The following is a 56,805-nucleotide window of genomic DNA, read 5'->3' on the forward strand; positions in this document are numbered from 1 at the left end:
CTGGTGTAGTTGGCGCGGGGGGCCGGCGGCGTGGGCCGCCCTTTTCAGCACCACCCGCTGCACCAGCATCACGGTGCGCCCCCAATTTTCCGAGAGAGTGAATCATGGCCCGCAAAGTAGTCATTACCGGCCTCGGCGCAACCACGCCGATCGGCGGAGATGTCCCGACCATGTGGAAGAACGCCCTGGTAGGCGTCTCCGGCGCCCGCACGCTGGAAGACGACTGGGTTGAGAAGTACGCCCTGCCGGTCACCTTCGCCGCACGCGTCTCCACCCCGGCCACTGAGGTGCTCTCCCGTGTGGAGGCCAAGCGGATGGATCCTTCCACCCAGTTCGCCGTCGTCGCCTCCCGCGAGGCCTGGGCCGACTCCGGCCTGGAAGAAGCGGACATCGACCACGACCGGCTGGCAGTCTCCTTTGCCACCGGGATCGGCGGGGTCTGGACCCTGCTCGATGCCTGGGACACCCTGCGGGAAAAGGGACCGCGCCGGGTCCTGCCCATGACCGTTCCCATGCTGATGCCGAACGGCCCCGCCGCTGCCGTGAGTCTTGACCTTGGCGCCCGCGCCGGAGCCCACACCCCGGTGTCGGCATGCGCGTCGGGTACTGAGTCGCTGCACCAGGGACTTGAACTGATCCGTTCCGGCAAAGCAGACATTGTGGTGTGCGGCGGCGCAGAAGCAGCCATCCACCCCATGCCGCTGGCTTCCTTCGCCTCCATGCAGGCACTCTCACGGCGCAACGACGATCCGGAGCGGGCCTCTCGCCCCTACGACAAGGACCGTGACGGCTTTGTCATGGGCGAAGGCGCCGGAGCCCTGGTCCTTGAGGCCGAAGAACATGCACTGGCCCGTGGGGCTCGTATTTACGCCGAACTCGCCGGAACAGCAGTCACTGCCGACGCTTACCACATCACCGCCCCGGATCCCGAGGGCCTGGGTGCCACCCGTGCGCTCAAGGCTGCCATGTACGACGCCCGTGCCCACGCCGAGGACGTTGTCCATGTCAACGCGCACGCCACGTCCACTCCGGTGGGAGACAAGCCGGAATACACCGCGCTCAAGTCCGCTCTGGGTGCGCACGTCGACAACGTCGCAGTCTCTGCGACCAAGTCCCAGACCGGCCACCTGCTCGGTGCCTCCGGGGCCGTCGAGGCTGTGCTGACCGCCATGGCTGTTTTCACCCGCCAGGCACCTGCAACCATCAACCTGGACAACCAGGATCCCGAGATTCCGCTGGACGTGGTGACCACGGCCCGGGATCTGCCTGCGGGTGACATCGTGGCCCTGAACAACTCGTTCGGATTCGGCGGACACAACGCCGTCGTGGCCCTGCGAAACCACTAGTAGGCGCATTCACCAGCGCTAACTGCAATGGCCGGGTCCCCCGATTCAGGGGACCCGGCCATTTTGCTGCGGAGAAAATCTGCGGAACGTGCTGTGGAGGTCAGCCGACCTGGTGGAGCCAACGCACTGGCGCACCGTCTGCTGCATGGCGGAAGGGTTCCAGTTCGTCGTCCCAGGCCTCGCCGAGTGCCAGCGAAAGTTCGTGGTAGACGGCTGCCGGATCGCCGGCACCGTTTTCATAGGCGTACCGGATGCGGTCTTCGGAGACCATGATGTTGCCGTGGACGTCGGTGGTTGCGTGGAAGATGCCGAGTTCGGGGGTGTGGGACCAGCGGCTGCCGTCAGCACCGGCGCTGGGTTCCTCGGTGACTTCATAGCGAAGATGCGCCCAGCCGCGCAGGGCCGAGGCGAGCAGCGACCCGGTTCCCTGCGGTCCGGCCCAGGCGAGCTCGGCCCGGACCATGCCGGGGGCAGCAGGCTGAGGGGTCCACTCGAAATCCGTCCGCTTTTCAACGACGGATTCGATGGCCCACTCAATATGCGGGCACAACGCAGAAGGGGCTGAGTGCACGAACAATACGCCGTGCGCCATCACAACAGTCATTCCATCCTCCGTAGCTGTAGGTGCGTCTTCCCCAACGACCTGCACTGAACGGGATGGTTACTGAAGTTCTAAGCCCTGAAACCCTCGCTGCCGACCTGCGTTTAAGCTGCCGGCGTGAGACCTAGCATCATTGTGCCGCATGTTACGCAATTACGCCAATGAAACTACTTGGCTGTAAGTGGTTTTTCGCTGCCCTAAAGGGCTGTGTCCGCTCAGGCCCTGGGGTGGGCCTGCTGGTAGCTCCTGCGCAGCCGGTCCACGGAAACATGGGTGTACAGCTGGGTGGTAGCAAGGCTGCTGTGGCCGAGGATTTCCTGCACGCTGCGCAGATCCGCTCCCCCGTCCAGCAGATGGGTGGCTGCGCTGTGCCGCAGCGCGTGCGGCCCGCTGGCAGAAGTGTCTCCGAGTGCTTCGAAGAGTGCAGCCGTGACCGCCCGGACCTGCCGCTGGTCGATGCGGCGGCCGCGCATGCCAAGGAAAAGGGCAGGGCCGCTATCTGTCCGGACCACTGCCGGCCGGCCGCGGCGCAGCCAGTCATCCACTGCGAGGGCTGCCGGCAGTCCATAAGGAACTGTCCTTTCCTTATTGCCCTTGCCAAGCACGCGCAGGGTCCGACGGTCCTGGTCCAGGTCATCCACATCCAGCCCCGCCAGCTCCCCCACCCGGATGCCGGTGGCGTACAGCAGTTCCACCAGGGCACGGTCCCTCACGGCCAGGGCATCTCCTTCGGCTGCCGCTGCGGCCAGGGTTTCAAACAGGGTGTCGATCTGGGCGGGGCGCAGAACCCCGGGGAGGGTTTTGGTGCGCTTGGGAGCTTTGAGACGCAATGCGGGATCGGCCGGGATCAATTCTTCACGCAGTGCCCAGCCGGTGAATGAACGTGCGGTGGCTGCCCTGCGGGCAATGGTGGCCCGTGCCAGCCCGCTGTCGCTGAGCTTGCCGAGCCACCCGCGCAGGACGGAGAGGTCGATTTCGGCCAGGCTGCTGAGTCCCATTCCGGCGGTGTAGTCCAGCAGTCCGCTGATGTCGCCTTCGTAGGCCCGTACCGTGTGGTCCGAACGTCCGCGTTCCAAGGCCAGGTAGCTGCAGAATTCCTCCAGCGCACGGACGAACTCCGGTGGCCGGGACTTCCGCGGGCCGGCTGCGCCCTCCTGCGGACCGGAATTGCTTGAATCGCTGGAATTGCCCACGGATCCACCTTCCCCGCTTTCCTGCCCTGCTTCAAGCAGGCACACCGGCGCCCGAGCACTGCTGGCGCAGCACCTCATTCGCCGGGGCCGATTCAAGCTCCAAGAGCGCCCGCTTGGCATCGATCCCAGCGGAGTAGCCGGTCAGCGCACCCTTTGTCCCTACCACCCGGTGCGTCGGCACTACGATTCCCAGCGCGTTGCGGGCAAGTGCGGCGCCTACGCCCCGTGCTTTGGACGCATCACCCAGCGCAACCGCCAGCTGCTTGTAGGTCCTCGTCTGGCCGTAGGGAATGGCTTTGACGGCCCGCCAGACCTGTTCCTGGAAGGGTGTGCCTGTTTGGGACACCGGCAGGTCAAAGCAGCACCGGCGTCCGGAGAAGTACTCTTCGAGCTGCCGTTCCGCGGCTTCGAACCCGTCCTCCGCGGCCAGCCCCAGCCGGGCAGCGTCCCGGGGCAGGAAGTCTGTGGGTGCGGCCTCGACCGCTATCAGCATTCCGCCTTCCGCGACGAGGGTCAGGATGCCCAGGGGCGAATAGATGACTTTGTGGGTGCGCATGTCAATCTCCTTCAGATAGCGGATTTGGTGGTGCCTCGGTTTGGCCGGGCCGTTTGGCTCGCTGCCAGAGTCCCTCCCCTGTTCGCCGGGCGAGCCCGGAGAGTTCAAGCCGTGCAAGTCCGGCGCGGACTGCCGCAGGACCGAGTCCAGCCACAGCCGAGAGCTTCTGCGGCGGCACGGCTTTGCGCAGGGGCAGGGCATCCAGCAGCAGAATGTCTTCCACACTCAGGCCGTCGTGGTCAGCCAGTGCGCCCGCGCGGCCTGGACCATCTGTGTTGTCCTCAGGGGCGAGAACAAACGGGTCGGAGAGTTCCAGGACCTCCGCAGCGTCGCTCACACACGCCGCGCTGCCCTCGCGCAGCAGCCGGTGGCAGCCGGCGGAATTGGCCGAATAGACGGACCCGGGCACCGCCCCCACTCCCCTGCCCAGTTCTGCTGCGTGGTGTGCGGTGTTCAGAGCACCGGAGCGCCAGCGCGCTTCCACCACGACCGTCGCGGCGGCCAGCGCTGCGATGAGCCGGTTCCGCTGCAGGAACCGCCAGCGGGTTGGAGCTGAGCCAGGCGGCACCTCGCTCAGGATCAGCCCTGTGTCAGCTACCGCGCGCAGCAGATCTTCATTCCCGGCGGGATAAAACCGGTCCACCCCTCCCGCCAGCACTGCAATGGTTGGCGGAGCGGTGCTGCCCGCACCGGAGGGACGGTTGCCGCCGCGGGCAGCACGTGTTTGGGGGCCTTGCTGGATTCCACCTACGGCGAGCGCGGAACGATGTGCCTGCGCATCGATGCCGTAGGCGCCGCCGGAGATGACGGTACGGCCGCGCTGGACCAGGCCGGCAGCCAGGTCACCAGTAACTGCCAGACCGTAGGAGGTGGCGTCTCGTGATCCCACCAGCGCCAGGCACCGGCCGAGTTCAGGAATGCTTCCGCTGCCTCGGGTCCAGAGACAGAACGGCATTGCCTGTCCCAGGTCCGCCAGGGCGGAGGGCCAGTCGGCGTCCTCCGGGACGAGCATTCTGCCGCCAAAACGGTGAACGGTCTGCAGGTCCCGGTGCGGCGCCAAGTCTGCTGCGCGGGGATGCCAGCGCTCCAGCGCCTCCGCAAAGACGCGGTCCGTGCCGCGCACGCCCCGCTCTTCCAGCAGCGCGCCGACGTCCCGGCGCAGCGTGGTCCCGGCACGCTGGCGGCCGGCTGCCACGAGCGCTGCTGTTTCTGGTCCGGCCGCAGCCACCAGGGCTTGCCCCACAGTATCCGAGGGCTCAATCAGCCGGGACAGCGCCGCCCGTGCCAGCAGTATGGGTTCCAGCGGGCTCATGCCGCCACCGCCTGCTGCCGGAAACCAAGTGCCTGGCCAATGTCGTCGGCGTCGGGACAGCTGTGTCCGGCCAGGTCCGCTACCGACCAGGCCACCCGCAGTACCCGGTCGTATCCCCGGGCCGTCAGTGTCTGCCGGTCCAGAGCCCGGTCCAGCGCGGCGGTGCTGGAACGGGAAGGCCGGAGGGCACCGCGCAGCACCGCCCCGGGTACCTCTGCATTGGTCCCGCAACCCAGTGGCCCGAGTCTTTCCTGCTGCTGCTCCCGTGCCTGGGCCACCCGAAGAGCGACGCAGCCACTCGGTTCTGCTGTCCCGGCGGCGGTGAAGTCCTGAAGGGAGACGCGCCGGATCTCCAACTGCAGGTCCACCCGGTCCAGCAGCGGGCCGGACAGTCTGCTGAAGTAGCGCCGCCGCTGCTGCGGCGTACAGGTGCATTCGGTTCCTTTTCCGCTGGCCAGCCCGCAGGGACAGGGGTTGGCAGCGAGTACCAGCTGGAACCGGGCGGGGTAGACAGCGGTTCCGGCGGCACGGTGCAGCACCAGCCGGCCACTCTCCAGCGGCTGCCGGAGCGCGTCCAGCACCCGTGCGTCATATTCGGGGGCTTCGTCCAGGAACAGCACTCCCCTGTGGGCACGGGACGCTGCTCCGGGGCGGGGTATTCCGCTTCCGCCTCCAATGACTGCCGCTGCGGTGGCGGTGTGATGAGGACTCTCAAAGGGCGGGCGGCGGATCAGACTGGTGCAGTGTGATGCCTCGCCGCTGAGTGAGTGGATGGCGGTGACTTCCATGGCCGGGGTGTCGGACAGGTCCGGCAGCAGCCCGGGAAGGCGCTCGGCCAGCATGGTCTTTCCCGCACCGGGCGGGCCCGTCATCAGGAGGTGATGGGCACCGGCCGCCGCGACTTCCAGGGCAAACCGCGCCTCATCCTGCCCGGCAATATCTGCCAGGTCAGGACGAGCCGGGGGCAGCGGCTCACCGTCGGTGTTTACCGTTCCTGGCGGGGAAACTTCAGCAGGAAAGACCAGGGCATCCGGACGGGCGCCGAAAGCCTGCGCCACAGCGGCCAGCGAGGTGAATCCCCTAACCTGTGCTCCCGGTACCAGCGCAGCTTCGGCAGCGTTATCCGCTGCCACGGCAATCTCCGGGTAGCCGGCGTCCACGGCCGCCATGACCGACGGCAGGACTCCCCGCAGCGGCCGCAGCCGTCCATCCAGGCCCAGTTCAGCCAGGAAGACTGTCCTGCCGGTGCGGCGGACATCTCCGGCGGCGGCGAGTGCGGCCATGACTATGGCCAGGTCGAATCCGGAACCCCGCTTGTGGACGTCCGCCGGCATCAGGTTCACGGTGATCTTCCGCCGGCTCAGGGGCAGCCCGGCGTTCTTGGCCGCTGACTTCACCCGGTCCCGGGACTCGTTCAGCGACGCGTCCGGCAGACCCAGCAGAATGAACGCCGGAAGTGACTGGCCAATGTCCGCCTCTACCTCGACAATCCGGCCTTCCAAACCAATCAGACCCACCCCGTACGTCCGACCCAGACCCATCAGCCGATTCCCTTCAGGTGCTCGATCACCGGCGGCCGGTCCCCACCGGGCAGCAGGACGGAGACTGCGTCCACCCGCCAGCTGCTCCGCACCGCGGAATGCTCCCGGGTCCAGGCCGCGGCCAGCAGATACAGACGTGCGAGCTTGGCGGCACTGACAGCCTCGAACGGGTGCCCATAGTCCAGGGACGAACGGGTCTTCACCTCGGCTATGACCAATGTGTTCCCGTCCCTGGCCACCAGATCGATCTCCCCCTGGCGGCACCGCCAGTTACGTTCCAGCACGTCATACCCGGCGGCGGCAAGATACTGGGCGGCAAGCTCCTCACCGCTCCGGCCCAGCTGGTCTTTGGCTTTCATGTTCCGAGTCTCACCGCGGATGCCTGAGGCCCCAACAGGACTTACAAGCTGTGGGGATGGCCGCGGCCCGGCGGTAGCCCGGCTGCGTGCTGTGCAGGAGAGGACACGGCTTCACCCGGACCTCCGCTCAAAGCTCAGGCGGACAGAAACCGCACCGGGCACCGCGCAGAGCCAGACCCGGCCATGGGATCTACTCAGAGTTCCCTGGGATGCAATGGATCAGGATCATCCCCTAGTAGTCACACATCAGAGGCATGGACCGTGGCTTTCCGGCCCATGCCTCTGATGTGTGACGCTACTCGCAGCCGATGCCATCGGCGTCCCGGTCGAACTTCGGTTCAAAGCCGGGATCACCCGCCCGGATCGGTGCCGCACCGGCAGCCCTCACGGCCGAGCAATTCGCGTAGGAAACGTTCCCGGGTGCAGCAGGGGCTGGAGCCGGTGCTGGTGCCTGTGCTGGTGCTGGTGCTGGTGCCTGTACGGGCTGCTGGGCAGGTTCGGGGGCAACCACGACTCCGCCGCCGGCCGGAACCAGGTGATCAGGGCACGACGACGTGAAGATTCCGCGGATGGCATCCGACTCGGCCTGGGTCATCCAGAGTCCGTACTTGGCCTTCACCGCGGTCTGCAGGGCCACATATTCACACCTGAACCCGCGGTTCGGCGGCAGCCACGTGGCAGCGTCCCCGTCACCCTTGGATCCGTTCGAAGGCCCGTCGACGGCCAGCAGGTTCAGCGGATCATTGGCGAACGCTTCGCGCTGGCCGGGAGCCTGCTGCTGCGCGCCCTTCTGCCAGGCGTCCGAAAGGGCAACGACATGGTCGATCTGCACTGCGTTGGAGGTGCTCTGGCCGCGCACAAAACTGATCACTGAACCGGTGAACGGATCCAGCAGGGTACCGGTGGCCACGACACAGTTGTTCGTGCCCGGTTTGAACGCGACGGACTCCAGGTCGCGGAGCAGGATGTCATTGCGGGTGTCGCAGCCGTTGCGGTCCATGTCCTTCCAGGCAGGCCCGAACTGGTCACGGTCATACCCGGTCTTCGGTGCACGGCCCTTGATGGGGATGGTGTCCAACTGTGCCAGTGAGGTACCGACGGCAGCCTTTGCCGGCGGTTCGGGCTCAGGTTCCGGGACGGGAGCCAGCGGAGCGACAGACTCCGGGATTGGTGGTTCCGGGCTCTCCGTGCTCATCGGGACCGGTTCAGGGGTGCCGGCAGTGGCAGCCTCCGACGGCGTGCACGCGGTCACGCCCAGCAGCAGGAGAAGAGCAGCTGCAGCAGGTCGGTAGCGGCGCATCATCGGCGCTTCCCCTGGAGGAGCACAGCACCAACGAGAGCAGCCGCGACGACGTGTTCGCCAGCCTTCAGCGGACGGGTATCAGGCCCCACGCAATCCAGCGGGTGCGGCGGGGCGGACTCGGGCTTTGATGCCCCATTCTTATGTTTCATCACCCAGGCAGTGATCCCCTTGGAAGCTGCGAGGCATGCCGTCGCGCTTAGGAGGATAACCATCGCTGTGAGCAGCCAGTCCAGCGGGGTCTCTGCCGGCATAAAGAGGAGACTGAGTACAGCAGCAAGCACCGAGGCGATGGAGCTTTCAATCCATTCCCGGGGCGTGATCAGGCTGAACCTGGAGTCGAACACGAGCATCAAGATCGAGGCAGCCGCTATCGCAAATCCGAATAAGCTGGTGTTGTAGCCAGCGTTCTGCAGGTCGGTCAGCCCGCATCTTCCCGCAGTCGCTACCTTGCATACGCCCTCAGGCCAAAACGCGATGAACATTCCTATGAAAATCATGAGAGGCCACGCGGCCCAGCTCGGATTGAAGCGCTTCATTTCCCCCCATTTCGCGGCCACCCAGCGCGACCGCCTCAACGATTATGTGTGAGGACAGTCCGGACACCCTCGACGCCCCGCGGACCGCTACCGGACCGTTACCGGCCTGCGGCCGCACCGCCCAGCCCGGCCGCACCGCCCTGCCCGTCCAACCCAGCCCAACCCAGGGTGATGACGCTGTCCAGGTCGTGCACGACCGCGGACGCCGGGACGCACTCAAGGGGTGTAGCGGTCGGCTAGGAACTCCCCAGGGGCAACCCCGGCAGGCTCAGGCCCGGTACAGAACCGGCAGCGGAGTCAGCCGCAGCGGCTCCGGTGCAACTACAGGCATTTTGCCAGCTGCTTCAGCGGGCAGGCGGAAGCCATGCAGGATGCTGATATGCGGCCGCAGCACCGCCGAGAACTCCAGCGCCGGGTCCTGCGCCGCATAGGCTCCCGGGTCCGCAACCCCGCAGGCGGCAAGGAACTCCAGCAGCAGGGCATACAGGACGGCGTGCACGTCCTGTAGTTCGGGAACAGGGCTGCACTCAACCGCCAGCGTAGTTCCGTTGAGCCCAAACCCGGCCAGCCCAACCGGGGTCAGCAGAAAATCATGGTCCGGCAGCGCGGCCTCCGTAGCAGCAAGATACGCGGCAAGCGCCCGCCCGAACGTCCCGGGGCTTACTCCGGTGGCCTGCGCCAGCCGGCCATAGGCCTCATCCGCCTTGCCGAAGTGAATCAGCGTCAGGTGCAGCCGTCCGGAACTCACGGCCCGGGCCCTGGGCACCAGCTCCCGCGCCTCGTACTGCAGCCGCGCCAGCTCTGCCAGCCCGGCGGCGTCGGGCTTCAGCTGCGCGTAGATGCGCGCCCCGGCCAGGGCGTCCGGAATCTCCGGAGTGTCCCGGGAAGGATCGGGCGGGGAGGCTGCCATCTAGGCAGTCTAAGATGCCGCCGGGGAAGGACGCCGCGGTACCTTGGAAAAATGGTCTTCCAGATCCCGCTGCTGCAGGATGAGACGCTGCTGCTGCGGCCGCATCTCACCGCGGATGCGGACGCCGTCGTAGCCCGCTCGCGTGACCCGCTGACGGTTCAGTGGACCACCGTGCCGCTGGACTACACCCGGGAGATGGCGATGACCTATATCTCGGCCGTGGGCGTACCGCAGCAGGACGCCATCTCCTGGGCGATGGAAGCGAATGGGCAGTACGCCGGCAGCATTGACCTGCGCTGGCAGGGAGCCGGAACCGGCGGCCTGGGGTTCGTCACCTCACCCGAATTCCGGGGCCAGGGCCTGATGAGCCGTGCCGTCCGGCTGGCAGTTGCATATGCCTTTGACACCCTGGGCTGGGAATCCTTGAACTGGACCGCGAACGTGGGAAACCTGGGCAGCTACAAGGCAGTGTGGCGCAACGGTTTCCCGCTGCCGGTCACGGTGCCGCGCCTGCTGGCACACCGGGGTGAAATGGTGGACGGCTGGTTCTCCGAACTCACAGCGGACGCGCCACGGATTCCTCGGATCCTGTGGAGCGACTGCCTGGCGCTGCTCCCCAATGTTCCCCAGGCACCTGCCGGCAGCCGGCGGCCGCTGAAGGAGGACTAGTCCAGTTCGTCGGCCTTGGGCAGGGTGAGGTCGTCGTTGCGAGCCAGTTCTTCCACATTGACGTCCTTGAACGTGATCACGCGGACGCTCTTCACGAACCGGGCCGAACGGTAGACGTCCCAAACCCAGGCATCCTGCAGGGTCAGGTCGAAGTAGATTTCGCCGTCGGCACTGCGTGCCTGCAGGTCCACGTGGTTGGCCAGGTAAAAGCGCCGTTCGGTTTCCACAACGTAGCTGAACAGCCCCACAACATCGCGGTATTCGCGGTAGAGCTGCAGCTCCATGTCTGTCTCGTAGTTCTCAAGATCCTCTGCGCTCATGGCACCATCATCCCCCAACCGGACCCGCTGCGGGTCCATCCTCAACAGTGCGTGCCGTGCCCAGCCGCCAGGACAGCCGATGCAGCGGTGACGGACCCAGCGTATCGATCGCGGCTCGGTGCGCCTCAGTGGCGTATCCCTTGTTGATTTCCCAGCCGTACTCCGGGTGCAGGGACGCGTACTCAACCATCATCGCGTCACGTTCAACTTTGGCCAGGACCGAGGCCGCGGCAACGCTCAGGCAGGTCATGTCCGCCTTGATGCGGGTGTGGACCGGAGCGGTGCAGACGGCGTCGTCTTCGGGCTCATCGAACAGGCTCGCCTGCATCTCGGGCGAGAGCCAGTTGTGGTTTCCGTCCAGGAGCACGACGTCGGGTGTCAGGGTTTCGCAGACCTGCGTCCAGGCACGGGTGCCGGCCAGGCGCAGGGCGCCCATCAGACCCAGCAGGTCGATTTCAGCGGCGCTGGCATGGCCAACGCCCCAGGCCGGGCACCACTTCTTGATCTGCGGAACCAGTGCCTGCCGGTCGGCCGGCGTCAGCAGCTTGCTGTCCCGCACGCCCTTGAGCGCCCGGACGGATTCAAGCTGCACTGCAACCAGACCAACACTGACCGGTCCTGCAAGGGCGCCCCGGCCCACCTCGTCGCAGCCGGCCAGCACCCGGTGTCCCAGGGCTGCGAAGGTGCGCTCGTAACGCAGGGTCGGGGCCTTGGCTGCGGTGCGGGCCCGCGGGGCCGGCGCGGCAGCTGCCGCGGTGGCACCCGCCGGAATCCGCAGGGTGCGGCCTGGCTGCGGAGTCACTTCGATGCCGTTTCCGCCCCGGACGGTTCGGGAACATTCTCAAACACTTCGGGGTAGCTGCCGATGAAACCTGCATGGCTCAGCGGCCAGGCGATCACGGCAGCCTTGCCCTCAATGTCTTCGATGTTGATGAAGCCTCCGTTGGGTCCGTCCTGGTGCTCGCGCGAGTCGGCTGAAGCATTGCGGTGATCACCCATCACCCAGACCTTGCCCTCGGGTACCACAACGTCGAACGCGGTTTCGGACGGCTTCGCTCCGGGATAGAGGTACGGCTCAGTCAGCGGTTCACCGTTGACCGTGATCTTGCCGTCGGCGGTGCAGCATGTCACGTGGTCACCGGGCATGCCGATGATCCGCTTGACCAGGTGCTGTTCGGATTCATCGGGCAGCAGGCCCACGAAGGTGAGCGCGTCCGCGATGAAGTTGCCGTCGTTGTTCTCCTCCGTTGCCGGCAGCCACGCCTGCGTGTCCTTGAAGACAACGACGTCGCCGCGCGAGAGGTCGAACGGTTCCGGGACCAGCAGGTTCACGAAGATCCGGTCATCGATTTCAAGGGTTTCCTCCATGGAACCGGAGGGAATGTAGAAGGCCCGGAAGAGGAAGGTCTTGATCAGGAAGGACAGCAGCAGGGCGATCACCACAATGATCACCACTTCGCGCAGCCATGCTCCAAACCCGCGGTTCTTGCCGTCCTTGCCCTTGGCATGGGAGGCGTGGCCGTGGCCTTCGCCGGATTCGGCGCCCCCGTTTGCGGGGTCGTCCGGGAAGTCCTGCGCCATGTGCTGTCCTCTTATTCCACGAATTGCCATACGGTGTCCAACTCTAGTCGTTCAATTCCGCTACTTCTTTCGAACGGCCAAAGGATTCGCTGTGCACGGCCGATCACCCGCTCTTCGGGAATCAGTCCGCCGCCGGGAGCGCCAAGCAGCGTCCGGGAGTCGGCGGAGTCGGAGCGGTGGTCACCCAGCAGCCACAGCCGGCCTTCGGGTACAACGACGTCGAACGGTGTTTCGCTCCCGGAATCCCCGGGGAAGAGATAAGGCTCACGGATGGGCTGTCCGTTCACGGTAAGCCCTCCTCCGTCGGTGCAGCAGGCAACCCGGTCACCGGGCACGCCGATGACACGCTTGATGTACACGGTGTCGCTGCCAGCCAGGCCGAGCCACTGGGCGGTGGCATCCAGGGCCTGCTTCAGGACGGGATCGGAGCTGTGCAGCGGGGCCAGCGATCCGCGTCCGTCAAAGACGACGACGTCGCCGCGCTGGATTTCGGAGCTCCGGTACTCGGTGCGGGAAACCAGCACCCGGTCCCCCGGCTCCAGCAGGGGCTGCATGGAACCGGAGGGAATGTAGTAGACGTCGAAGATGAAGGCCCGGACCAGGCCGGCGAGGATCACTGCCCCCGCGAGGGCCCAGAGCACAAAACGCCAGCCCGCAATGGACCGGCGTTTTGTGTGTTTCCGGGGACCAGCCCCGTCCGCGGATGTCTGCGGCAAGAAAATTACTTGGCGGGACGGAAGTCGCGCTTTTCCTTGATCTTGGCAGCCTTGCCGCGAAGGTCGCGCATGTAGTACAGCTTGGCGCGGCGGACGTCGCCGCGGGAGACAACCTCGATCTTGTCGATGACCGGGGAGTGTACCGGGAAGGTACGCTCCACGCCGACGCCGAAGCTGACCTTGCGGACCGTGAAGGTCTCGCGCAGGCCGTCGCCCTGGCGCTTCATGACGAAGCCCTGGAAGACCTGAACACGGGTGTTCTTGCCTTCAACGATGTTGACGTGAACCTTGACCGTGTCACCGGCGCGGAACTCGGGGATGTCCGAACGCAGCGAGGCTGCGTCGAGGGAATCTAGGATGTGCATTGTTACTCACTCCTGGTGAACGCCACAGGTCATCCACTTTGGTCACGGCGGCAAGGGTGTACCTAACGGTGCACAGATGCTGCCGAAGCTATGAAACCGGCGTTCCGGGAATCGGTTGCCGGTGTGCCTTGCCTGTTGGCCTCGCTCCCCCTGTGGCAGGTGCGGACCCAGATGACACAACTACCCATTGTGCCACAGTGCTGCCGGGGCCCACCAATCCGGAACCGGTTCAGGCCTGCGGCAGGACTGCTTCTGCTGACACTGTCCAGCCGAGCGCCGACAGGGCGGCTTTGTCCGCCTTGTCCAGGCTGGCCGGGTCCAGTTTGGCGATGAGGTCCGGGCGCCGCTCTGAGGTGCGGCGCAGCTGCTCGTCGCGGCGGAAGCGGGCGATTTTGGCGTGGTTGCCGCTGAGCAGCACCTCGGGGATGGGCCGTTCACGCCACTGCGAGGGCTTGGTGTACACGGGGTATTCAAGCAGCCCGTCGGAGTGGGACTCCTCCACAAGGGACTCGGGGTTGCCGACGACGCCCGGCACCAGGCGGCCGATGGCCTCCACCATGGCCAGCACGGCAACTTCACCGCCGTTCAGGACGTAGTCACCCAGGCTCATCGGCCGGACGTCAAAGTGCTCCCCCGCCCATTCCAGCACCCGCTCGTCGATGCCTTCGTACCGGCCGCAGGCGAAGACCAGGTGGTCAGTGGCAGCGAGTTCGTAGGCTGTCTTCTGGGTGAAGACTTCCCCCGCCGGGGAGGGAACGATCAGGGTGGGCCGGGCAGCCCCCTCCGGGACGCCGTCGAGCGCTGTGGACAGGGCCTGTGCCCAGGGTTCAGGCTTCATGACCATCCCGGCCCCGCCGCCGTAGGGTGTGTCGTCCACGGTGCGGTGCCGGTCTGTGGTGAACTCCCGCAGGTCCTTCACACGTACGTCCAGGAGCCCGTCCTGCCGGGCCTTGCCGATCAGGGACAGGTCCAGCGCGGCAAGGTACTCCGGAAAAATGGAGAAAACGTCAATGCGCACTTAGCGCCCGTCCTTGCCTGCGTCGGGCAGGTTCAGTTCAAACAGTCCGGCCGGCGGGGTCAGCAGGACGTAGCCCTCTTCGGTGTTGACCTCGGGGACGATCGCTTCGACGAACGGCACCAGGATTTCCTGGCCCTTGGTGTCTTCGACAATCAGCAGGTCCTGGACGGTGAGGGTGCGCAGGGCCGTGACGGTGCCGACGACGTCGTCGCCCACCTTGGCTTTCAGGCCCACCAGCTCGTGCTCGTACCAGCCTTCACCGCTGTCTTCGTCCTCGGCTTCATCGGTGTCGATGAAGAGCTTGGCGCCGCGCAGTTCCTCGGCACCGTTGCGGTCCATCACTTCCTCGAAGCCCAGGAGCAGGATGTCCTTGTTCCAGCGGGCGCTGATAACCGTCAGCGGTCCCTTGGCGGCCGGCTCCACGGTGAGGACTGCACCCGGCGCGAACCTGTCCCCGGGGGCGTCGGTCAGCACCTGAACGGTTACCTCACCCCGGATACCGTGAGGCTTGCCGATGCGTGCCACCTGTAACTGCATGGATTCTCCTTGGTCGTTGTGGGCGCGGCGGAAATGGCCGGAGCCGAAAAAAACATCCGGCCCCTTCACCATTATCTGGTGCCGGGGCCGGATGCTAGGAACTGCTGTTTACTGCTTGGAATTGCTGGTGCGTCAGCGGCGGCGGTCGGTGTCGACGACGTCGACGCGGACAGCTTCGCTGCCGGCCAGGGCGGAAATCACCGTGCGCAGTGCGCGGGCGGTGCGTCCCTGACGGCCGATAACCCGGCCAAGATCATCCTGGTGAACACGAACCTCGAGGGTTTCCCCGCGGCGGTTGTTCTTGGCGGAAACCTTGACGTCCTCCGGGGAGTCAACGATTCCGCGCACGAGGTGCTCCAGCGCTTCGGCCAGCAATCTACTCAGCCTCAGCCTCGGTGGAAGCGGCTTCTGCCTCTTCCTTCTTGGCCTTCGGGGTGATTGCCTCGGGGACGATCACGGACTTCTTCTCGGGAGCCACGAAGGGCTCCTTCGGAGCCTTGGTACGCAGGGTACCTTCCTGGCCTTCGATGTTCTTGAACTTCTGCCAGTCACCGGTGATCTTCAGCAGTGCTGCGACCTGCTCGGTCGGCTGGGCGCCGACGCCGAGCCAGTACTGCGCACGGTCGGACTTGATGTCGATGTACGACGGCTCCTCGGTCGGACGGTACAGTCCGATTTCCTCGATGGCACGGCCATCGCGCTTGGCACGGGAATCCATGACAACAACGCGGTAGTGTGCTGAGAACTTCTTGCCAAGGCGCTTAAGGCGAATCTTTACGGCCACTTTTGTGGTCACTCCTGATCTGAAATGGGGCGAACCCGAACTTCTGCTCCCGTGGGGCGGGCCATAACGTTTGGGGTTCAAAAGGACAAGATACTGCACGGAGAGAGGGGCCACGCAGATCGAGTACCTGTCCATTGTGCCAGATGACTCTGCGTTTTGCGACTCGCGGCACTGCGGGGTGGGGGGCCCCCCCCGCGGGCGCGGGGGGCCCCCACAACCTGCATTCCTGCCCTGTGGAGCAAAACCGGCAGGCCGGACACTCTACGGGACCTTAGGCAGCGGCGACGCGGAGGCGGTTGCGCCAGGGATCCTCAAAACGCAGTTCGGCACCGGTGTGGTGGCTGGCAATGCCAGCGGACTTCAGCCGGTCCGCGAGGGCGCCGACGTCGTCCGCGCCGGGGACGGTGATCAGCACTTCCCCCAGGCCCAGGGTGTCGCGGCGGGGGCCGGCCCCGCGGCTGTTCCAGACGTTCATGGCCATGTGGTGGTGGTAGCCGCCGGCCGAAACGAAAAGGGCCTGGCCATGGAAGTCGGCAGTGCGTTCGAACCCGAGGGTATCGACGTAGAACGCGGCGGCGGTGACGGTGTCACCGACCTGCAGGTGGACGTGCCCGACGCCGGCACCGGCACCCTGCATGCGGGCCATTGCCTCTTCGCTGAGGTGGGTCCGGAAATACTGCTGCGGGGGCAGGGCGAGTGAGGCCATGCGCACGGTCCGCCCCTCGGGGGCGTCGTCCCAGGTCCAGTCTTCGCGCGGCCGGTCCCAGTACAATTCGATGCCGTTCCCTTCGGGGTCCGTGAAGTAGAAGGCTTCGCTGACCAGGTGGTCCGCGCTGCCGACGTAGGCGGAAGGGTCGAACTGGGCAGCCAGCGCCACGGTGGCGGCGAGGTCGGCCTGGGTGTCAAAAAGGATGGCGGTATGGAACAGCCCCGCTTCGCCGCGGGAGGGAACCTGCAGTCCTGCGGCAGGTGCCAGGTGGACCAGGGGGACCGTGCCGCGGCCCAGGTACATGCCGCCGTCGGCCTCGGCGACAACCTGCAGTCCCAGTGCCTGGCGGTAGTAGGTGGAGACGTTTTCAAGATCGCCGACCTTGAGCATCACGGTGCCCATGGAGAGGTTCGCGGGCAGCAGGTCCCGGGTATTTACTTGAAGGTTCATGCATTGAACTTTACTTGAAGCTTCAGCTAATTTCCAGCGGGTGCCCGTCCGGCAGGAGATCAAGACGCATGGCGACGCGTTCACCGATGCTGTCCAGCCCGAGTTCTTCCTCGTGCCGCCGCATCCGGGCCAGCTCACCCGCAGGTTCGACGGCGGTGAAGCCGCAGCTGGCGTAGAAGGGCGCATTGAACGGAACCCGGGCGAAGGTGCAGAGCGTAAGCGCGGGATACCCTCCTTCCTTTGCCCACCGGACTGCAGCCGAGACCAGCGCACGTCCCAGACCGGCACCGGCAGCGGAAGGATGAACTGATAGCTGTTCCAGGTGCGCGCAGCGCCCTAATTCCTCCAGCCGCGCGAATCCAACTGGCGGGTCGCCGGCGACCAGCAGGAGCCGGGCGGCCGCCAGTTCCGCTGGTGAAGCAGGTGCTGGAAGAGTTCCCAGGAGCTCACCCCGGATTTCCGGCCGTGCGGCAAGCAGGGTGTCCGACGCCGCTTCCAGTGACGGCAGCAGCGGAAGGTCCGCGGGCCCGGCCGTCCGGATCTCAGGCATGGTCTCCGGCCATCGCTGCTGCGCCGGTCCGGGCGAGGAACGCGGCTACCGCTTCCTGTCCCGCAGGAGTGTCCTGCGGCCGGTGGTTGCCGCCTACCGGACGGTGTTCGGCGCCGGTGGAAGCGAGGAACCCCGCGACTTCTTCATAAAGCGGCTCCCACTCCCCCGTCAGCACCAGCGTCGGAACGCCCGGAACGATGTCCAGCGGCGCATCCCACGGCGGGGACTGCAGCCGCTGCCTCGCGGCGGCGTGCGGATCGTTGCCCGGCTCCGGTGCGGATTCGGCAGAGAAGACCAGACGGGCGTATTCGCGGCCGTACTCTTCATCAGTGAGTTCTGCTGCAGCCTGGAACAGTGGATCCAGCAGCGCCCGGCGTGCCGCAGTGGCCGGCAGTTCGCGGGTGAGCGAAAAGACGGCGGGTTCGCACAGGATCAGTGAATGCACCCGGGCCGGGTCGCTAACTGCTGCCATCATCGCGGATACCGCGCCCTCGGCGTGGGCGACCACGTGCCCGCCGCTGCCCAGTGCCGCCAGGACCGCTTCGGTGTCCGCCGCGTAGTCCGTCGGGGACGGCGGCACCTGCAGCCCGTAGCCGGCACGGCGCAGGAACAGGCAGTCGTAGCTGCGGGCCAGGGCATGCTGGCCGGGCCAGGCGGCGGCACCGAACCGGCCCGCACCGTGCACAAAAACAATCCGTTGCTCAGCCATCGATCCAGCCTATCCCGCGCGTTCCCAGAGGACGCGTACGGCCGGCCCGGGGAAGACCCGGACCGGCCGTACGTGTGTATTGCTTAGGTGTGTTACTTGCCGAGGAACTTCTCGAAGCCCTTGGGCAGGTTCAGCGAGGAGGGATCAAAGTCCCCGCCCTGGGCGCCGAAGGCGGAGCCCGTGGGCAGAGCCTTGGCTGCGCCGGCCCGGCGTGCCTCGGCCTCGGCGCGCTCCTGCGCTGCCTTTGCCGGGTTGCCGGAGCGGGCCTTCTTCTTGCCCTTCGCGGCCTGCTGCTTTTTGCGCGAACCGCCGAAGCCGCCGGGACCTGCAACCCCGGGCATGCCCGGGATGCCGCCGCCGGCTGCCATTTTCTTCATCATCTTCTGGGCTTGGGTGAAACGCTCGAGCAGGGCGTTCACCTCGGAGACGTGGACGCCGGAGCCGCGGGCAATGCGGGCACGGCGGGAACCGTTGATGATCTTCGGGGCAACGCGCTCGTGCGGGGTCATGGACCGGACCATCGCCTCGACCCGGTCGATTTCGCGCTCGTCGAAGTTCTCCAGCTGCTCCCGCATGCCGGCAGCACCGGGCATCATCATGAGCATTTTCTTCATGGAGCCCATGTTGCGCAGCTGCTGCATCTGGGCCAGGAAGTCCTCGAAGGTGAAGTCTTCCTGGTCGACGAACTTCTTGGCCATGCGGGCCGCTTCGTCTTTGTCCCAGGACTTCTCCGCCTGCTCAATGAGCGTGAGGATGTCGCCCATGTCCAGGATGCGGCTGGCCATGCGGTCCGGGTGGAAGACTTCAAAGTCCTTCAGTCCCTCACCGGTGGAAGCAAACATGACCGGCTTGCCTGTTACGGAGGCGACGGACAGTGCGGCACCGCCGCGGGCGTCGCCGTCGAGCTTGGTCAGGACCACGCCGGTGAAGTTCACGCCTTCGTTGAAGGCCTGTGCCGTAGCTACGGCGTCCTGGCCGATCATGGCGTCAATGACAAAGAGGACTTCGTCCGGGGTGATGGCGGCGCGGATGTCGGCAGCCTGCTGCATCAGTTCCGCGTCCACGCCCAGGCGGCCGGCGGTATCCACAATGACGACGTCGTGCAGCTTGGTGCGTGCCTCTTCAACACCCTGGCGGGCAACGGCAACCGGATCACCGGTGGCTGCCTCGAACTCGGAGCTGACGCCGGGGTGCGGAGCGTAGACCGGAACACCGGCACGTTCGCCGTTGACCTGGAGCTGCTTGACCGCGTTGGGGCGCTGGAGGTCAGCGGCGACCAGCAGGGGGCTGTGGCCCTGGTCCTTGAGGTAACGGGAGAGCTTGCCGGCCAGGGTGGTCTTACCGGCACCCTGCAGGCCCGCGAGCATGATGACGGTCGGCGGGTTCTTGGCCAGGTTCAGCCGACGCGTCTGGCCGCCCAGGATGCCAACGAGTTCCTCGTTGACGATCTTGACGACCTGCTGGCCGGGGTTCAGGGCCTGCGAGACCTCGGAGCCCAGGGCACGTTCCTTGACGGACGCGGTGAAGGCACGGACCACGGGAACAGCGACGTCAGCATCAAGGAGTGCACGCCGGATTTCCCGCACTGTGGCATCGACGTCGGCTTCGCTTAGACGTCCCTTGCCACGCAGGTTCTTGAACGTGGAAGTCAACCGGTCAGACAGTGAATTGAACACGCGCTGCGCACTTCTTTCATCGGGTAGTTCGCCATGTTTGCCAGGCCCAGCTGTTAAGGGTACCAAGCGCGGGTGGGTATTGGCCGCACGAACCCTATGCCGGCACGCACCACGGTGGGACGCTGGAACCATGGCTGCCAACCGAACGCGGGAGTCCCGCGTGAAGACGCTGCTGATCCTGGGCGGAACCGGGGACCTCTCCCACCGGCTCCTCCTCCCCGGCCTCGCCCGGCTGATTGCCCGCGGACGTGCGCCCGGGCTCGTGGTAGTTGGGTCCGGGTCACGCGACTGGAGCCAGGCGGACTGGAAGGAGCGCGTTACGGACTCCTTTTCAACGGAGTACGACGACGCCGGCAAGCAGGCGCGCCGGGAACTGGACGCTGCGGTTCAGCGGAGCTCCTACAGACAGCTGGACCTGGACGCGCCGGGAAGTCTGGCTGCCGGACTGGAGGGACTGGAGCCGCCGCTGGCTGTCTATTTCGCCCTGCCGCCGAAGCTGACGCTCACCACGGTAGGCGCCCTGAAGGCCGGTGACCTGCCCGAAGATACCCAGCTGGTCCTGGAGAAACCGTTCGGAACCGACCAGGCCTCGGCCCGTGAGCTGAACCGGGCGCTGGCGTCCCTGGTTCCGGAGGAGGACATCTTCCGGGTAGACCATTTCCTTGGAATGACCACTGTCATGAACATCGTGGGGATGCGGTTCTCGAACCGGCTGCTGGAACCGATCTGGAATTCGCTGCACATCGAGAAGATGGAGATTGTCTTTGATGAACAGCTCGCGCTGGAGGGCCGGGCGAAGTACTACGACGCCTCCGGCGCGCTGGAGGACATGATCCAGAGCCACCTGCTGCACATCATGGCCTTTATGGCCATCGGCCCTCCGGCGTCCCTCGGCGAACGCGACCTGCGTGATCTGGTGGCGGCCGCCCTGAGGGCGGCCTCGGTGTCCGGGGATTACACCAGAAGCACCCGGCGGGCGCGCTACACCGCAGGAGTCATCGACGGGAAAGAGGTGCAGTCTTACACCTCCTCCGCCGGCGTGGACCCGGAGCGGAACACTGAAACCCTGGCTGAAATCGAGATCGCCATCAACAACGACCGCTGGGCCGGCGTTCCCTTCATCCTGCGCTCCGGCAAGGCCCAGGCCCGCACCCGGAAAGAGGCCGTGGTGACCTTCCGGAACGTAAACCACCTGCCGGACGGGTTCACCGGTTCAACGGCTGCGCCCTCGCGCCTGCGGATCTCCTTCAACCCGGCGTTCCTGGAGCTGGAGCTGAACGTCAACGGGCCGGCGGACATCTTCCGCCTGGACCGCAGCACGCTCACTGCCCAGCTGCACACTTCCCGGCTCACCGCCTACGGCGAAGTCCTGGAGGCAGTGATCGCGGGCAACCGGCTCCTCTCCGTCCGGGGGGACATCGCGGAGGAATGCTGGCGGATTGTGGACCCGGTGCTCGCGGCCTGGCGCGCGGACGAGGTTCCCATGAACAGCTACGCGGCCGGGACGCAGGGACCGTCCGGCTGGGAGACCAGCCGCAGCACCCTGTAACTTCCCCATCGAGATGACAGAAACTGCACGAATGGGCGCTCATACGGGCAGTTACTGCCATCTCGATTTGGTTGCGGTGCCGGGAAGCACAAAGCCGCCCGGCCGGGTTCCTCTGAAATGAGGTGTCCGGCCGGGCGGCTTTGTCAGGAGATGCCCTTGGTTCTGTCTTGCTGTGGTTCTGTTGTGGCAGTTAGAGCGCCGAGTCGCCCCGCTCGCCCGTCCGGACGCGCAGCGTCTCCTCCACGTTGGTCACCCAGACCTTGCCGTCACCGGCGCGGCCGGTGTTGGCAGTGGAGACCAGCACATCAACGATGTCGCTGACCCACTCGTTGGCAGCCAGGACCTCCACCCGCAGCTTCGGCAGCAGGTCCACGGTGTACTCAGCACCGCGGTAGACCTCCGTGTGGCCGCGCTGGCGGCCGTAGCCGCTGGCCTGGCTGACCGTGAGTCCCTGGACTCCGTAGCTTTCCAGGGCGCCGCGGATGGCGTCGAACTTTTCCGGCCGGACAATTGCGGTTACGAGTTTCATGAGTTGACGCTCTCCTTGACGGGGGTGGTGTGCTCGGCTGCCGGGCGGAAGGAACCGCCGACGCCGATGCCGCCCAGTTCGTAAGCGGTCTCAGCGTGCTCGCTGAGGTCCACGCCGTTGATTTCCTGTTCCTCAGTAACCCGGAAGCCCATGGTCTTGTGGATGGCCAGGCCGATGATGAGGGTCATGACTGCGGAGAAGACAATCGCTACGACAGTTGCCACGATCTGCGCGCCAAGCTGGGCGAAACCGCCGCCGTAGAAGAGGCCGCCGCCTTCGCCGTCGACCGGCAGTGCGATGAAACCGATTGCCACGGTGCCGACCAGGCCGGCCACCAGGTGGACACCAACGACGTCGAGCGAATCGTCATAGCCGAGCTTGTACTTCAGGCCCACGGCCAGGGCGGCCAGGATGCCGGAAACCAGCCCGAGGCCGAGTGCGCCGACCGGGGAGATGCTGGCGCAGGCCGGGGTGATGGCCACAAGGCCGGCGACGATGCCCGAGGCTGCGCCGAGGGACGTGGGACGGCCGTCGCGGATACGTTCGGTGATCAGCCAGCCCACCATGGCGGCGGCGGGAGCGGCGAGCGTGTTGACCCAGATCAGGCCTGCTTCTTCGGCAGTACCGGCGGCGCCGCCGTTGAAGCCGAACCAGCCGAACCAGAGCAGTGCGGCGCCGAGCATCACGAACGGGATGTTGTGCGGGCGGTGGCTCGGGTCTGAGCCGAAGCCGCGGCGCTTGCCGATGATCAGGGCCAGCACCAGGGCTGCCACGCCGGCGTTGATGTGAACCACGGTGCCGCCGGCGAAGTCGATGGCTTCGCCCACGACGGAGCCGATTGCGCCTTCTTCACCCAGCAGGCCGCCGCCCCAGACCATAAAAGCCAGCGGGCAGTAGACCAGGGTGACCCACACTGGAACGAAGACGGCCCAGGCGCCGAACTTGGCGCGGTCAGCGATGGCGCCGCTGATCAGCGCTACCGTAATGATCGCGAAGGTGGCTCCGAAGCCGGCGCTGATCATGTCTTCGGTGCCGATCAGGCCGTCGAGGCCGAAGTAGGCGAAGGGGCTGGCGAAGAGTCCGGCAATACCGTCACCGCCCGTCATGGAGTAGCCCCACAGGACCCAGACCACGCCCACGAGCCCGATTGACACGAAGCTCATCATCATCATGTTCAGGGCTGCCTTTGCCCTGGTCATCCCGCCGTAAAAGAATGCCAGGCCGGGGGTCATAAGCAGCACCAGTGCCGCCGATACCATCACCCAGACGTGACCTGCTGACAGATCCATCTTTATGTCCTTCCACGTTCAGCGGGCATCTCCCGCGCTACGAAGAACATTGCCGGGGGGAAGTTTCGGTATTCAGCCGGGGGTATTGCCGGCAGATTACAAACTTCGAGGCTGGGTAAAAGTGCGGTGTCCGCAGCGTTTCGGGCAGGTTACCGGCGGCCGGGAACCCGCCGTGAGTGTTGCCAGGGGGCTTGCCCCGGCGCGGCTAGGATGTTCGGGAGTCTCGTATACCTGAAGGAACACTCCCTTATGCCTGAGCAATCTCCCCCGTCCGACCGGGCTTCACAGTCCGACCCAGAGGTCCGGCCGCGGTCCCGCCGCAAGGGGCCGCGAAACGCGAAGCTGCTGGCGGCCGCTGCCGGCATTGCCCTGGTAGCCGGCGGCGCAGCCTTCGTGCCGCGGTTGCTTTCCGACGACGCGTCCAACGCCGGGCCTTCGAGTCCCAGCCCTGGTGTGGAGACGGTGGTCCAGCCCGACTCCGAAAAGCTCAGCCGACCCGAGTACATCCAGTCTGCCCCGCCCGCCGATGCTGGACTCGCGGCACCCGAACCGCTTGCCCTGGAAATCACGGACACGCGTATCGGTACGTCTTTGGGGTCCGTAGGGCTGTCTCTGGAGGCCACCGACCTGGCTGATCCCCGATTCAGTGCGGACAATCCGACCCTGGTGGGGCTTCTCCAGGGGCTTGGCAGCCCCACGCTGCGCTTCGGCGGAAACGCCGTCGACCGCCGCTTCTTCTGGACCTCCACCGGCGAGCAGGTGCCGGCGGGATGGAATGCAGCTTCCGGAGGACCGTTCACCACTGTCACCCCCGCGGACCTGGAACGGATTAACGGGCTTGCGGAAGCCGTTGACGCCTCGATCATCATGAACGTGACCCTGGGACAGTTCGATCCCGAACGTGCCGCCGACCAGGCAAAGCACGCCCGCAGCATCTTCGGCGACCGCCTGGTAGGGGTGATCGTCGGGAACGAGCCCAACGGCCTCAGCGAGGCCGCCGGCGCCTACAACGACCTGCGGCCTTCGTCATGGGGCGTGGAGGATTACCTCGGCGAGCTCGAGGCTTACAGCGAGGCCATCGAAGCAGCGGCGCCGGGTACACCGATCGCCGGGCCGGGCACCTTCACCCAGGACTGGTGGAAGGAGTTTTCAGCATCGGGAATACCCAACAAGGTAGCGCTTGCCTACCACAACTACCCGCTCTCCAGCTGCTCCGGATCCAATCCGGAGCAAACCCCGACCATGGCCAACCTGGTCAGCCCGCAGACCGCGGAGCGCAGCGTCAAGTACAGCGAAGCTGCCGTCAAGATTGGTTCCGGTGCACAGCTTGAGACCTGGCTGGCAGAGACCAGCGCATCCGCCTGCACCGGCAGCAACGAATACACCAAAACCCATGCCTCGGCGCTGTGGTCGGCAAACTTCGCCCTTACCTCCGCACGTTCCGGGGTGAGCCGGCTTGCGTTCCACAGTTCACTGATGGCGTGCGGCGGCGGACCTCCCATGTCAGTGCTGTGCGCCACCGGCGAGTGGGGCTCCACCGGACCCGATTTTGAACCCCGGGCGAACTACCACGGGGTGTCCCTCGTCGGGCTCCTTGGCGAAGGCGACTTCCTTGAGGGCACAGCTGAGGGCGGGTCCAATGTGTACTGGTATGCAGTGAAGCAAGGGGACGAATCGATCAGTGTGGTCCTGGTGAATCTCAACGACCCTGAGTCTGTTGCACCGACCCCCGTCACACTGAAGATCCCTGCCGGAAGCCGGTACGGGAGCATGTCCCAGCTCACCGGAGCCAGCTACGCGTCAGAGGATTCGACGAAGATCGACGGCGGCACGCAGGTGCCGGTGGCGGACCGGGACCGCATCCCCGGCTTCACGGCAGAAACCGGGCGCACCGGGGAAATCTCCCTTCCGGTCACCGCCGGCACCGTGACCGTCCTGAACTTCGAATACCGCTAGCGCTTCCGTCAGATAAACAAGAAGGAAGCTCCCCGCACCTAATGGGCGGGGAGCTTCCTTTTGTATTGAACCGGACTGTTGCTTCCTAGGACAGCAGCGCGTCCACGAAGCCTTCGGCGTCGAACGGCGCCAGGTCATCCGGGCCCTCGCCCAGTCCCACCAGCTTGACCGGCACACCGAGGGTGCGCTGGATCGCGACGACGATTCCGCCCTTGGCGGTTCCGTCCAGCTTGGTGAGCACAATGCCGGTGATGTTCACGACCTCGGCGAAGACCTTCGCCTGGGTGAGGCCGTTCTGGCCGGTGGTGGCGTCCAGGACCAGCAGCACCTCGTCAACCTCGGCCTGCTTTTCGATGACGCGCTTGACCTTGCCCAGCTCGTCCATGAGGCCGACCTTATTCTGCAGGCGGCCGGCGGTGTCGATGAGCACGGTGTCCACTTCGCCGTCGATGCCTGCCTTCACAGCTTCGAAGGCGACCGACGCCGGGTCCGCGCCGTCGACCTCGGAGCGCACGGTGGGCACACCCACACGCTGGCCCCAGGTGGCGAGCTGTTCCGCAGCAGCGGCACGGAACGTATCGGCTGCTCCGAGGAGAACATCTTTGTCCTCGGCCACCAGCACGCGGGCCAGTTTGCCTACGGTAGTGGTCTTGCCCACCCCGTTCACGCCCACAACCATAACGACGGCGGGCTTGTCCGCGTGGCGGTCAACGGCCAGGGAACGGTCCATGGTGGGATCCACCAGCTTGATCAGTTCCTCGCGCAGCATGGCGTGGACTTCCTGGGGGTCGCGGCTGCCGGAAATGCGCACCCGCTCACGCAGCGCGTCGACCAGCTCGGTGGTCGGTTCGGTACCGAGGTCTGCCAGCAGCAGCGTTTCCTCGATCTCGTCCCAGACATCCTCGTCGATCTTGTCGCTGGAGAGCAGCGCCAGCAGGGCCTTGCCCAGTGCGTTGTTGGACTTGGCCAGCCGGGCCCGCAGCCGGGCCAGGCGGCCCTGGACCGGTTCCGGTTTCTCCAGCGCGGGAGCTTCGGGTTCGGCGGGGGCTTCTTCCAGGTCCCGAAGGTCGTCCGGAACGGTGAGCGTGGAATCGGATTCCGGCTCAGCAGTTCCGGGACGGTCCAGGACAGAAGTCGCTCCGCTGCCGCCCGGCAGGTCATCTGCATCGCGCTTCGTGGGGTACATCCCCTTGGGCGTGCGGCGGGTGCGGACCAGCAGGGCTGCCAGCGAACCGACAACAGCCAGCCCAATGACCACATAGATCACAATCGAAAGAGTCTCATTCACGCTTTCCAGCATGTCATACGGCACCGCCGGCGGGCACCCGTCCGCGGCGGTCCACGGTCCCGGCGGCACCCGGAGGCAAACCTCCCGGGATCTGCAAGAATCAAAGCATCATGGCGAGTTCACCCCGGATACCTATCCCCCGCGAAATCAAAGTCCTCATTGCCGCTGCTTTCCTCATCGCCCTTGGCTTTGGCCTGGTGGCGCCGGTCCTGCCGCAGTTCGCCCAGAGTTTCAACGTCGGCGTGGCGGCCTCCTCCGTGGTGGTCAGTGCGTTCGCCTTCACCCGGCTGATCTTCGCCCCCGCCGGCGGAGCCCTGCTGGAGAAACTCGGCGAGCGCCCGGTCTACGTGATGGGCCTGCTCATCGTGGCGCTCTCCACCGCCGCGTGTGCCTTCGCCGGCAGCTACTGGCAGCTGCTGGTGTTCCGGGGGCTCGGCGGCATCGGTTCGACCATGTTCACCATCTCCGCGATGGCGCTGATCATCCGGCTTGCCCCGCCGGCCATCCGCGGCCGCATCTCCGGCGCCTATGCCTCGTCCTTCCTGCTGGGCAACATCGGCGGCCCCCTGCTCGGCGGCCTGCTGGCCGGGTTTGGCCTGCGGGTTCCCTTCCTGGTCTATGCCGCAGCCCTGCTGGTGGCCGCCGTCGTCGTCGCCTACCTGCTGCGCGAGGCCCGCGGCAACGCAGCCGCGAAGGAAAAGCCCGCAGAGCGGGTGCATCTCAGTGTCCGTGAGGCACTCTCCGACTCTGCCTACCGAGCGGCGATGGTCTCCTCCTTCGCCAACGGCTGGTCCTCCTTCGGGGTGCGTAACTCCCTGCTTCCGCTCTTCGCTGCGGCGGTCCTCTCCGCGGGACCCGAAATCGCCGGCATCTCCCTGACCGCGTTCGCTGCGGGAACGGCACTGGCGCTGACCTTCTCCGGCAAACTGGCGGACTCATGGGGCCGCAAACCCCTGGTCATCACCGGTCTGGCCATAAACGGGGCCGCCACTGCGGCAATCGGCTTCTCCGGGTCGGTCGCCATGTTCCTGGTGGTCTCCGCCATAGCCGGCATGGGTACGGGCTTGCTGAATCCTGCGCAGCAGGCAGCAGTGGCCGACGTCGTTGGTTCAGAGCGCAGCGGCGGCAAGGTGCTGGCGGCATTCCAGATGTCCGCGGATACCGGCGCGATCATCGGCCCCATCCTGGCCGGTGTACTGGCCGACACGCTGGGGTATACCTGGGCCTTCGCCGTCACCGGGGCAACCGCGCTGCTGGCCCTGCTGATTTGGCTCACCGCCCGGGAAACGCTGGCACCTGAGCAGCGGGTGGCGAGGATGCGCTCCCGCCGCACTACCATCGAGGAATGAAGCCCTTCCTGCTCCTGGCCACCCGCGCCGAAGACGGCGCTGCCGAGGAGGAATACGAGTCCTACCTGCACTTCGGAGGCCTGGAACCTGAACAGCTGCACCGTGTACGCATGGAAGCCGCTCCCCTGCCTCCCATAGATCTTGCGAACTACAGCGGGATCATTGTGGGCGGCAGCCCGTTCAACTCCTCAGACCCGGAAGAGAGCAAGTCCGCGCTGCAGCTGCGGGTAGAAAAGGAACTCAGCTCCCTGCTGGACACCGTGGTGGCGGAAGACTTTCCGTTCCTTGGTGCGTGCTACGGGGTGGGCACCCTGGGGCGGCACCAGGGGGCCGTCGTGGACCGCACCTACGGCGAGGCGATCGGTGCTGTGCCGGTAACCCTCACGGCCGAGGGCAGGCGGGATCCCCTGCTGGACGGTCTGCCGGATACCTTCGATGCTTTCGTGGGCCACAAGGAGGCGGTTTTCGCGCTGCCCCCGCAGGCCGTGAACCTGGCCGGCTCCCCCACCTGCCCGGTACAGATGTTCCGTGTGCGGCAGAATCTGTACGCCACCCAGTTCCACCCGGAGCTCGATGTCGCCGGGCTGCTGACCCGGATCTCGGTCTACCGCAATGCCGGGTACTTCCCGCCGGAAGAGGCCGAGACCGTGATGGATTCGGTCCGGCCCGCGCAGGTCACTGCCCCGCCGCTGATCCTTCGCAACTTCACTGCGCGCTACGCCCGCTAGCGGCCTCGGCCAGCCGGGGCCGCGCGGTGTTCTGCGTAGCCCCGCATCGCATACGGTTGGTCCCGAACCGGAGGGAAAAGCGGCGTCGTCGGCATCCCGAACCATACGGATTGTCCCCAACCGGAGGGAACAGGCGGGATAGTTCCACCAGAAGCAGTCGCCGAGGGAGGAAGTGATCCAGGGCCCCTCTCCGAGCTTGCGAGGAGAAGGGAGGGATCTGCAACGCTAAGGGGCGGCAGAATGCCGCGCCACACCGGCCAGCCGCTGGCTGATCACTGCGGAGACACCGTCGCCGCGCATTGACACTCCGTACAGGGCATCGGCAACTTCCATGGTCCGCTTCTGGTGCGTGATGACAATGAGCTGGCTGGATTCGCGCAGCTCCTCGAAGATGGTGATGAGCCGGCCCAGGTTCGTGTCATCCAGGGCCGCTTCGACTTCGTCCATCACGTAGAAGGGCGAGGGGCGGGCCTTGAAGATGGCCACCAGCAGTGCGACGGCGGTCAGTGAGCGTTCCCCTCCGGAGAGCAGGGAGAGCCGCTTGATCTTTTTGCCGGCCGGCCGGGCTTCCACTTCGATGCCCGTGGTGAGCATGTCCTGCGGGTTGGTGAGGACCAGCCGTCCCTCCCCGCCGGGAAAGAGCCGTCCAAAGACCCGTTCGAACTGGGCTGCGGTGTCGTGGAAGGCTGCGGTGAAGACTTCCTCCACACGCTGGTCCACTTCCCGGATGATATCCAGCAGGTCCTTGCGGGTGGCCTTGAGGTCCTCCAGCTGGGTGCTGAGGAAGGAGTGCCGTTCCTCCAGGGCAGCGAACTCCTCCAGTGCCAGCGGGTTGACCTTGCCCAGGGCGGAGAGATCCCGCTGCGCCCGCTTGAGCCGTTTCTCCTGCTCGGCGCGGTTGTAGGGAACGCCCTCGGTGACCGGGTTGCCGTCCTCGTCCACCGGAACGTGCAGGGCTGCCCACTTCCCGGCACCCTCTGCCGCCTCGGCCGGGACCGGCACCAGCTGGTCCGGACCGTACTCGGCCACCAGATTGTCTGCCGTGATCCCGAGTTCCTCCACGGCACGTGTTTCAAGCGCTTCGATCCGCAGCCGTTTCTCCGCGCGCAGCAGCTCGTCCCGGTGCACCGAGTCGGTCAGTTTAGCCAGCTCGGCCACAGCTTCAGCGTTCGCTGCCCGGACGGCGGTGAGTTCGGCGTCGAACTCGGCCCGAACGGCTTCGGCCTGATCCCGCTCGGCAGCCGCAGCCTCCAGCGAAACCTCCGCCCAGCGTCCGGCCTGCAGGGCGGCCTTCGCTACTGCTTCCGCGCGGGCGGCCTGCGCGGCGCGCACCCGGGCCCGTTCGGCAGCTGCCGCCCGTGCCCGCCGCTCGGCTGCCGCAGCCCGCTCCAGGGATTCGACCCTGCCGGACACAGCGGCCAGCTGCTCCTGGGCAGAACGCAGGGACAGCCGTGCATCCATCTCCGCCTGCCGGGCCTGCGCCGCCGCCAGCGCCAATGCGTCGCGCCGGTCTGTGGCAGGTTCAGCTGCGTCCGCGGGGCTCTGCTGTGCGGCAGCCAGCCGCTGCGCGGCGTCGGCCAGCTTCTCCTGTTCCCCGGCGAGGTTGGCTTCCGCCGCTTCAGCAAGCCGTGTCAGCCGCTCCGCTTCTCCTGCCGCGGAACGCAGCGCGGAGTTCAGCGCACCCAGCCGCTCCCCGACCGCTGCCAGCCGGGCATCGGATTCATGCAGGACGGCGAGCGCAGCATCAGCCCGCTGCCGGGCGGCGTCCCTTTCCGTCCGCGCTGAGGCAATCGCAAAGCGGGCCTTTTCGGCACGTGCAGCTGCCTGATCCAGCCGGTTCTGGGTTTCCTCGACGGCGGCCTGGACTTCGATCAGTCCGGGAGCCGAACCGGATCCGCCGGCTGCCGTGTAGGCAGTAAGCACGTCGCCGTCGGCGGTGACCGCCGTCAGCCCGGGATTCTCCGCCAGCAGGGCTGCGGCCTGTTCCAGGGACTCGACGACGACGGCGGCACGCAGGAGCGAGCGCACAGCTGGCGCGGCGTCCGGGGCTGCCTCCACCAGGTCCGCGGCGTACACACAGCCGGCGGGAAGCACCGGGCCGTCAGTGCGCGGTTCTGCGGTGCCGGACTCCCCTGCCAGGACCAGGCTCACCTGGCCCGAGCCGGAGTCCTTGAGGGCTTTGAGTGCCTGCACGGCGCTGAGAGCATCCCGGACAGCCAGAGCCTCGGCCGCGGGACCCAGGGCTGCGCTGACCGCACGTTCATAGCCCGGGGCTACGGTGAGCAGGTCGGCCAGGGGCGAGAGCACGCCGTCGAGCCCTGCCTCCAGCAGCGCCCCGGACCCGTCGCGCCGGTCCAGGCCCACCGCGAGCGCATCGCGCCGTGCCGTCAGCGTCTCGCGGTCCCGAACCGCCTGGCGTTCCTCTTCCACGAGGTCCGCCAGCCGGGCCTCGGCGGCATCCAGTGCCTGGGTGGCTTCCTCGTATTCGGCGTCCAGGCCTTCTTCACCGGATTCGACGCCGGCGGCTTCCTGTTCCAGTGCAGCAAAATCCGCTTCCGCGGTTCGGCGGCGTTCCTCCGCCTGGGCGATGGAGGCGCGTAGCCGGCCCAGTTCAGCCTCAGCGGCTTCCACCCGGGAGCGTGCAGCGGAGACCGCACCGGAGAGCCGGGCCAGGCCTTCCCGGCGGTCCGCTGCCGCGCGCAGCAGGGCTGCCAGACGGCGCTCTTCGGCTGCCGCTTCCTCTTCCGCGGCGGCCCGGATCTCCACGGCGTCTTCGAGCATGCCCTCACGTTCTTCCGCCTCCGCGGCCAGCTGTTCCGCTTCGGCGCGCACCCGCCGGGCCTGCGCCTGGAGTTTTTCCGGATCACGCCCGGGATCGGCTGCGGGTTCCGCGGACCCGAGCAGGCGCTGCCGTTCCTCGGCGAGGGCAGCCAGGGAACGCAGCCGCTCCCGGGTCGAGGAGAGCGCGTACCAGGCTTCGCGTGCCGCATTCACCCGGGGGGTTGCTTCGGCGGCCAGCCGTTCAAGTTCGGCCAGGCGCGCTCCCTGGGCGGCGGCTTCCTGCTCCACCTGGGCCCGGCGCGTGCGCAGGGCGGCCTCGGCGGCGGTGTCCTGTTCGACGGCGGCAGCGAGGGTCACAATGTCGTCGGCCAGCAGCCGGGCCCGGGCGTCCCGCACGTCCAGCTGGACCTGCTTGGCCCGGCGCGCCACGGCTGCCTGTTTGCCCAGCGGACCGAGCTGGCGGCGCAGTTCCGCGGTGAGGTCTGTCAGCCGGGCCAGGTTCGCCTGCATCGCATCGAGTTTCCGCACGGTTTTCTCCCGGCGGCGGCGGTGTTTGAGGATTCCGGCGGCTTCCTCGATGAAACCGCGGCGGTCTTCCGGGGAGGCGTGCAGGACCTTGTCCAGCTGCCCCTGGCCAACAATCACGTGCATTTCCCGGCCCAGGCCGGAGTCGGAGAGCAGCTCCTGGATGTCCAGCAGCCGGCAGGGCGCGCCGTTGATGGCGTATTCGGAGCCGCCGGCCCGGAACAGGGTCCGCGAAATGGTGACTTCCGAGTAGCCGATCGGCAGGGCGCCGTCGGAATTGTCGATGGTGAGGGAGACCTGTGCCCGGCCCAGAGGTGCCCGCCCGGAGGTGCCGGCGAAGATCACATCTTCCATCTTGCCGCCGCGCAGGGTCTTCGCCCCCTGCTCCCCCATCACCCAGGCCAGGGCGTCCACCACATTGGACTTGCCTGAGCCGTTCGGACCGACAACGGCGGTCACTCCCGGCTCAAACTCGAAGGTGGTGGCCGACGCGAAGGACTTGAAGCCCCGCATCGTGAGGGTTTTTAAGTGCACTGGCCTCTGTCTCTCGTTTGTGGAAGATTCCTTAAAGCCGGGTGGTACTCCACACTTAAGCGCAGTACTCGCAGAGCGTAATCCGTGATTTCGCGCGTTCCAGGCCTGCCAGGAAAGTAGGCTTCTTAGAGAATCATATGGTTCGACGGCGCCGTTACGGGTTGACCGGGCCCGGACCGCGATCTTTTTTGGCAGCAGACAAGGCAGGCATTTTGAGCGGGAACTTCAACTTCCACCACACCAACACCGCACTCCTGAGCGTCAAGAGCGTAGAAGCGCCCGTTGTTGTCAGTTCTCAGGAGTTTGATGAACGGCTCTCGCCGTCGCTGAAACGGCTGCGGTTATCCAAGGGCCTGCTGAAACGGGTGGCCGGAGTCGAGGAACGCCGGTGGTGGGCTCCCGGCACCACCTTTGAGGACGGCGCGATCGAGGCAGGGGCCAAGGCAATGGCCGAGGCAGGGGTTGAGCCTTCCCAGATTGGGCTGCTGATCAACACCTCCGTGACCAGGAAGAATCTTGAGCCCTCCGTTGCCGTGAAGATCCACCACAGCCTGGGCCTTCCCTCCTCTGCCCTGAACTTCGACCTCGCCAACGCCTGCCTCGGGTTCGTCAACGGCATCACCATGGCCTCGAACATGATCGAATCGGGTCAGATCGACTATGCCCTGATCGTGGCGGGGGAAGACTCCCAGGGCGTCCAGGAGGCCACCTTCGGGCGCCTGAACCGTGAGGACTCCACACGCCAGGACTACCTGCGCGAATTCGCGACCCTGACGCTGGGCAGCGGCGCCGCTGCGGCTGTGATCGGCCGTGCCGGGGACCACCCCGGTTCGCACCGCATCCTCGGCGGAGTCTCCCGGGCCGGCACCGAACACCACGAACTCTGCGTTGGCGGCGAAGGCGGCATGTACACCGATACCAAGGGGCTGCTCGAGGGCGGCCTGGACCTGGTGGTGACCGCCTGGCATGAGGCACAGCAGAACGGCTGGGACTGGAAGGGTATGGATCGCTACGTCACCCACCAGGTCTCAAACTCCTACACCAACGCCATCATCAAAGCCGTGAACCTGGACAAGGAACGCGTTCCCATCACCTTCCCCCGGTGGGGCAACGTGGGGCCCGCGTCCCTGCCGATGACCCTGGCGCAGGAAGCCCGCACACTGCATCCCGGGGACCGGGTGCTGTGCATGGGGGTCGGCTCCGGCCTGAACACCACCATGATGGAAATCGCGTGGTAGCTGAATCCTGGCCCGGAGTTCCGGCCGCGTGGTCCCGCCATGTCCAGGTGCCCTCCACCGCCGCCGTCGACGTCCCCGGCACCACCCACACCTGGCACCTGCTGGATAATGCCCCGGACCTCGCAGCCCGCGGCGTCGAACCTGCCGGAACGCTGCTGTGCGTCCACGGCAACCCCACCTGGTCCTACCTCTGGCGCAGCCTGGCAGCTGCCGGCAGCACGGACGAACGTCCCTGGCGGGTGATCGCCGTGGACCAGCTGGACATGGGCTTCTCCGACCGCACCGGCACCTTCCGCCGGCTGGCTGACCGGATCACCGATCTTGGTGACCTGACCAGTGCACTCGGGCTCACCGGCCCGGTGGTCAGCGTGGGCCATGACTGGGGCGGTGTCATCTCCCTGGGCTGGGCCCTGGCCCACCGGAAACAGCTCGCCGGCGTGGTGCTGACCAACACCGCCGTCCACCCTGCCGGGTTCTCGCTGCCCCCGGCACTGAAACTTGCACTGCACCCCGCTGTCCACGGCTGGGGCACCAAGCGTACCGACGCGTTCATCCGCGTCACGCATTCCCTGGCCCAGCCGGCACTGCAACCGGAAATACGCGCCGCCTACGCCGAGCCGTACCGCACCGCTGCCCGGCGCACCGGCGTCGGCAATTTCGTTGCGGACATCCCGGCGGAGGAGACCCACCCGAGCTACCGCGCGCTCACCCGGGTGGCCGAAGGCATCCGGGACCTGGACGTTCCGGTGCTGGCGCTCTGGGGGCCCAAGGACCCGGTGTTCTCCGACCGGTATCTTCGGGACCTGATCGGCCGGCTTCCGCAGGCCGACGTACACCGCTTCGAAGGCGCCGGGCACCTGGTAGCCGAAGACCGGGACATCGCGTCGCCGGTCTTCTCCTGGCTGGAGGGCGTGGCTGCCCCCGCCGCCGGAAAGCCTGCTGCAAAGGCGCAGCCGTCCGGCTTCCGGCCCATGTTGGCCGAACTGGATGAGCGCAGCGATGATCACTCTCCTGCCGTCGTGGACATGGCCCCGGCCGCGTCCGGCCAGGCTCCCGCCGTGCTGTCCTGGGCCGAGCTGCGCGGCCGCGTCAATGCACTGGCCGCGGGGCTGGCCGGGATCGGAGTGCGCCCGGGCCACCGGGTCAACCTGCTGGTGCCGCCGGGCAGCGAACTGACCACCCTGATCTACGCATGCCTGCGGCTGGGCGCCGTTGTGGTGGTTGCCGACGCCGGCCTCGGGTCCAAGGGCCTGAGCCGTGCCATCAAGGGCGCGGGACCGGATTTCATTGTCGGCATTGAGCGCGGCCTCACCGGCGCACGGCTCTTCGGCTGGCCCGGGACCCGGGTACTCGCCGGCGAAGCTTCCCCTGCCAGGCGCCGCCTGCTCGGGGCAGCGCATACCGTGGCGGAGCTGACCGCCGCGGGCGCCGGACAGCCCGTTCCCGACTGGCAGGTTGATCCCGACGCCGACGCTGCCGTGCTTTTCACCTCCGGTTCCACCGGCCCGGCCAAGGGAGCCGTCTACACCCACCGCGGCCTCACCGCCATGCGGGACACTCTCCGCGAGACATACAACCTGAAGGCCGGATCCTCGCTGGTGGCCGGTTTTGCACCGTTTGCGCTGCTTGGCCCGGCTCTGGGTGCCACCAGCGTCACTCCGGACATGGACGTCACCGCTCCGCGCACGCTGACCGCTGCAGCGCTTGCCGACGCCGCGGCCGCCGTCCAGGCCACCACGGTGTTTGCCTCCCCCGCTGCCCTGACCAACGTCCTGGCCACTGCAGGGGACCTCGACGAGGCCCAGCGGGCTGCCCTGGCACACGTGGAACTGCTGCTCTCCGCCGGCGCTCCCATCCCGGAAGCGCTGCTGACCCGGGTCCAGGACCTGGTTCCCGCCGCAGCCCTGCACACCCCGTACGGGATGACCGAGGCGCTGCCGGTCACGGACATTTCGCTGGAGCAGATCCGCAAGGCCGGCACCGGCAACGGGGTCTGTGTAGGCACGGCTGTGGCCGGCGCGCGCGTGGCACTGGCACCGCTGTCCGCCGACGGCACGGCCGGCGCCGAGGTTTCCGGCGCCGCCGGGATCACCGGTGAAATCCTCGTCAGCGCACCCCATGTGAAGGACCGGTATGACCGGCTCTGGATCACCGAGTCGCACAGCAGTTCGCTGCCGGGCTGGCACCGGACCGGGGATGTGGGCCATTTCGACGCCGACGGCAGGCTCTGGGTGGAGGGCAGGCTGGGGCATGTGCTCACCACTGCTTCCGGGCCGGTTACCCCGGTCGCGGCTGAGCAGGCCGCAGAGTCGGTTCCCGCAGTGCGGCTGGCTGCCCTGGTCGGCGTCGGCCCGGCCGGGACACAGGTGCCGGTGGCCGTGGTGGAGACCATCGACGGGGTCCGCCGCCCCGGGCCGGCCGAGGAATCCCTGGCTGCCGCCGTCCGCGACGCCGTCGCGGAACGCTGCGGCCTGGATGTGGCCGCTGTGCTGGTGCTGCCGCAGATGCCCACGGACATCCGCCACAACTCCAAGATCGACCGCTCCGCTCTGGGCGCCTGGGCCGGCCGGGTACTTGCGGGCGGCCGGATCTCCGCACCGGGGGCACGCCGATGAGCCGCCGGATACTTGTTACCGGAGCCAGCGGACTGCTGGGCGGTGCCGTTGCCGGCGTCCTCGCCGCGCAGGGCCACTCTGTGCGCACGCTGCAGCGGCGCCCTGCTGCGGTTCCCGGCCTGGAGTCCTTCTCGGGTTCCATCACGGACCGCGCGGCAGTCGACGCCGCCATGGCGGGAATGGACGCCGTTGTGCACCTCGCCGCCAAGGTGTCCTTCACCGGAGCGTGGTCCGAATTCCAGGCAACCAACATTGACGGCACCCGCAACGTCCTGGCTGCCGGGCGGGCGGCCGGCGTGCGCGACGTCGTTTTTGTCTCCTCGCCCTCGGTCGCCCATTTCGGTGAACCTATCGCCGGTGCCGGGGCCGGGACCGCGGACCCGGAGCGGGCACGCGGGCACTACGCCCGGTCCAAGGCAGCAGCGGAGCTCCTGGCGCTGGCGGAGGACTCCCCCGGCTTCCGGGTCGCGGCCATCCGCCCGCACATCGTCTGGGGTCCCGGGGACACCCAGCTGGTGGAACGGGTGATGGACCGCGCCCGGTCCGGCCGGCTGCCGCTGCTCGACGGCGGTGCCGCCCTGATCGACACCACGTATCTGGACAACGCAGCCGCGGCCATCGCCCGCGCGCTTGAACGGATGGAACATGCCCACGGACAGGCGCTGGTGGTCACCAACGGCCAGCCGCGCATGGTCCGGGAAATGATCAGCGGCATCTGCGCCGCCGCCGGCATCCCCTCCCCGTCCCTTAGCGTGCCCGGCTGGCTGGCGCGGGGCGCCGGCAGCGTCATTGAAAAAGCCTGGCTGGCCGCCGGGTCCCGCGGTCTGGTGGAGGACGAGCCCCCCATGACCCGGTTCCTCGCCGAGCAGCTGTCCACCTCGCACTGGTTCGACCAGCGGCACACCCGGCAGGTCCTGGACTGGACGCCGGAGGTCTCGGTCGAGGAGGGCATGGCCCGGCTGGCCAAGCACTATGCCGCATAGGATGGCAGGGATGAAGACTCTCGAACAGACCCAGTCCTGGCCCGCAGAGAACGTTTCCGCCGCCGTCGTCGCTGCCGACGGCACGGTGCTCGGTACCGCCGGGGACCAGCAGAAGCGTTATCCACTGGCGTCGGTGACCAAGCTGCTGACCGCCTACGCCTTCCAGGTGGCCCTCGAAGAGGAAGCCGTTGCACTGGATGACCCGGCAGGACCGGAGGGTTCGACCATCCGGCACCTGCTCGCCCACAGCGGCGGCTACGACTTCGGCGACCGCACGGTCCGCTACGAGCCCGGAAGCCGCCGGCTGTACTCCAACGCGGGCTTCGAGGTCCTGGGTGAACACCTGGAGCAGGCAACGGGCATCGCGTTCGCGAACTATCTTTCCGAGGCAGTCCTGGCACCGCTGGGCATGAAGGACACGTCCCTGGACGGTTCCCCGGCGGCCGGGGCAGTCTCCACTGCCGCTGACCTGTCCCGGTTCGCTGCCGAGCTGCAGGCGCCGCGGCTGATCTCGGCGGAGTCCCTCTCAGCTGCCACGTCTGTGGTCTTCCCAGGCCTGGCCGGAGTCCTCCCCGGTTTTGGCCGGCAGAAAGAGAATGACTGGGGGCTGGGGTTTGAGATCCGCAACGGGAAAACCCCGCACTGGACCGGTTCCTCCAACTCTCCGCGCACCTTTGGGCACTTCGGACAGTCAGGGACGTTCCTGTGGGTGGATCCGGAGCTGAAGACTGCAGCCATCGCCCTGACGGACCGCGACTTTGGCCCCTGGGCGGCCGAGACCTGGCCGGTTTACAACGACGCCCTGGCCGCCGAACTGCGGGAGCGCTGACTACCAGCGGCCGTTGCGCGGGCGCCGCTGGCAGACCGGGCAGGAGTAGGACGACCGGTTCATAAACGAATCGCGCCGGATCATGCTGGGAAGGCCCGCTGCCTCGCACCGCGGGCACGGCTGGCCTTCACGCCCGTACGCGTTCAGTGACCGGGCAAAGTAGCCGGAGGCTCCGTTGACGTTGACGTAGAGGGAGTCGAAGCTGGTTCCACCGGCTTCGAGCGCGCGGAGCATTACATCCCGGGCAGCCTCCACCAGCCGCAGCGCATCGGCACGACGCATGGTGTCGGTGGGCCGGGCAAAGTGCAGCTTCGCTGCCCACAGCGCTTCATCGGCGTAGATGTTACCGACGCCGGAGATCAGCCCCTGGTCCAGCAGCGCCCGCTTGATGCCGGTGCGGCGGGCCCGCAGCCGGCGGTAGAAATCGTCAAAGGAGAACGCCGGGTCCAGCGGATCGCGGGCAATGTGCGCTGCTTCTGCCGGTACCAGGGGCAGTCCGGTTTCGGACAGGCCTCCGGGCTCCCCGTCAGCGGTGGGCTGCAGGTCTGCCAGAAACACTCCGCCGAAGATCCGCTGGTCCACAAAACGCAGCTCCTCCGGCATGGGAGTGCCGTCGGGGTCAGTGGCCGGGCTGAGCGTGAACCTAACCTTCAGGTGCTTTTCATCCGGCAGGTCAGGCGTTTCCATCAGCAGCTGTCCGCTCATGCCCAGGTGGGCCATCAGAGCGAACGGGGGTGCGGCGTCGGGCGCTGAGGCTTCCACCAGCGGCATCCAGAGGAACTTGCCCCGCCGCGCCACGTCCAGGACGCGGGCACCCTCCAGATTGCCGCGCAGGTCCTCGGGACCAGGGGCGTGCCGGCGGATGGAGCGCACGTCGAGGATTTCGACGCCGGTGATGGTGCGGCCGCGCACCCAGCGGGCCAGACCGCGCCGTACTACCTCGACTTCGGGAAGCTCGGGCATGGCGCCGCCTACGCGCCGGCGGGGGCTGCCGGGCTTGGGAGCCCTTCCTGCTCACGGAGCAGGCGCCAGGTGTCTGCAGCGGCTTCCTGCTCGGCGTCCTTCTTGGACCGCCCGTTTCCCGTGCCGAAGGCACGTCCGCCGATGTGCAGCACGGCCACAAAACTGCGGGAGTGATCCGGGCCGGAGCCTGTCACCCGGTATTCGATGTCGCCCATTTTCCGTGCGGCAGCGATTTCCTGGATGCTGGTCTTCCAGTCGGTGCCGGCGCCCAGGGTGTCGGCATCGTGAAGCAGCGGTCCAATCAGGCGCATCACCATGGAGCGTGCGGTTTCAATGCCGTGGCACAGATACACCGCCCCAATGATCGCCTCGGTGGTATCCGCCAGGATAGAGGACTTGTCCTTGCCGTTGGTCAGCTTTTCGCCCTGGCCCAGCAGAATGAAGTCACCGAGCCGCAGCTGGCGGGCAACAGAGGCCAGTGCCTTGGTGCTGACGACGGCGGAACGCCGCTTGGCCAGTTCGCCCTCGGAAAGGTCGGGGTTGTCCCGGTAAAGCGCATCCGTGACAGAGAAGCCCAGAATTGAATCGCCGAGGAATTCAAGGCGTTCGTTGGTGGGAATGCCGCCGTGCTCGTATGCGTAAGAACGGTGGGTGAGCGCAAGACGAAGCGTCTCGGCATCGATGTCGACGCCGAGACGCTTCAGAAGCTCTTCAGTATTTTTCACTTGCTGATTGTGCCCCGAAAAGCAGTGAGCCCCCTCCAGCGGCTGCCCGTGGGGCAGACGGCAAAGGGGACGTTCACTGGTCTTAGACGTCCGCTACCTTGCGGCCCTTGTATTCAAGGAACAGCGCGGTACCTGCGGAGTCGGTTACGACCTTGGCCTGGTGGGGCAGGCTGTAGGTAACGCGGCCGTTCTCAACGGTCTTTACCAGGTTGGGCGCAGTTGCCTTCCACTGGGACCGGCGTGCACGCGTATTCGAGCGGGACATTTTCCGCTTGGGAACAGCCACGACTAACTCTCTTCTCTCTCGTCTGACTCTGTACTTGTTGCCGCATCTTCAGCGGCGGTGCCAGCCAACCCGGCAAGGGCTGCCCAGCGAGGATCCACGACTTCATGGTGGTGACCCGGATCCTCCTCAAGGCGCGCCCCGCATTCGGAGCAAAGGCCTTCGCAGTCCTCCCGGCACACCGGCTGGAACGGCAGGGAAGTTACCACTGCGTCCCGCAAAACCGGTTCAAGATCGATTACATCTCGCTCGATCCGGCGTTGCTCTTCTTCCTCTTCTTCTTCGAAGGACTCAGTGTCCTCGTAGTAGAAGAGTTCCTGCACATCGACGTCCTCGTTGTACTCGATGGGAACCAGGCACCGCCCGCACTCCCCCTTGACGGGGACAAGCGCGGAACCCGAGACCAGGATCCCCTCGTGTACAGCTTCGAACCTCAGATCGAGCTCAATGTCCGATCCGAACGGCACGCCAATAAGCGCAACACCGAAGTCTTTCGGTGCCGGCACATGCTCATGCATTGTCCGCATGGTTCCCGGGCTGCGCCCGAGATCCTTGACATTAATTGCCAAGGGGGAACTCGGTTGTGACCGCGATGAAACGCTAATGAGAACTCCTGTAGAACATAGACCGACATATCATCTTAGCCTGAGGAGCCGGAATCTCTCAAACCGGGGTTCGGGCAAGCCGGAAGCACTCCCGGTTTCCGTCTCCTGGTCAAGTCTACTGCCTGCGCACCGCTGCGTGAGCCGGTGCCGGCGCAGGCCCCTCAGTCGCCTAGGCTTACGGTGTGCTGCCCTCCCGTTCCCGTGCCAGGCTGCTTCGGATCCTTATGGTCACCGTGGCTGCCGCAGTTTCAATGCTGCTGGTCTGGCTTCTCGTGGCAGTAAACCTTTTCTACTACCCGCAGACAGCCCGGGAACCGGGCCGGGCCGACGCCGTCGTGGTCCTTGCCGGCGCAGCGTCAGAGCGGCTGCCGGTGGGCAGGGAGCTGATGCGCTCAGGCAGCGCCCCGGTGCTTGTCCTCTCCACAACGGACACCCCGGGGAACACCAGCATGGACATCGTCTGCAAGTACACCCAGGACCCGTCCATCCGGTGCTTCACCCCCTCGCCGCTGACCACCCGCGCCGAAGCCCGGTCCATCGCCCGGCTGGCGGCTGACAACGGCTGGGACAACATCATTGTTGTTACGTCCAGGTACCATCTGGTCCGGGCCGAAGCGAACATAGAGCAGTGCAGCAACGCGCACGTGCAGATGGTGGCCGCGGAGCCCGACCTCTCGCCGCGCCAGTGGCTGGGCCGGTTCGTGGAAGAGACCGGCGGGGTGCTCGCTGCCTTCCTCCGTCCGGCGTGCGCTTCCCGGGTGGGCTAGCCCAGCCGCTTCAGGACAGCGCGCGGCACGAAGTCAGTGATGTCCCCACCCAGGGACGCCACTTCCTTGATCAGGCTCGAGGACAGGTGCGTGTAGGAGTTCTCCGCCGCAAGAAAGACGGTTTCAACGCCGGCGAGCTGGCGGTTCATCACGGCCATGGGCAGTTCATACTGGTAGTCCTGCACGGAACGGAGTCCCTTAACAATGGTGCTGGCGCCATGGTCGCGGCAGAAATTGGCCAGCAGCCCGTGCCCCATGGGCACCACCGACACGCCGGCCAGGGAACCCAGGGTTTCCGAGGCGATTTCCAGCCGCTCCTCTTCGGAGAACCGGTACTTCTTGGCGTAGTTGGTGGAGACGGCCACGATCACCTCGTCAAAGAGTTTCGTGGCGCGGGCAATCACTTCGAGGTGGCCGTTGTGGATGGGGTCATATGATCCGGGGCATACAGCGCGTCGCATAGAACGAATCTACCGGTTGCCGGCCGCGGACAGGGTCAGGCACGGCGGCGCGGGAAACTCTCCAGCAGCGCAGCCAGGTCGATTCGCAGCTCCGGAAGAGCGGCCCGGGCCGCCAGGTCCCCGATCAGCGCCGGACCGAGCGCTGCCGCAGGTACGTCACAGGCGCTGACTGCACCGGCATCAAGCGTGGTGAAGAAGTCCTCGAACTTGTACCGGTCCCCGCTAATGATCCGGTCACTGACGCGCAGCCACACCCACGGCACGCCGTACGCCTGCGCCACGATGATGCCGTGCAGGGAACTGGAAACGCACACCTGTGCCGCGGCGATCTGCCGCACCACCGTCTCGACGCCTTCCCGGACATCCACGAGCGTGATTCCGGGAACCGCAGCGCTCTTCAGGCTTCCACGGTGGTCAAGGTGCGGGACGACGGCGATTCCCCCGCCGGGGGCGGCGCCGTCCGTCTCGAGGAACCGGGGCAGCAGCAGTGCTGGATCGCCATAGACTTCGGGAACGTGCCAGCCGGTCATGCGCTGCAGCTCAGTCCGGGTGTTGCGGCCGCGGACGGCGTGCACACGTACGTTCTTCAGGCACCGCATCCGTGCCAGGCTTTCCCCTTCCAAGGGACCCATCAGCCCGGATCCCCAGATTTGTGATCCGTCCTGCTCCAGCCAGCCGGCAATTGATCCGGCTGTTGCCAGTGCCGGAGTGCCCAGCCGCAGGCTCCTGCCGTTCACCGGCGTCAGTCCGCTGAGGCGCCCGGCGAGCCACGGCCCGACGGCGTCACCGAAGTTGGGGCGTTCATCCCACCAGAGCAGGTTGAGGAATCCGGGCGGGACTTCCCCGCCGGGCCGGGCTGCGTCCAGCACGGCGTCCGCTGTTTGGGTGATGTCGCGGATCCTGGCCCCCGCTTCGGCAAGCAGGTCCGCGGGATGCAGTGGGACAACGCCCAGCAGATGGCGCTCTCCGGAGTCCTGTAAAAGCGGAAACCTGCCTACCAGAGCGTTCCGGAGCACCCGGCGCGAGTCTTCCGTGTCCGCCGTAACGGAGAGCTCTGCGTTGGCTCCGGCTGGCCGGATCTCAAGGGTGAAGCTGTGTCCACCGCTTTGGAAGTGAAGTTCCAGCAGGTTGTTCGCACCGGCGCGGATCCTCTGCCAGGGCGCAGCGTTTTCCCCGGCGGCGCGGTCCGCCACCACTTCCAGCAGCCCGGAGAACTCCATCTATCCCTGCCTTTCACGCACCCGTTTCACTGTGTCCGGTCCGGGCTCAGAGCCGGCCGGAGCGTGCCGCCAAACGCCTGCAACTATACCGACGGGCAGTTTCCTGCCTCCGTCGGGTAATACTGGAAGGCATGACTTCAACACCGCGCACCCGCCCGCTACGGAACTCCCGGGACGGACGGCCCGCACCCTGGCAGCGGACGGCAGCGGGCGCGAACCTGCTTGGCGCCGACGGCAACCTGGGCATCACGATCTTCGAGGAAATCACCGCGCTGGCCGGCACCCACAACGCGATCAACCTGGGCCAGGGCTTCCCGGATGAGGACGGGCCGGCTGAGATCCGCAATGCCGCCCGGCGGGCGATCCTCGCCGGTGCCAACCAGTACGCCCCCGGGATGGGGCTGCCGGTGCTCCGCGAGGCCGTCGCTGAACACCAGGAACGCTTCTACGGGCTGAAGCTGGACCCGGGCACGGAAATCATGGTGACCACAGGTGCCACCGAAGGCATCGCAGCTGCCCTCCTGGCGCTGACCGGACCGGGTGACGAGGTGCTCACCTTCGAGCCGTTCTACGACTCCTACGGGGCCATGATCGGACTCAGCGGCGCCACCCACACCACCGCTCCCCTGCTGGCCCCGGACTTCCAGCCGGACCTGGACGCCCTGGAAGCAGCGTTCACCGACCGCACCCGGGTGGTGCTGGTCAACAATCCGCACAACCCCACCGGTGCAGTCTTCCCGGAAACGGTGCTGCAGCGCATCGTGGACCTCGCGGTGAAGCACGACGCCGTGATTGTCACCGACGAAGTCTACGAACACCTCACCTTCGGTCCCCGGCACATTCCCGTCGCCACGCTGCCCGGCGCCGGAGACCGCACCCTGACGATTTCCTCCGCGGGTAAAACGTTCTCCCTGACCGGCTGGAAGATCGGCTGGCTCAGCGGACCCGCGGACCTGGTTGCCGCAGTCCGGGCGGTCAAGAGCTTCCTGACCTACAGCTCAGGATCCCCGTTCCAGGCCGCCATCGCTGATGGACTGCGAATGGAGGATTCGTTCTTCACCGACATCGCCGGAACCCTCCGGGCCAAGCGGAATGTGCTCTCTGCCGGGCTCCAAAAGGCGGGGCTGGAGGTATACCAGCCGCAAGGAACCTACTTCGTCAATGCCGACGTCGCTCCCCTGGGCATCCACGACGCCACGGACCTGGCGCGGCGGCTGCCGGAACTGGTGGGCGTCGCAGCGATCCCGGTGGCCATGTTCTGCCACCCCGAGGGAGCCGAGCGCACGCGGACGCTGCTGCGTTTTGCCTTCTGCAAGCGCTTCGATGTGCTGCAGGAAGCAGCGGAGCGCGTCTCGCGGCTCCAAGAGGTGCTCTAAACGTGGCGAACCGACCGCCCTCACGGATGCTGCGCGGCATCGGCGCCCATGCCGAACTGGATGAGGATGCCTTCAATGACGGCGCGTGGATCCTGTCCATCGGCGGCGCCCAGCAGTCGCACGTGAACCTGGCCCGCCCTGAAGAGATCTTCTACGAGTACCTGCGGCGGATCGGCAACGTCCTGGACCTCGCCGGCCCGCCGGGTGCTCCGCTGCGGGTCCTGCACCTCGGAGCCGGCGCCCTCACCCTGGCCCGGTACGTGCAGGCGACGCGCCCGGGGTCGGAGCAGACCGCCGTCGAACTTGAACGTGAACTGCTGGACTACGTCCTGTCCTACCTGCCGCTGCCGGAGGGAACCGTGCTCGAGACGGTGACCGGCGACGCGCGCGCGGAACTTGAGCGGTTCGAAGCCGGCTCGTTCGATGCCGTGGTGCTGGATGTCTTCGCGGGTGCGGATGCTCCTGAGCATCTGGCGGACCCTGGCTACTACGCGGAACTGCTGGGTCTGCTCTCCAAACGGGGAGTGCTGCTGGTGAACGTGGGCGACGATCCCCCGCTGGCGTTCGCGCGCCGGCAGACGAAGGCACTGCAGCAGGTTTTCGCTGCGGCCGGCGGCGAAGTGGCTGCACTGGGTGACGTTTCGATGTTTACCGGCAGGCATCCCGGGAACATTGTCCTGGCAGCGGTGCCTTACCGCTGGCCGGCGGAGTGGACACAGTTCCTGCTGCAGGCCGGGCCCCATCCGGCCGCCGTGCTGACCGGAGCTGACCTGGACGCGTTTGCGACTGGACGCTGAGGAAAGCTACTGGTCCTCTTTCTGCGCCGGTTCGGCGAACCAGAGGGTTGTCTCGCCGTAGGACTTTTCACTGAAGCGTTCCATGCCGCTCGGCCAGGCAGGTTCGGGTGAACGGGTCGAACGTTCAACCACAACGACGGCGCCGTCCGCCAGCCGCGGGCTAAGCGCCTGAAGCACGGCCGCCAGGCCGTCCTCCTCCAGCGGGTAGGGCGGGTCGAGGAAAACCAGGTCCCAGACCAGCCCCGGCGGTACGCGGAGCAGATAGGACTCCGCCTTGGTCCGGTGTACGCGCACCCGCTCCGAACCGAGAACCTTGTTGACCAGCGAGGCATTGCTGCGGCAGACCTGTGCTGCCTTCTCGGCCAGTTCAACCAGGTCTACGCGTGCGGCGCCGCGGCTGGCGCTTTCCACACCCAGGGAACCGGATCCGGCAAAGAGGTCCAGTACGTACGCTCCGTCCAGGATCCCGTAGGACTCCAGCCGGGAGAAGAGCGCCTCTTTCACCCGGTCGGTGGTGGGCCGGGTGCCCGATCCGGGAACACTGGACAGGGTGGATCCGCCGGCGACTCCGGCAATGATGCGGCTCATGTTTCCACTCTATCCAGCGGCCGGGTGCCGTCCGGCATCCGGGTGCCTTCCGCAGGCAGTCAGCCGCGGTCCAGGAAGGCTTCCTTCTCCGGGTTCAGGTACGCCTCGATCGCCTCGTTCAGGGCCGGATGCTCCAGCAGGTCCGGGTCTTCCTGGATCAGTGCCTGGGCATCTGCCCGTGCGCGTTCGATGACCTTTTCGTCCTGGATGGCACGCAGCAGCTTCAGCGTTGACCGGCCGCCGGACTGTGAGGCGCCCAGAATGTCACCTTCGCGGCGCAGTTCCAGGTCCCGGCGGGAGAGCTCGAAGCCGTCGGTGGTGGCTGCCACGGCGTCCAGGCGTTCCCGGCTGGGATGACCGTCCTCAAGGTTGGTCACCAGCAGGCAGGTTCCGGGCAGGCCGCCGCGGCCCACCCGGCCGCGCAGCTGGTGCAGCTGGGATATCCCGAAGCGCTCGGCGTCCAGGATCACCATCATGGTGGCGTTGTGCACGTCCACGCCCACCTCAATCACGGTGGTGGAAACCAGCAGGTCTATTTCGCCGCGGTTGAAGGCGTCCATCGTGGCTGATTTCTCCGCCGGGTCCATCCGGCCGTGAAGCATGCCCAGCCGGGTGCCAGAGAGCACCGGCAGTTCCTGGAGCCGTTCGAGGACTTCCAGGACGGAAGCCAGCGGACGCTGTTTCCGCGGCGCGGCGGGCTGCTGCGGCAGTTCCTCCAGCAGTGCCAGCTCTGTTCCGGGTTCCTCTTCCTTCTCCCCGATCTTGGGGCAGACCACGTAAACCTGCCGTCCGGCGTCGATCTCTTCCCGGGCGCGCGCCCAGATCCGCGGGCCCCAGGCCGGTTTGTTTGCCAGCGGCGCCAGGTAGGTGGAGATCGGCGCCCGTCCGGCAGGCAGCTCCGTGAGGGTGGAAACATCCAGGTCACCGAAGACGGTCATGGCCACAGTGCGGGGAATCGGGGTGGCGGTCATGACCAGCAGGTGCGGAGTGGAGTCGCGGCCCTTGGTGCGCAGGATGTCCCGCTGCTCCACGCCGAACCGGTGCTGTTCATCGACCACGACCAGCCCCAGGTCCGCGAACTGCACGTGTTCGGAGAGCAGGGCGTGGGTGCCGATGACGATTCCCGCGGCACCGGAGGCCGCTTCGAGTAGTGCTGCCTTACGCTGCGCGGCGGACATTGAGCCGGTGAGCAGGGTGACCCGGGTGGCGGTTTCGCTGCCGCCGAGCATTCCGGCCTGGCCCAGCGGGCCAAGTGTCCGGGTGATTGAGGCGTAGTGCTGGGCCGCCAGGACTTCGGTGGGTGCCAGCAGTGCTGCCTGGCCGCCGGCGTCGACCACCTGCAGCATGGCCCTCAGTGCCACCAGGGTCTTGCCGGACCCAACCTCGCCCTGCAGCAGCCGGTTCATGGGATGCGCTTTGGCCAGGTCAGCCGCAAGTTCCTCACCAATGGAAGCCTGGCCCGCTGTGAGCGTGAACGGCAGCGCCGAATCGAAGGCGTCCAGCAGCCCGCCGGGTCGCGGCGGGCGGGCGGTGGCATCCTGTTCCGCGGTGAAGGCATGGCGACGGGCCAGCGCGGTCTGCAGCACCAGGGCTTCCTCGTAGCGGAAGCGGTGCCGGGCCTTGTAGGCGTCCTCGATGACCGCCGGGCGGTGGATAGCGTTGAAGGCATCGGCCATGCCCATCAGGCGCTCCCGGGAACGGATGGCCGGCGGGATCGGGTCGCGGAGGCGTTCGGTTTGGAGCGAGTCGAGCAGCAGGTCGATGGTGGTCTTGATTTCCCAGCTGGTCAGCTTCGCTGTGGCCGGGTAGACGGGGATGGGCCGTTTGGCCTCCTCTTCGTCATCCGCTTCGTCGCTGAGCAGCACGTAGTTCGGGTTGGTGAGAGTCAGCTGGTGCTTGTAGATGCCCACCTTGCCGGAGAACATTGCACGGGTGCCCGGCTGCAGGTCCTTGAGCGCGCCGTAGCCGTTGAAGAAGGTGAGGTGGAGCAGCCCCAGGGCGCCGGCGTCGTCGTCATCAGTGACCGTGATTTCCACGATCATTCCCTTACGGGTCTGCATACGGCGCGAGTTGTTGCTCTGCACCCTCGCTATGAGGGTGACTTCCTCGTCGAACGGGATCTCGGAAATCCGGGTGAGTTCCCCGCGTTCCATATAGCGCCGCGGCACGTGGAGCAGCAGCTGGCCCACCGTGGTGATGCCGAGCTGCTTCTCTATCTTGTCCGCAGATTTCTTTCCGATCCGGCGGTTGAGTGGATAGTCGAGCTCGCCGGGAATCCTGTCCTGCATGGGCCTCTAGGCTTCGCGCGCGAAACCGGCGGGCTGGCCGGGCAGCGGGACCTGCGGGATTTCCGTGGTCTGGTGTCCGTTGGCGGAGAGTTCGGTGATGGTGACGTTGGTCGGCTCGCCCACGGCGTGCAGGGCGTCCATCGCGGCCCCGGCGTCGGGAGTGTGGACATGGACCCGCCAGCGGTAGCCCTCCCCCACCGGGCTGACGGCGCTCATGATCACGGACTCGCCCAGCTCGTCCAGCTGCAGCCGCAGTGTGGCGGCGTCCAGGGGGCTGAGCGTGATGGTGCACATGACTTCCACACCTTCAAGCTGCGGCTGGGTGCCGTGGATATGCGGATCCTGCACGTCGTAGCCATGCAGCCCGTCGAGTAGCTCACCCTGCAGCTCCTCACCCAGGGCCGCGGCGCGCAGCGCATCGAGCACCAGCAGGAATCCCACACCTCCGGCGTCCCCGCCGCCGGCGTCGGTCAGGGTTTCCAGCTGCTCTTCGGTGCGCACGACGGCTGCGAGGGCACTGGTCATCATGGCGCGCAGGGTTTCGGCCAGACCTGCATTGCTGTCATCGCCGGTCTGGGCGGCGTCCACCTGGGAGGCTCCGCGCGCTGCTTCTTCCAGCACGGAGAGCATTGTTCCCGGCACCGGGTCGCTCAGCACGGACCAGGAACGCAGCTGTGCACGCTCGAGGGAACGGGCAAGCAGCGGCGCGGAGAGCCGGGTGTTTCCCTGCAGCGGTTCAGCCAGCGCGGTCAGGAAGACGGACAGGAGCGTGCCGGAGTTTCCCTTGGCCTGTTCCATGGCCGCACGGCCTGCTGCGGAGAGCAGTTCGCCAATGTCCTGCGTTTCCAGGTCTGCGGCAGCTGCCGAAGCCGCCCGCATGGTGAGGTAGAGGTTTGTGCCGGTGTCGCCGTCGGCCACGGGGAATATGTTGATGGCGTTCAGCCGGTCGCTGTGGTTTCCCAGGGACACCTCGGCTTTGCTCAACCATCGCTTCAGCGCCTGCGCGTTTGCGGTGATCTTAGTCTGCAAGGTAATCCCGTTCCGTGCTGCTGCTCATGCTTCTCCTCCGGATTATCTTCGTTGAACATCGTTGTCCTTCGAACCGGCATGGTCAGTAGGAAGCCTACCGCAGGGCCCTGACAGCAGCCGATAAGCGGAGCCGGAATATGCCAAGGTAGTAACCATGCGAGAGCCGAAATATGCGGATATACCCGCTGCACGCCATATGCGTGTGCCCGACTCCGCCGTTGCACCCGAGGACGGTGCCGGCAGGCCGGAGGACATCCCGGAGCCGGGACCGGTCCGTCCCCCTGACGCTCTGCGGCCGGACTATGACGCCTCGTACCGTCGGAAGCGGCTCGTGGCGGGCGTCCTGACCGGCATGGTCTTTCTCAGCGTTCCGGCACTGATTGTGCTGCTCGTCCTTTTTGGGTGACCACGGGCAGACAAAAAATTCAAGGGCAAAATGGCGTTTTGACGCTAGTATGGGCGGACTACGCACTATCTAACGTTCATGGGGGACAAAAATCGTGCCGCTTATTATGCCCATTTACGGGACCCGGCCGGAGGCCATCAAGATGGCCCCGATCGTCGCGGAGCTCAGGCGAACTGACGCCATGGACTGTTTTGTCGCGGTCACGGGCCAGCACCGGTCCATGCTTGACCAGGTCAACCGCCTCTTTGACATCATTCCGGACCATGACCTGAACATCTTCGAACCCGGCCAGTCCCTGAACGGCATTCTTTCCCGCACCATCGATGGCCTGGACAAGCTTTTCAGCGTGAACCGGCCGGACGCCGTCCTTGTCCAGGGCGACACAACCACTTCAACGGCAGCAGCAATGGCTGCTTTCTACCACCGCATTCCTGTAGTGCATGTGGAGGCGGGCCTGCGCAGCGGTGATCCGTTCTCGCCGTTCCCGGAAGAAGGCAACCGAAAGATCACGTCCCAGCTGGCAAGCCTCCATTTGGCCCCTACCGCGGCCAGCCGGGAGAACCTGCTGCGGGAGAATGTCCCGGGTGAAGACATCGTTATTACGGGGAATACGGTTATTGATGCGCTCTTTATGACCGTGGAGAAGCAGGTGCCGTTTACGGATCCGCGGCTTGAGGAACTCGCGCAGAGCGACTCCCGCATCCTGCTGGTTACCACCCACCGCCGTGAAAACCTGGGTGAGGCGATGCGTGGCATGGGCCGCGCCCTGGCCCGGATTGCCGACGCCGAACCGGACCTGCAGATAGTTCTTCCGCTGCACATGAACCCGGCTGTCCGGGCTGCCGTTGTTCCTGCCATTCAGGACAAGCCGAACGTTATGCTCCTTGAGCCCCTCGACTACGGCGAATTCTGCCGTCTCCTGGCCATGTCCCATATTGTGCTCACTGATTCCGGCGGCGTGCAGGAAGAAGCTCCCAGCCTGGGTGTTCCTGTGCTGGTTATGCGCGAAAACACTGAGCGGCCCGAAGCCGTTGACGCCGGCGTTGCCAAGCTGATCGGTACCGATGAAGAGCGTTTGGTGTCGGAGGTATTGGCGTTGCTGCATGATAAAGAGCTTTACGGAACCATGTCGGAAGCGATGAATCCCTACGGGGATGGGACTGCTGCTCGTCAGAGCGTTGATGCCTTGGCAAAGATCTCTATCCATCCGTAACCGCCCGCATTTGTCGGACCGCACTTCTCGTGTACTGCTCCACCAAATGCTGACGGCCCCCCCGGTGCACGCTAGACCTTTGGCCAGCGGCTTGCAGCACACCCCCTTAAACGCTCGAAGTGATTCGACGCGAGCTTCGGGTCGGATCGCTCAACGTCTCGAACACCGCACGCCATTCTTCAATAAATCTTTCCTTCGATAATGTCTCTCTAATCCGAACCGCGTCTATGGACATCGCCTTTTGTCTGACCGGATCTGTGAGGCACAGGATTATTGCGTCGGCGAGTTCGTTTTCGTTCCCATAGTCAACGAGGAACCCATTGGTGCCATTATCAATAAGTTGCCCTGGCCCGTACTTGATATCGTAAGAAACCGGGATGCAACCTTGAGCCATACTCTCAGCCAATGAAAGGCAGAATCCTTCATAATCTGAGCCAACAATGGACACGGCGGAACCAGCAAACACCTCGTCCGCGTTCGAGGTAAATCCCGCAATACTCACGCTTTCAGTGATGCCCAGTTCCTCAATGGACCGGAGCATAGCAGCTTCCTCACTCCCCCTCCCATAAAAGACGAGCTTTGCGTCGGGGACAGCGTCTACAACGCGCCTGAAAGCACGAATAGCCGCCGCTTGGCCCTTAATCTTGTGGAATCGGCCCACCATCACAACCTTCCTTGGATCACGAGGTCGCTCGAGCTCCACACCGTGTATGTAGTGGGGGATCACATGGATAGACTCATCCCATCCATAGAGCTTCCACAGATCCAGACGTTGCTCGTCCGTCAGCACAACAAGTGGATTATCGGCACTTCGACGTGTCAGCAAATCCTTCATTTCGAGCCGAACGGGACTGCCGTAACGGTGTGGCGCTGCCAGATGGTTGCTATGAAGCGTGTAGATGACCTGGGCATCAAATTCGGCCGCCAATTGCTCGAGTGCGAGTCTACGCACTCCGTATTCTGAGATGATCACGGGTTTGTGTTGCCCCTCCAGAACCGAACTCTGCATCCAATACAGAAAGACCTCAACCATATTCGCGAATTTGCAGCTATTCTCGGATCGCGGATAGACCTCGCATCCTATGACTCGCTGGGAAGTCTCATCCCGTGACTCCTCAAGATAGCACCGGCCCATTCGATCCAGATACTGGACAACGCGCGGTTTCCCGGACGACCCCATACTCTCTGACTTGCACGCACGGCCTGCTATGTCATGCCAAACGCGTTTTTCGAAAACGCCGTCGCGCAAGTGGTCGATAAATAGAACACGGCCATCACGAAGCAGAACTCGTTGCGCATATACACCCTGGTGACGGCCAAGAAGGACATCGTCCTTACCTTTCAGTGGCGTATACTCCCACCCTTCGCTACCTAGAGGGCTGGAGTATGACACAGGCTGGGAGTACGCTTCGATACCCGCAAGGTCGTGATACATATACCGTACTGAAACCTGGTCACCGATTCGATCGGACGCCTCTAGTTCGGCATTGTGCAGGTCATAGTCGGGATAGAAACTGTCTACGAGAATTGTCGTTCCGATGCCAGCCTCACGGAATGCCCATGCGCGCCTCAAAACGGACATCGCGAGTCCCGTAGGTCGAGATGGCATCCCACCGAACATCACCATATATACGTGTTCTACGTCCATCTGCCCCGTCCTCATCATGGATCATTTGTCGAGGATACTTTCCCCTGTACCGCGCTCAGTGCACACGCTCAAATCATCAGCCCCGGCATTTCACATAAAGAAAGAAAACCTTCACCTTCACCTCTGACGCACTCACTACTACTATATACTTGCCCTATGGTCATTCTCAATTCACTGGCACCGTATAGCGACGAGAACGGGAACAGGGTTCTATACCCCGGGGAGGAGATCCCTGGCGTACGAATCGAATTTACTGGGTCAAACAACACGCTGAGCATAGATTCCGCTGTCAAATTTGGGAAGCTAAATGTTGTATTTGACTGCGATAACGGCACGTTCCAAATGGCGGGGAACAGCTTCGGCACGTTTTCTGGATTTGTTCGCGTGGGGCAAGACTCGACCGTCAAAATCGGCAATAACGTAACGACGACAAACTCTTGTGTAATATCAGCTGTCGAGGGAACTACGGTTTCTATTGGTGAAGATGTGATGTTAGCGAGTGATAACGAAATAAGGGCCGACGATGGTCATGCGATATTCGATATAGACACGGAGACTCGGGTCAATAACTCAAAAGATATTCATATCGGCAACCATGTGTGGGTAGCTAAAAGGGCGGTTGTCCTCGGCGGAGCCCAGATCGGGGATGGAAGCGTCATCGGTTTCGGGGCGATCGTGACAGGACGAGTGCCCAACAACTGCGTGGCAGCTGGTATCCCAGCACGCATTGTAAGGCGAGATGTTGCATGGGAGAGACCCCACCTATCCCGCACCAGACCATATTACAAGCCTGACGCCAGCACGGTTAAAAAATCAGATTACTGGCATAAAACCGAAGTCCCTAATGCAGACAACGCGCAAGAGGTTACGGTAGTTTCAGTAGGGCAGAGGTTCGCAGTTCGCTTCGGCTCAGAAGCTGAAGCGGAGAGCTGGATAAAAAAGGTCCAACGCGATGATCTGATGATTGTCCCCCTCATGGCGTCCCGGCAAGCGGTGGCCATGATCGAGACTAAAGAATAAACAGCGACGATTTCGCGGATGCGAATCTTCAACTAGGTGCTTCAACGAGGTGGCACCTCAGACCTGTTTATTGATACCTCATATGCAAAAAACCAACGTCATCTTCTAGGATCAGTTCCGCTGGCCCGGCCTTGAGCTTCAGGACCAAGCCCGGGCCAGCGGAATCTTTTGGGCTATAGAATGCTTTCTGGCTTACCGTTCAAAGCGCTATTGTGAGAAACTTTTCCATCGCTTCCTTTTGGTAAACATCCACTTCGAACCGCCGTTTGGGAATGCCGCCGCAGAAGAACATTTTAAATCCCGAAACGAGCCCTTCGATACTGTTCTCAACTAACAGGCCATGCCCCTCTTCAAGGACGCTCCTAGGGCCAACAACGTCCGTTGATATAACCGGTTTAGCGAGGATAAGCGCCTCAAGCACGGCCAGTCCTTGCCCCTCATACTCTGAAGAAAAGACAAAACAATCAGCGCGTTTAAGAGCGGGAAAGGGGTTTACTCGTCGCCCGGCCAAAAGGACAGAATCCTCGAGGCCTAATTCTGCGATGAGATCCTGGAGGGGATCATGTAGGGGCCCATGGCCCAATATAAGAAGCTTGGCGTGAGGCCTGTCCTCGAGAACCTGTTCAAATGCTTGAACCAGTTTTTTGTGGCCCTTTTCAGGCGAGAGCCTTCCCATGGTCACAAAGAGGGCGTCACAGTCGCCAACCCAGTCGGCGATATCCTCATCAAGTGGCTGAGTCGCCATCTCTAGAGTATGGACAGGATTCACAAGATTGTTCGCGTAGGTAAACCGATTTGACTCCACGCCAAACTTGGTTCCGAGGTTGGCCCGGTTCTCGTCCCTCACACTCTTTGTAACCGAAATTAGCGCGTCAAAGTGGCGGTACATTCTAAAGTTCGACTCAAGATACTCAAAACGTTCCTGCCACTCACGATGCATATCGTTGTGGAGATATATGACCTTCTTTGCGGCAACAGCTTCGGGGGCTGACGCAAAAAGAGACACCCAAAATCGGGCATAACCTTCAAAACAGATTATTGTATTGAATGAGGCGGTACCGAATACGCGGGCGAACTCCCTGGCAAAGGCGCGCCGGACTATGTCCCACATTTCCTCGGTCGCCAAAGAATGCTGGTGGTTAAGCTTGTCGATTACCCAGCGCTCCTCAGGAGTCACTAGATGTGCTCCCACGCGAGCCAAGACTCGGACATGGTCAGGCCGTTCTGCGAATTTCTCGATACGCGATGGTTCCGATGCGAGGGCGACTGGATCCAGCACTGTGTATAGGTTTGTACTTTCAGGATCGATGTGCGCTACGAGATTCAGATAGGAAGACGTGATTCCGTTAGGCATAAAGGATCCTTGGAACATGAGCACGTTGGTCTTATCGTCCTGCTTGTTTGGCATCTCGAAGGACGAGTCCTCGAAGAAGAAGAACTGGACAGCCCTTTTCGTAGCCCCACCGTCCTCCAGAGAGCAGAATCGTTCAGTGGCCTCTGCGTAGACTGTCTCATCGATTCTGAAATTACCTTTAACTGCAGCAGTTACCTCCTGTACAACCTCTTCAATCTGCCCACACACAACCCCTGGCATCGATTCTAAGTCAAAATAGAGCCCACGGTCTTCAGTATATAACTCGAGGTCGTACGCGTAATAGATGATCGGCCGCTGCAGTGGAATAAAGTCAAAGAATACACTTGAATAATCTGTAATAAGAACATCTGTTATTGAAAGCAGATCATTGGTGTCAACTGTTGCTGGAACGCCGTGTGCAGCAATCAGAGACGCATCTTCCTGGTTGCTGGTCATAGAGTGCCCGCGGTATAGGAAATGCCAATCTCCCGATGAAAGGTGTTTCAAGTCGGCCGCAAGACGATTCGTATCCAAGGACCGCTCAGCTAGCGAGCCCCGCCATGTCGGGGCATAAAGTACAACCTGCTTGCCTTCAGGCACACCAAGTTTACGTTTCAGTTCTGCTCGCTTAGCCGCGCTGGCGGAGAGTGACGCATCAACGCGGGGGTAACCAGTGATCGCTATGCGCCCATCGAATATGCCGGCGACATCGTACTTCTCAAGTAGGCAATCGGCTGTGAACTTATTAGGTGCGATCATGTGCGTTGCATGCAGGAAGTTGCGTGCAGCGTTCTTATGGTCCATGTTTCCACCCTTGATGTCACGCCCCAGTGTTTTAATAGGGGTGCCGTGCCACGTATTCAGGTAGCGCTGTCCCTCACGGCGTGCAAAATAGGGAGGAAACGTATTGTCGTTAATTAGATATTTTGCCGTGGCAAGATAACGAAGGTAGAGGTCGCTGTCGCGTGGAACGAATATAAAATCTTCGTTCCCGCTGAACTCCTCCTGTGGGTTATTTCCAGGATTGAGGACCCAGATGTGTTTGTACCCGGTAAACCTATCGTCTTCAACGAGTTGCCTACAGATCTGCAGTGGATTGCCGGACATAGAAGCGCCGTGTCCACTTTCGTAGAGGATAGTATCCTCGGCCAATGGAAGAGTCTCCACGTGCTCCAGGTAATACATGCTTCGTAGTTGGTTCGCGTTCTTTGAATACAGGGACACGTCAACCCCGTGTGGGCGCTTAAATCTACGTGTCTCGGCGAATGCGTCTGCTGCTTCACGATCATTTCCGATAGCCATGAGGGCTCGGCCGAGCAGATGGTAGACGCCGGCATCAAAGCTGGCCTGGCGGGCGGCGATTTCCCGGTACGCTTCAACAGCGACAGCCCAGCATCCCACGCTCTCCGCACGCTGCGCCAAAGCCCCCAGCGCCGTGGGATCATGCCCCTGCACCCTCTGTCGCAGTTCCGCGGTAAGCGCGGAATCCAGGATCCCAACTTTTCGTTGAGAGTCGGGCGACGGCGGCGCAGAGTTCTCTCGAGATAGGAAGTAGGCGACGTTGGCGTCACTAAACCGGCCCAGCCGCTGAAGCACATACCCTAGACGGTACTTCCAATAAGAACTATCACCGTCTGTGTAAACCAATGCATTGGCGTAGGCCTCTGCAGCACATTTTAGTTCTCCCATCCGTTCGTATGAGAGACCCAGCCTCCAGTGGAACTTCCCAGTGGTGGGCCAAAGCGCGATTGCTTCCCTAAACACATCCGCCGACGAGGACCAGTCGTAGGATTTCTGTTTCGCGACACCGAGCCGGAAGTAGAGTTCCGGTGATTCGGTGCCAGATCGCAGGGTCCTCTCGTAAAAATCGGCAGCGAGCTGCCAGCGACCCCGGTGCTGGAAAAACGCACCTATCCCAAGTCTCTTGCTACCGAGTTTCTTGTCTAGACGGATCGCCTCCGCAAAGTACTGTTCAGAAAGTTCTTCGTCACTGGCCAGAAGTGCGGCCCAGCCTGCCTTGAAGTGCAAAGTGGCATCCTGTTTCCGGGATTTAGTGCCCTTCACGTAAGACTCGGCTGCGGCCTGATACTGGCCCATTTTGAATTGGGCATCCCCGGTCCGTTCCATC

53 protein-coding genes (1 of these 53 only partly in view) are annotated in these 56,805 nt (G+C 65.0%); 16 read left to right on the plus strand and 37 right to left on the minus strand.

Annotated features, from left to right (window positions below; genetic code table 11):
* Positions 1-104: 104 nt before the first annotated feature.
* The gene (gene fabF, locus TVC13_RS05095; protein ID WP_422400147.1) at positions 105-1,346 is read left to right on the plus strand and encodes a beta-ketoacyl-ACP synthase II; all 1,242 of its coding nucleotides are present in this window, start codon (positions 105-107) and stop codon (positions 1,344-1,346) included.
* A gap of 100 nt (positions 1,347-1,446) precedes the next feature.
* Here fabF and TVC13_RS05100 read toward each other — a convergent pair whose 3' ends face one another.
* The 9 genes from TVC13_RS05100 to TVC13_RS05140 all read right to left on the minus strand — a co-directional run bounded on the left by TVC13_RS05100 (position 1,447) and on the right by TVC13_RS05140 (position 9,657).
* Entirely contained in the window at positions 1,447-1,950 is a 504-nt protein-coding gene (locus TVC13_RS05100; protein WP_152227461.1) for a DUF3145 domain-containing protein, read from the minus strand.
* 212 nt (positions 1,951-2,162) lie between these two features.
* Positions 2,163-3,050 (minus strand): tyrosine recombinase XerC, encoded by an 888-nt coding sequence (locus TVC13_RS05105; RefSeq protein WP_422400201.1) that lies wholly within the window; start codon positions 3,048-3,050, stop codon positions 2,163-2,165.
* A gap of 121 nt (positions 3,051-3,171) precedes the next feature.
* A complete protein-coding gene (locus tag TVC13_RS05110) occupies positions 3,172-3,696 on the minus strand; it encodes a methylated-DNA--[protein]-cysteine S-methyltransferase (protein WP_422400148.1) in 525 nt (174 codons plus the stop codon).
* Between the two features lies 1 nt (position 3,697).
* On the minus strand, positions 3,698-5,008 hold the full coding sequence (locus TVC13_RS05115) for a DNA-processing protein DprA (RefSeq protein ID WP_422400149.1): 1,311 nt from the start codon (positions 5,006-5,008) through the stop codon (positions 3,698-3,700).
* On the minus strand, positions 5,005-6,549 hold the full coding sequence (locus TVC13_RS05120; RefSeq protein ID WP_422400150.1) for a YifB family Mg chelatase-like AAA ATPase: 1,545 nt from the start codon (positions 6,547-6,549) through the stop codon (positions 5,005-5,007). Before TVC13_RS05120 ends, TVC13_RS05115 begins: the two co-directional genes overlap by 4 nt.
* Entirely contained in the window at positions 6,549-6,908 is a 360-nt protein-coding gene (locus TVC13_RS05125) for a YraN family protein (RefSeq protein ID WP_422400151.1), read from the minus strand. Before TVC13_RS05125 ends, TVC13_RS05120 begins: the two co-directional genes overlap by 1 nt.
* 295 nt (positions 6,909-7,203) lie before the next feature.
* Positions 7,204-8,211 carry a GmrSD restriction endonuclease domain-containing protein gene (locus TVC13_RS05130; RefSeq protein ID WP_422400152.1) on the minus strand — a complete coding sequence of 336 codons (1,008 nt, stop codon included), beginning with the start codon at positions 8,209-8,211 and terminating at the stop codon, positions 7,204-7,206.
* Positions 8,208-8,747 (minus strand): hypothetical protein, encoded by a 540-nt coding sequence (locus TVC13_RS05135; protein ID WP_422400153.1) that lies wholly within the window; start codon positions 8,745-8,747, stop codon positions 8,208-8,210. Before TVC13_RS05135 ends, TVC13_RS05130 begins: the two co-directional genes overlap by 4 nt.
* Positions 8,748-9,015: 268 nt before the next feature.
* The gene (locus TVC13_RS05140) at positions 9,016-9,657 is read right to left on the minus strand and encodes a hypothetical protein (protein WP_422400154.1); all 642 of its coding nucleotides are present in this window, start codon (positions 9,655-9,657) and stop codon (positions 9,016-9,018) included.
* A 51-nt stretch (positions 9,658-9,708) separates the two neighbouring features.
* Between TVC13_RS05140 and TVC13_RS05145 the strand changes: the two genes are divergently transcribed.
* Entirely contained in the window at positions 9,709-10,326 is a 618-nt protein-coding gene (locus TVC13_RS05145) for a GNAT family N-acetyltransferase (RefSeq protein ID WP_422400155.1), read from the plus strand.
* Here the strand turns inward: TVC13_RS05145 and TVC13_RS05150 are convergent.
* From TVC13_RS05150 to ffh, 13 genes are all read right to left on the minus strand, one after another.
* On the minus strand, positions 10,323-10,646 hold the full coding sequence (locus TVC13_RS05150; RefSeq protein ID WP_422400156.1) for a DUF2469 domain-containing protein: 324 nt from the start codon (positions 10,644-10,646) through the stop codon (positions 10,323-10,325). The genes TVC13_RS05145 and TVC13_RS05150 overlap by 4 nt on opposite strands.
* Before the next feature lie 7 nt (positions 10,647-10,653).
* Complete coding sequence (locus TVC13_RS05155; RefSeq protein ID WP_422400157.1) at positions 10,654-11,448, minus strand: ribonuclease HII; 795 nt, start codon at positions 11,446-11,448, stop codon at positions 10,654-10,656.
* Entirely contained in the window at positions 11,445-12,227 is a 783-nt protein-coding gene (gene lepB, locus TVC13_RS05160) for a signal peptidase I (protein WP_422400158.1), read from the minus strand. Before lepB (TVC13_RS05160) ends, TVC13_RS05155 begins: the two co-directional genes overlap by 4 nt.
* Positions 12,228-12,238: 11 nt before the next feature.
* On the minus strand, positions 12,239-12,886 hold the full coding sequence (gene lepB, locus TVC13_RS05165; protein WP_422400202.1) for a signal peptidase I: 648 nt from the start codon (positions 12,884-12,886) through the stop codon (positions 12,239-12,241).
* A gap of 62 nt (positions 12,887-12,948) precedes the next feature.
* On the minus strand, positions 12,949-13,308 hold the full coding sequence (gene rplS / locus TVC13_RS05170) for a 50S ribosomal protein L19 (RefSeq protein ID WP_055240822.1): 360 nt from the start codon (positions 13,306-13,308) through the stop codon (positions 12,949-12,951).
* Positions 13,309-13,537: 229 nt separating this feature from the next.
* Positions 13,538-14,326 (minus strand): tRNA (guanosine(37)-N1)-methyltransferase TrmD, encoded by a 789-nt coding sequence (trmD, locus tag TVC13_RS05175; protein ID WP_422400159.1) that lies wholly within the window; start codon positions 14,324-14,326, stop codon positions 13,538-13,540.
* Complete coding sequence (gene rimM / locus TVC13_RS05180) at positions 14,327-14,863, minus strand: ribosome maturation factor RimM (protein ID WP_422400160.1); 537 nt, start codon at positions 14,861-14,863, stop codon at positions 14,327-14,329. It abuts the gene before it with no gap.
* Between the two features lie 132 nt (positions 14,864-14,995).
* A complete protein-coding gene (locus TVC13_RS05185) occupies positions 14,996-15,238 on the minus strand; it encodes an RNA-binding protein (RefSeq protein WP_091604027.1) in 243 nt (80 codons plus the stop codon).
* A 1-nt stretch (position 15,239) separates the two neighbouring features.
* Positions 15,240-15,647: a 30S ribosomal protein S16 gene (gene rpsP, locus TVC13_RS05190; protein WP_312179206.1), complete on the minus strand. Its 408-nt coding sequence runs from the start codon at positions 15,645-15,647 to the stop codon at positions 15,240-15,242.
* A 271-nt stretch (positions 15,648-15,918) separates the two neighbouring features.
* The gene (locus TVC13_RS05195) at positions 15,919-16,806 is read right to left on the minus strand and encodes a VOC family protein (RefSeq protein ID WP_422400161.1); all 888 of its coding nucleotides are present in this window, start codon (positions 16,804-16,806) and stop codon (positions 15,919-15,921) included.
* 22 nt (positions 16,807-16,828) lie between these two features.
* The gene (locus tag TVC13_RS05200; RefSeq protein WP_422400162.1) at positions 16,829-17,356 is read right to left on the minus strand and encodes a GNAT family N-acetyltransferase; all 528 of its coding nucleotides are present in this window, start codon (positions 17,354-17,356) and stop codon (positions 16,829-16,831) included.
* Positions 17,349-18,065, minus strand: a complete 717-nt coding sequence (locus TVC13_RS05205) for an alpha/beta fold hydrolase (RefSeq protein ID WP_422400163.1) — start codon at positions 18,063-18,065, stop codon at positions 17,349-17,351. Before TVC13_RS05205 ends, TVC13_RS05200 begins: the two co-directional genes overlap by 8 nt.
* Positions 18,066-18,157: 92 nt before the next feature.
* Positions 18,158-19,741: a signal recognition particle protein gene (gene ffh, locus TVC13_RS05210; RefSeq protein ID WP_422400164.1), complete on the minus strand. Its 1,584-nt coding sequence runs from the start codon at positions 19,739-19,741 to the stop codon at positions 18,158-18,160.
* 130 nt (positions 19,742-19,871) lie between these two features.
* On the opposite strand from ffh, the gene TVC13_RS05215 reads away from it, so the two are divergent.
* Complete coding sequence (locus tag TVC13_RS05215) at positions 19,872-21,290, plus strand: glucose-6-phosphate dehydrogenase (RefSeq protein ID WP_422400165.1); 1,419 nt, start codon at positions 19,872-19,874, stop codon at positions 21,288-21,290.
* A gap of 190 nt (positions 21,291-21,480) precedes the next feature.
* Here the strand turns inward: TVC13_RS05215 and TVC13_RS05220 are convergent, their stop codons facing one another.
* Together TVC13_RS05220 and TVC13_RS05225 are read right to left on the minus strand one after the other, a co-directional pair.
* Positions 21,481-21,819, minus strand: a complete 339-nt coding sequence (locus TVC13_RS05220) for a P-II family nitrogen regulator (protein ID WP_422400166.1) — start codon at positions 21,817-21,819, stop codon at positions 21,481-21,483.
* A complete protein-coding gene (locus TVC13_RS05225; RefSeq protein ID WP_422400167.1) occupies positions 21,816-23,108 on the minus strand; it encodes an ammonium transporter in 1,293 nt (430 codons plus the stop codon). The genes TVC13_RS05220 and TVC13_RS05225 overlap by 4 nt, the downstream gene beginning before the upstream one ends.
* Before the next feature lie 249 nt (positions 23,109-23,357).
* On the opposite strand from TVC13_RS05225, the gene TVC13_RS05230 reads away from it, so the two are divergent.
* The gene (locus TVC13_RS05230; RefSeq protein ID WP_422400168.1) at positions 23,358-25,064 is read left to right on the plus strand and encodes a hypothetical protein; all 1,707 of its coding nucleotides are present in this window, start codon (positions 23,358-23,360) and stop codon (positions 25,062-25,064) included.
* 85 nt (positions 25,065-25,149) lie between these two features.
* Here TVC13_RS05230 and ftsY read toward each other — a convergent pair whose 3' ends face one another.
* On the minus strand, positions 25,150-26,352 hold the full coding sequence (gene ftsY, locus TVC13_RS05235) for a signal recognition particle-docking protein FtsY (RefSeq protein ID WP_422400169.1): 1,203 nt from the start codon (positions 26,350-26,352) through the stop codon (positions 25,150-25,152).
* A gap of 110 nt (positions 26,353-26,462) precedes the next feature.
* Between ftsY and TVC13_RS05240 the strand changes: the two genes are divergently transcribed.
* Together TVC13_RS05240 and TVC13_RS05245 are read left to right on the plus strand one after the other, a co-directional pair.
* On the plus strand, positions 26,463-27,701 hold the full coding sequence (locus TVC13_RS05240; RefSeq protein ID WP_422400170.1) for an MFS transporter: 1,239 nt from the start codon (positions 26,463-26,465) through the stop codon (positions 27,699-27,701).
* On the plus strand, positions 27,698-28,429 hold the full coding sequence (locus TVC13_RS05245; protein WP_422400171.1) for a glutamine amidotransferase: 732 nt from the start codon (positions 27,698-27,700) through the stop codon (positions 28,427-28,429). The genes TVC13_RS05240 and TVC13_RS05245 overlap by 4 nt, the downstream gene beginning before the upstream one ends.
* A 225-nt stretch (positions 28,430-28,654) precedes the next feature.
* On the opposite strand, the gene smc is transcribed toward TVC13_RS05245, so the two are convergent.
* Positions 28,655-32,269 (minus strand): chromosome segregation protein SMC, encoded by a 3,615-nt coding sequence (smc, locus tag TVC13_RS05250; RefSeq protein WP_422400172.1) that lies wholly within the window; start codon positions 32,267-32,269, stop codon positions 28,655-28,657.
* 212 nt (positions 32,270-32,481) lie between these two features.
* Here smc and TVC13_RS05255 point away from each other — a divergent pair, with 212 nt between their 5' ends.
* The 4 genes from TVC13_RS05255 to TVC13_RS05270 are packed head-to-tail and all read left to right on the plus strand — an operon-like array spanning position 32,482 to position 37,934.
* Positions 32,482-33,507 carry a 3-oxoacyl-ACP synthase III gene (locus TVC13_RS05255; protein WP_422400173.1) on the plus strand — a complete coding sequence of 342 codons (1,026 nt, stop codon included), beginning with the start codon at positions 32,482-32,484 and terminating at the stop codon, positions 33,505-33,507.
* Positions 33,501-36,122 carry an alpha/beta fold hydrolase gene (locus TVC13_RS05260; protein WP_422400174.1) on the plus strand — a complete coding sequence of 874 codons (2,622 nt, stop codon included), beginning with the start codon at positions 33,501-33,503 and terminating at the stop codon, positions 36,120-36,122. The genes TVC13_RS05255 and TVC13_RS05260 overlap by 7 nt, the downstream gene beginning before the upstream one ends.
* Positions 36,119-37,105 (plus strand): NAD-dependent epimerase/dehydratase family protein, encoded by a 987-nt coding sequence (locus TVC13_RS05265; RefSeq protein ID WP_422400175.1) that lies wholly within the window; start codon positions 36,119-36,121, stop codon positions 37,103-37,105. Before TVC13_RS05260 ends, TVC13_RS05265 begins: the two co-directional genes overlap by 4 nt.
* A 10-nt stretch (positions 37,106-37,115) precedes the next feature.
* Positions 37,116-37,934, plus strand: coding sequence for a serine hydrolase domain-containing protein (locus TVC13_RS05270; protein ID WP_422400176.1), 819 nt, complete (start codon positions 37,116-37,118; stop codon positions 37,932-37,934).
* Here TVC13_RS05270 and mutM read toward each other — a convergent pair whose 3' ends face one another.
* From mutM to TVC13_RS05290, 4 genes are all read right to left on the minus strand, one after another.
* Complete coding sequence (gene mutM / locus TVC13_RS05275) at positions 37,935-38,897, minus strand: bifunctional DNA-formamidopyrimidine glycosylase/DNA-(apurinic or apyrimidinic site) lyase (RefSeq protein ID WP_422400177.1); 963 nt, start codon at positions 38,895-38,897, stop codon at positions 37,935-37,937. It lies immediately after the preceding gene.
* 8 nt (positions 38,898-38,905) lie between these two features.
* Complete coding sequence (gene rnc / locus TVC13_RS05280; protein ID WP_422400178.1) at positions 38,906-39,622, minus strand: ribonuclease III; 717 nt, start codon at positions 39,620-39,622, stop codon at positions 38,906-38,908.
* An 82-nt stretch (positions 39,623-39,704) separates the two neighbouring features.
* Entirely contained in the window at positions 39,705-39,908 is a 204-nt protein-coding gene (gene rpmF / locus TVC13_RS05285) for a 50S ribosomal protein L32 (protein ID WP_055240805.1), read from the minus strand.
* 2 nt (positions 39,909-39,910) lie between these two features.
* Positions 39,911-40,474: a YceD family protein gene (locus TVC13_RS05290; RefSeq protein ID WP_152227418.1), complete on the minus strand. Its 564-nt coding sequence runs from the start codon at positions 40,472-40,474 to the stop codon at positions 39,911-39,913.
* A gap of 218 nt (positions 40,475-40,692) precedes the next feature.
* Here TVC13_RS05290 and TVC13_RS05295 point away from each other — a divergent pair, with 218 nt between their 5' ends.
* A complete protein-coding gene (locus TVC13_RS05295; protein ID WP_422400179.1) occupies positions 40,693-41,277 on the plus strand; it encodes a YdcF family protein in 585 nt (194 codons plus the stop codon).
* Here the strand turns inward: TVC13_RS05295 and coaD are convergent.
* Both coaD and TVC13_RS05305 read right to left on the minus strand, forming a co-directional pair.
* Positions 41,274-41,738 (minus strand): pantetheine-phosphate adenylyltransferase, encoded by a 465-nt coding sequence (gene coaD / locus TVC13_RS05300; RefSeq protein WP_422400180.1) that lies wholly within the window; start codon positions 41,736-41,738, stop codon positions 41,274-41,276. The two genes, TVC13_RS05295 and coaD, sit on opposite strands and share 4 nt — an antisense overlap.
* Positions 41,739-41,773: 35 nt before the next feature.
* Complete coding sequence (locus tag TVC13_RS05305) at positions 41,774-42,958, minus strand: polysaccharide pyruvyl transferase family protein (RefSeq protein ID WP_422400181.1); 1,185 nt, start codon at positions 42,956-42,958, stop codon at positions 41,774-41,776.
* Between the two features lie 131 nt (positions 42,959-43,089).
* On the opposite strand from TVC13_RS05305, the gene TVC13_RS05310 reads away from it, so the two are divergent.
* Both TVC13_RS05310 and TVC13_RS05315 read left to right on the plus strand, forming a co-directional pair.
* A complete protein-coding gene (locus TVC13_RS05310) occupies positions 43,090-44,334 on the plus strand; it encodes an aminotransferase class I/II-fold pyridoxal phosphate-dependent enzyme (protein ID WP_422400182.1) in 1,245 nt (414 codons plus the stop codon).
* Positions 44,335-44,360: 26 nt separating this feature from the next.
* Positions 44,361-45,131 (plus strand): spermidine synthase, encoded by a 771-nt coding sequence (locus tag TVC13_RS05315; RefSeq protein WP_422400203.1) that lies wholly within the window; start codon positions 44,361-44,363, stop codon positions 45,129-45,131.
* A gap of 6 nt (positions 45,132-45,137) precedes the next feature.
* Here TVC13_RS05315 and rsmD read toward each other — a convergent pair whose 3' ends face one another.
* From rsmD to TVC13_RS05330, 3 genes are read right to left on the minus strand one after another with little or no spacing between them, the layout of a single operon-like run.
* Positions 45,138-45,719, minus strand: coding sequence for a 16S rRNA (guanine(966)-N(2))-methyltransferase RsmD (gene rsmD / locus TVC13_RS05320; protein WP_422400183.1), 582 nt, complete (start codon positions 45,717-45,719; stop codon positions 45,138-45,140).
* Between the two features lie 59 nt (positions 45,720-45,778).
* Positions 45,779-48,007, minus strand: coding sequence for an ATP-dependent DNA helicase RecG (locus tag TVC13_RS05325; protein ID WP_422400184.1), 2,229 nt, complete (start codon positions 48,005-48,007; stop codon positions 45,779-45,781).
* Positions 48,008-48,013: 6 nt separating this feature from the next.
* Positions 48,014-49,003, minus strand: a complete 990-nt coding sequence (locus TVC13_RS05330) for a DAK2 domain-containing protein (protein ID WP_422400204.1) — start codon at positions 49,001-49,003, stop codon at positions 48,014-48,016.
* Between the two features lie 187 nt (positions 49,004-49,190).
* Here TVC13_RS05330 and TVC13_RS05335 point away from each other — a divergent pair, with 187 nt between their 5' ends.
* Both TVC13_RS05335 and wecB read left to right on the plus strand, forming a co-directional pair.
* Positions 49,191-49,442, plus strand: a complete 252-nt coding sequence (locus tag TVC13_RS05335; protein WP_422400185.1) for a hypothetical protein — start codon at positions 49,191-49,193, stop codon at positions 49,440-49,442.
* 106 nt (positions 49,443-49,548) lie between these two features.
* Positions 49,549-50,655, plus strand: coding sequence for a non-hydrolyzing UDP-N-acetylglucosamine 2-epimerase (gene wecB, locus TVC13_RS05340; RefSeq protein ID WP_422400186.1), 1,107 nt, complete (start codon positions 49,549-49,551; stop codon positions 50,653-50,655).
* Positions 50,656-50,761: 106 nt separating this feature from the next.
* Here the strand turns inward: wecB and TVC13_RS05345 are convergent, their stop codons facing one another.
* Positions 50,762-51,688, minus strand: coding sequence for a glycosyltransferase (locus tag TVC13_RS05345; RefSeq protein WP_422400187.1), 927 nt, complete (start codon positions 51,686-51,688; stop codon positions 50,762-50,764).
* 771 nt (positions 51,689-52,459) lie between these two features.
* Here TVC13_RS05345 and TVC13_RS05350 point away from each other — a divergent pair.
* Entirely contained in the window at positions 52,460-53,323 is an 864-nt protein-coding gene (locus tag TVC13_RS05350; RefSeq protein WP_422400188.1) for an acyltransferase, read from the plus strand.
* Positions 53,324-53,522: 199 nt separating this feature from the next.
* Here the strand turns inward: TVC13_RS05350 and TVC13_RS05355 are convergent, their stop codons facing one another.
* Positions 53,523-56,805, minus strand: partial view of a CDP-glycerol glycerophosphotransferase family protein gene (locus TVC13_RS05355; RefSeq protein WP_422400189.1) — the 3' portion only. 461 nt of this gene lie beyond the right edge of the window; only the last 3,283 of its 3,744 coding nucleotides appear in the window; its start codon lies off the right edge, out of view; its stop codon occupies positions 53,523-53,525.

This window comes from Arthrobacter sp. 3Tela_A (genome assembly GCF_049311025.1).
Classification (GTDB): Bacteria; Actinomycetota; Actinomycetes; order Actinomycetales; family Micrococcaceae; genus Arthrobacter_B.

Coding starts and splice junctions, on each gene's coding strand:
- TVC13_RS05335 (WP_422400185.1), top strand. CDS start 49,191: ATGCGAGAGCCGAAATATGCGGATATACCCGCTGCACGCCATATGCGT.
- TVC13_RS05265 (WP_422400175.1), top strand. CDS start 36,119: ATGAGCCGCCGGATACTTGTTACCGGAGCCAGCGGACTGCTGGGCGGT.
- TVC13_RS05225 (WP_422400167.1), bottom strand. CDS start 23,108: ATGGATCTGTCAGCAGGTCACGTCTGGGTGATGGTATCGGCGGCACTG.
- TVC13_RS05345 (WP_422400187.1), bottom strand. CDS start 51,688: ATGGTTGAGGTCTTTCTGTATTGGATGCAGAGTTCGGTTCTGGAGGGG.
- TVC13_RS05325 (WP_422400184.1), bottom strand. CDS start 48,007: ATGCAGGACAGGATTCCCGGCGAGCTCGACTATCCACTCAACCGCCGG.
- TVC13_RS05245 (WP_422400171.1), top strand. CDS start 27,698: ATGAAGCCCTTCCTGCTCCTGGCCACCCGCGCCGAAGACGGCGCTGCC.
- TVC13_RS05240 (WP_422400170.1), top strand. CDS start 26,463: ATGGCGAGTTCACCCCGGATACCTATCCCCCGCGAAATCAAAGTCCTC.
- TVC13_RS05135 (WP_422400153.1), bottom strand. CDS start 8,747: ATGAAGCGCTTCAATCCGAGCTGGGCCGCGTGGCCTCTCATGATTTTC.
- TVC13_RS05270 (WP_422400176.1), top strand. CDS start 37,116: ATGAAGACTCTCGAACAGACCCAGTCCTGGCCCGCAGAGAACGTTTCC.
- TVC13_RS05110 (WP_422400148.1), bottom strand. CDS start 3,696: ATGCGCACCCACAAAGTCATCTATTCGCCCCTGGGCATCCTGACCCTC.
- TVC13_RS05140 (WP_422400154.1), bottom strand. CDS start 9,657: ATGGCAGCCTCCCCGCCCGATCCTTCCCGGGACACTCCGGAGATTCCG.
- fabF (WP_422400147.1), top strand. CDS start 105: ATGGCCCGCAAAGTAGTCATTACCGGCCTCGGCGCAACCACGCCGATC.
- coaD (WP_422400180.1), bottom strand. CDS start 41,738: ATGCGACGCGCTGTATGCCCCGGATCATATGACCCCATCCACAACGGC.
- TVC13_RS05200 (WP_422400162.1), bottom strand. CDS start 17,356: ATGCCTGAGATCCGGACGGCCGGGCCCGCGGACCTTCCGCTGCTGCCG.
- rplS (WP_055240822.1), bottom strand. CDS start 13,308: ATGCACATCCTAGATTCCCTCGACGCAGCCTCGCTGCGTTCGGACATC.
- TVC13_RS05115 (WP_422400149.1), bottom strand. CDS start 5,008: ATGAGCCCGCTGGAACCCATACTGCTGGCACGGGCGGCGCTGTCCCGG.
- rimM (WP_422400160.1), bottom strand. CDS start 14,863: ATGCAGTTACAGGTGGCACGCATCGGCAAGCCTCACGGTATCCGGGGT.
- mutM (WP_422400177.1), bottom strand. CDS start 38,897: ATGCCCGAGCTTCCCGAAGTCGAGGTAGTACGGCGCGGTCTGGCCCGC.
- TVC13_RS05195 (WP_422400161.1), bottom strand. CDS start 16,806: ATGAACCTTCAAGTAAATACCCGGGACCTGCTGCCCGCGAACCTCTCC.
- wecB (WP_422400186.1), top strand. CDS start 49,549: ATGCCCATTTACGGGACCCGGCCGGAGGCCATCAAGATGGCCCCGATC.
- TVC13_RS05315 (WP_422400203.1), top strand. CDS start 44,361: ATGCTGCGCGGCATCGGCGCCCATGCCGAACTGGATGAGGATGCCTTC.
- TVC13_RS05145 (WP_422400155.1), top strand. CDS start 9,709: ATGGTCTTCCAGATCCCGCTGCTGCAGGATGAGACGCTGCTGCTGCGG.
- TVC13_RS05120 (WP_422400150.1), bottom strand. CDS start 6,549: ATGGGTCTGGGTCGGACGTACGGGGTGGGTCTGATTGGTTTGGAAGGC.
- TVC13_RS05215 (WP_422400165.1), top strand. CDS start 19,872: ATGGCTGCCAACCGAACGCGGGAGTCCCGCGTGAAGACGCTGCTGATC.
- TVC13_RS05130 (WP_422400152.1), bottom strand. CDS start 8,211: ATGATGCGCCGCTACCGACCTGCTGCAGCTGCTCTTCTCCTGCTGCTG.
- TVC13_RS05125 (WP_422400151.1), bottom strand. CDS start 6,908: ATGAAAGCCAAAGACCAGCTGGGCCGGAGCGGTGAGGAGCTTGCCGCC.
- TVC13_RS05100 (WP_152227461.1), bottom strand. CDS start 1,950: ATGACTGTTGTGATGGCGCACGGCGTATTGTTCGTGCACTCAGCCCCT.
- TVC13_RS05230 (WP_422400168.1), top strand. CDS start 23,358: ATGCCTGAGCAATCTCCCCCGTCCGACCGGGCTTCACAGTCCGACCCA.
- TVC13_RS05350 (WP_422400188.1), top strand. CDS start 52,460: ATGGTCATTCTCAATTCACTGGCACCGTATAGCGACGAGAACGGGAAC.
- TVC13_RS05150 (WP_422400156.1), bottom strand. CDS start 10,646: ATGAGCGCAGAGGATCTTGAGAACTACGAGACAGACATGGAGCTGCAG.
- TVC13_RS05310 (WP_422400182.1), top strand. CDS start 43,090: ATGACTTCAACACCGCGCACCCGCCCGCTACGGAACTCCCGGGACGGA.
- TVC13_RS05220 (WP_422400166.1), bottom strand. CDS start 21,819: ATGAAACTCGTAACCGCAATTGTCCGGCCGGAAAAGTTCGACGCCATC.
- rsmD (WP_422400183.1), bottom strand. CDS start 45,719: ATGAGCCGCATCATTGCCGGAGTCGCCGGCGGATCCACCCTGTCCAGT.
- TVC13_RS05305 (WP_422400181.1), bottom strand. CDS start 42,958: ATGGAGTTCTCCGGGCTGCTGGAAGTGGTGGCGGACCGCGCCGCCGGG.
- TVC13_RS05205 (WP_422400163.1), bottom strand. CDS start 18,065: ATGGCTGAGCAACGGATTGTTTTTGTGCACGGTGCGGGCCGGTTCGGT.
- lepB (WP_422400158.1), bottom strand. CDS start 12,227: ATGGCGCAGGACTTCCCGGACGACCCCGCAAACGGGGGCGCCGAATCC.